The sequence below is a fragment of the Corynebacterium sp. LaCa78 genome, from assembly GCF_046717505.1.
Lineage (GTDB): Bacteria > Actinomycetota > Actinomycetes > Mycobacteriales > Mycobacteriaceae > Corynebacterium.
This window is the reverse complement of the sequence record NZ_CP177112.1, coordinates 2,116,712-2,173,313: the sequence shown is the minus strand read 5'-3', so window position 1 is coordinate 2,173,313 and position 56,602 is coordinate 2,116,712. Positions and strand designations below refer to the sequence as shown.

The following is a 56,602-nucleotide window of genomic DNA, read 5'->3' as shown; positions in this document are numbered from 1 at the left end:
AACCCTGCGTTAAACAATATCGCTCAAGACTGGGCCGACCATTTGGTGGGAACAGGGGATTTGCAGCATCGGCCAAATCACTGGGAAACCTATCCGGATAGTATTCCTGCCGGTGGCGAAAACGTCCTTCAAGCATGGGACGATTTCGCAGATGCGAAGCTGGTAAATATGTGGCTGAATTCACCCAGCCACAGGAAGATTTTGCTGGACCCAGAAGCGAAAACGGTTGGCACGGGCATTGCCGTTGGCGCGAACGGTGAGCTTTTTGCCGTACAGAATTTTGGGCGTTAAAGAAGCGCCTTTTAATAATCCTCTTCGGAATAGCCGCGATATGATCACTCTTGTATTCCCTAAGCTTTTGATACGCTCTCGCGCATAAGCAATATCAAAGTCAGAATCAGGGTTTATAGTAAAAGCAATAGACAAGAGAGAAATCTGCGGAGGATTCGGCGTATCTTTCGCAATTAGTTCCAATAATTAACGCCGATCCGGAGTCAATTAAGTGGACTACACACTCATCTCTGCGGTGATACCGTGCGCGGTTCAACGCGGGAAGTTCTACTCTGGTTCTGCAAAAGAAAGCTTGTGTTTAGGTAGCCTATGAGCGGGCTATTGGGGCATCGGCAAGCAATGCTTATTGTAGGGCCGAAGTTAGCCGCATGACGTTATCGACGTAGCGGCGGACAAAACCGCGCTGGTTCCACTCCTCGAGGGTGAGCTCGTGGCACACCGCGCGGTAATTGGCGGCGAGCTGGTTGAACTGGGCGAGGAGATCGCCTTTGGCCACGAGCATGGTGGTCTCATAGTTGAGGCCGAAGGAGCGCGGATCCATATTGGACGAGCCGAACATGCACAGCGGATTGAACTCCTGGTCATCTGGATCCGTGATGATGAACTTGGAGTGCAAAACGTAGGGGTAGGGGAATTGGTAGATATGCACCCCGGCCTCAAGCAGCGCCTGGTAATACGAGGACTGGGCATGGTTGACCATGAATTGGTCTGCGGTATCGGAGACATAAAGCTCCACATCCACCCCGCGGTAGCAGGCGGTGGTCACGGCCTCTAAGAGGGATTCATCCGGCACGAAATACGGCGAGCACAGCACGAGGCGCTGCTTGGCGTGGTGCACCAGGGAGTTAAACATGCGCAGGTTCGGCTCGGTGGTATAGCCGGGGCCGGAGGGAATCATCTGCAGGTAGTTGGCATCGACGGTTTGGGCATCGTCATAGGGTAGCTCATCTAGCGGGAGATTCTCGCCGGATTCGGTGTACCAATCCACCGCGAAGACCGCGTTCATGGCGGTGACAATGGGGCCGGATAACTCCACCATGTAATCGATCCAAAAGCGGTCAGTGGTTTTATATTGGCGCTTGATCAAGTTGATGGAACCGATAAAACCTACCTCGCCATCGATAATGACGAGCTTTCGGTGGTTGCGCAGATCCGGGCGGCGGAAGCGGCCCTTGTGCAGCTGGATGGGCAGCATGAGGCGCCAATCCACGCCGATTTCTGTGAGCCTATTTCCCAGCGAGGAATAGCCCTTGTACTTAAAACTGCCGATCTGATCCAACAAAAGGCGGACCTTGACGCCGCGGGCGGTGGCGCGGGCAAGGGCCTGGAAAAATACATCCGTGGTCTCGTCCCAGGATTGGATATAGACCTCGATGGAGACGTACTTTTCGGCGCGGTCCACGGCGGCGGCGATGGCGCGAATGCATTCATCGTAATCCGCATGCAGGCCCAGGTTGTGGCCAATGAGCGCCGGAAAACCGGTCAGCTCGCGGTTGAGCTTGATGACGGATTCCACCTCCGCCGACAGGATGCCCTTCGGGTGATCCGGGGTGCGGGCGGAAATATCCTCGAGGCGCTCATTAGCCTCTTGCTGGATGCGGTGGCGGCGCCGGTTGATATACGGCGAGCCCATGAGCAAAAACAGCGGCAGGCCGATGACAGGCAGCACCAGAATGGCCAGCAACCACGCGGTGGAATTGGAGGGCCGACGGCCTTCTGGCACGAAGCCGACGGCGATGATCTTGATGGAATAATCAATGATGAGGAAGAACAGCTGCCAGAAGCTGAGATCGAGCGACCAGGTCATTTAACGCACGGAATCGAAATCGGGCAGATCGAAATCTGCATGAAGCGGGCAGTGATCGGAGGTCTTTTCGCCAGCGCGTTCTTCCATGTCTACGCGCGCGCCGGTGACGTGCTTGGCCAGCGGCGCCGAGGTGAGCTGGAAATCGATGCGCATGCCCTCGTTCTTGTGAAAGCGCATCCCCTTGTAATCAAAGTAGGTATAGCGCTGATCCTCGGTAAAACGGCGCGTGACCTCTTCGAGGCCGACCTCCTCGAGCATCTGGAAGGCGGCGCGCTCGGGCTCGGTGACATGCGTTTTGCCGCGGAAGGCCTCGATATCCCAGACGTCTTCATCGCGCGGGGCGATATTGAAATCGCCGGTTAATAGCAGCTTGGATTGGGCGCGGCCGGCGGCGTGGCGGGCGAGCTGGTAGAGAAAATCCAGCTTGTAGTCATAGTGACGGTCCGTGATCTCGCGGCCGTTGGGGATATACAGCGACCAGATTTCTACCCCGCGGATGCGCGCACCAAGCGCCCGGGCCTCGCGGTCCTGGGGCTTTTCTGGGTCCTTGGCAAAGCCGGGCTGGTGGGGGAATCCGGTAAAGACTTCTTCCGGTTCCTCCTTGGAAATGATGGCCACGCCATTCCACTGGTTCAGGCCATGGCAGGTGACGTGGTAGCCGGCGTCCTCGAAGGCCTCGCGGGGGAATTTATCGTCCTTGACCTTCGTCTCTTGTAAGCACAGCACGTCGATGTCGTGCGTGTGGAGAAGGTCCAGCGCCCGCTGGGCGCGGGTGCGAACGGAGTTGATATTCCACGTGGTGATGCGCATGGATAATACAGTACCGCGCGGGTATTGGCGCGGACTAGTCCAGGCAGTGGCCGGCGGGCTAGCTTAGCGGGGGCTAGTCGCGCAGCCGGGCGTAGATTTGGCGGTGCTGCTCGATGAACCCCAGCTTTTCGTACAGGCGAATGCCGGCGGTATTAGAAGCCAGGACATCGAGGTAGGCGTGCTTCGCGCCCTGCTCGCGCCCCCAGCGCAGCATGTGCTGGCCCAAAAGCGCTCCTAAGCCCTGGCGGCGGTGCGCGGGCGCTACCTCCACGGCGGAGTATCCCAGCCAGGCGGTGCCGTCGCCGGATTCGGTGATGGTGCCGCGGGTGATGGCGACGGTCTCGCCGTCAATAACGAGCCGCCCAAAGCCCATCGTGCCCTCGATGCGGGCGCGCAGGTACTCCAGGGCCTCGGCGGGCAGCGCCTGGCCGCGGAAGTGGTACATCTGCAGCCATGCGTCATCGGGCTGGGCATCGATGCGAAACTCCGCGCCGCTGGGGTGGGACCCCGGGGCCTCGGCGGAAAGGTCTGCGAGATCGCGCAGGACCATGACGAGGATTTCGGGTTCGGTGTGCCAGGTGGCATCGGCAAGCAGGCGCTCTGCAGGCTTGCCAATGCGCTCCGGGATAAGCAGGCGCACCGGGAGATCGTGGCGGCGGTAGAACTCCGTGATTTCCTCGACGGGCACCGGATTGAAGCCCGCGGAAGGCCCGAGCGGGACGGCGGAATTGGACCGGCCCGTCACACCATCGCCGGCGCGCATGAGCCAGGAACCGTCCGCGGTCCACGTGTGCTCCTTGCCGGGAAAGGCCTGGGCGGTGGCGTATTCGACGGCGCGAATATCGGAATTGCGCACCATGCGCGGCGAAAGGCGCTTGATGATCTTCAGCTGCTCGGGCGCGATCTCCACTGCCTCGAGGTCAGAGGGATAGCCGCCGACCTGCTGTGGGCGGATGACCAGCGGCTTAAGGCTGAGGACGTGGCCAATGACATCGCTGTGCACATCGCCAAAATCGCGCCGGGCCACGACGCGATCGCCTACCTGCACGTCATCGGAACGAAAGATGCGGGACATGATTAATCGTCGTGCCCGAAGGGATCTTCGTCTTCACCCGGCATCCAGGTGTAGCCCGGCTCGGTCCAGCCATTGCGCTTAATGGCCTTCTTGGCCTGGCGCTTGTAGCGGCCGATGAGGGTATCGGTATAGACGTAGCCATCGAGGTGGCCAGTTTCGTGCTGCAGGCAGCGGGCAAAAAAGCCGTAGCCCTCTACAGTGATGTCGTTGCCGTGCTCGTCCTTGCCGGTTACGCGCGCCCAATCGGCGCGGCCGGTGGGAAAGCCCTCGCCCGGCACGGACAGGCAGCCTTCGTCGTCGGAGCCGTCATCGGCAGGCATGGTTTCTGGAATCTCGGAGGTCTCCAGCACCGGGTTGATAACACAGCCCTTGCGCATGCCGGCCTTATCGGCGGGCAGCTCGGTGCCGTCTGGGCCTTCGGTATCGGGGCAGTGGTACACGAAGAGCCGCTTGCCGATGCCCACCTGGTTCGCAGCCAGGCCCACGCCGTGGGCGACCTCCATGGTCTCGTACATGTCCGCGATGAGCTGTTGCATCTCAGGGCTGGAAATCTCGGATTCTTCCACCGGCGTGGTGGGCTGATGAAGCACGGGGTCGCCGTGGATAACGATGGGGCGAATAGTCATGCTTTACAGTTTAGGCATGAACCCCTTGTCTGACCTAGACGCCGCCATCTTAGATTTTGAGGAAACCGCTCCGCGCAGCATTGGCCGCAAGGAAGAGGCCATTCGTGCGCAGCTGGATATCTCGCCGGTGCGCTATCACCAACGCCTCAACCTGCTTCTTGATGTCCCCGCTGCCGCCGAATCCCATCCCCTCTTGGTGGCCCGGCTAAAACGCCTGCGGGAGGAGCGCGAAAACACGCGGCGCGCCGCGCGGGGAAATACCCCACCGCGTTAGAACTAGCTACTAATGTTACTGAAGTGACTAAAGGGAATCCGGATAATCTATACGACCAGCAATTCGACGACGCCGCAGACGGTGCCGCCGCGGAGGATGCCGCCGCGACCGATTATGGCGATGCTTATTATGACGACGCCTACGAGGGCGCTTATGACGATGAGATAGGCGGCGAAAATGCTGCTGCCGCTGGCGCTGCAGGTGCCGGAGCGGGAGCCGCTGCGGCTGGAACTGGCGGTGGGGGAGGCGCCCACGCCAAGAAGGGCGGTTTACCGCTGCGCGGGCTCGCCATGGTGCTTATCGCCGTGGCCGTGATGCTCGGCCTGTGGGGCCTTTATGCCATGACTTCGGAGGATGATGACTCGACCGTCGCTTCCGATTCCGAGCAGTCGAAGTCAGACGGCTCCGCAAATGGCGGCCAAGAGGGCAATGGCGCGGGCGGTCCTGCCGCGGATGGCGCGCGCGGCGATGGCTCCCGCGACGGGGCTAATAACCAGCCGCCTCGCGAAGGCGAGGGCGATAACGCGCACCCGAACGGCGGTGCCGAGGGCGAGGCTAACCGCGATGCCGACGCGCGCGATCCGCACGAGGAAGGCCGCGCCGGGGATGAAGCCCGTGCCGGTGGCAACGATGCGCCGTCCGCTGCGCGCGACCGCAATGACATTAAGGTCAGCGTGCTCAATAACTCCGGTGAATCCGATAAGGCCAAGAACGAAGCCGATGTGTTGAAGGACGGCGGCTTCAAGGTGGGCTATGTGGGCAACCTGCCAGGCGACGTCCTGACCGTGCCCAAGACCACCGTCTTCTACCCAGAAGGCGATACCTCCGCGGAGTCCTTGGCTAAGGAAGTTGCCGCGCGCTACCAGGCGGAAATCAAGCCCATGAATAAGGACCTGCCCAAGGAAGCTACCGATGACGGCGCCGTTGTGGTCGCCCTCGCCGTCCCCCAGGCCTAAATAAAATTCATGGAATATTACCTGCCACCCGTTAAGCTGGACCAGTGAAGATTCCGGCAGAAGTATTCGCCCGTTCCCCCGAGCCCACGCTCGGGGTGGAATGGGAAGTCGCGCTCGTGGACCGCGACTCGCGCGATCTTGTCCCGCGCGGGGCTGAGCTTATTGATCTCGCCGCTGCCGCCCACCCAGATATTCACGTGGAAAAGGAATTCCTCCAGAATACGGTGGAACTAGTCACGGGCATTTGCACCACGGTGCCAGAAGCCATCGCGGAGCTAGAAACCTCGTTGGCTGCCGTGGAAGAAGCAGCTGCCAAGCTCGGCATCGATGTGTGGGCCTCTGGCGGGCACCCGTTTACGGATTTCCGGGAAAACCCGCTGTCAGATAAACCCAGCTATCAAGAGATCATCGCCCGCACCCAGTATTGGGGAAAGCAGATGCTGCTGTGGGGCACCCACGTCCATGTTGGCATCAGTCACGAGGATCGCGTCTGGCCCATCATCAATGCGCTGATGACGAAGTACCCCCACCTTTTGGCTATCTCTGCGTGCTCGCCCGGGTGGGAAGGCCTCGATACGGGCTACGCCTCCAACCGCACGATGCTCTATCAACAGCTGCCTACCGCTGGCATGCCGTATCAATTCTTCACGTGGGACGAGTGGCAGTCCTATATGCGGGATCAGGCCATCTCCGGGGTTATCAATCACACCGGCTCGATGCACTTTGATATCCGCCCAGCCTCGAAGTGGGGCACCGTGGAGGTCCGCGTATCCGACGCCACCTCGAACCTGCGGGAGCTATCCGCCGTCGTCGCTCTCACGCACTGCTTGGTCGTGTACTATGACCGCATGATTGATGCGGGCGAGGAACTACCCGTCTTGCAGCCGTGGCACGTGGCGGAAAATAAGTGGCGCGGTGCGCGCTACGGCATGGATGCCCTCGTTATTACCTCGCGCGATACGGACGAGGCTTGGGTCAAAGATGAATTGGCCCAGATGATAGAAGAACTCACGCCCTTAGCCCGCGAGTTGGGCTGCGCGGAAGAGCTGGCCTTGGTGCACGAAATCATCGATGGCGGCGCCGGATACGAACGCCAACGCCGCCTTTTTCAAGAAACCGGCAGCTGGCGCGATGTCGTCGAAGAAACCTGCCGCGAGCTCCACACCTTCCGGCCGGTGCGCTAATTAGCTAACCGATCACCGACTAGGCGTGTGCTCAGTGATCGCACGCCTAGAGCCACACCGGAAGTAGCTGGGCGCGGCCGGCGCAGGGTGCGCAGATTGCTGCCGCGCCCCGCTGCTGCGTACCGCTTAGTCGTTATCTAGGGCGTGGCGGCCGCCGGGGGACGGGGGAACCGGAATATCGGTATAGCCCTCGGTGGAGGGAAACTCGCGGGTCTCAGGGTTAAATACTGGGAACTCTGCGGTTTCGTCGGTAGTGGCAGAACCCCGTGCGGTAGCGCCAGACGCGTGAGCTCCGGCTGTCTGAGTGCGTTGCGGCTGGGCGTGCTGGGGCTGCTGGGCGCGGTGCTGTTGGGCGTGCTGCGGCTGAGCAGCACGCTGTGCCGCGTGCCGGCCGCCGCGGGCGTCTTCCTCGCTGGGCTGGGTGCCGGGGATAAATCCCCAGAGGGCATAAAAGGCGATGTAGAGGATGCCGGAGGCGGTGAAAAGGAGCATGGCCCAGGGCTGGAAGTCCAACTGGTTCAAAGAGCGGTTGGAGCCTTCGAGCCAGAAGGCTGCGGAGACAAAGGGCAGCAGTACGACGCACATGGCCGCGAAGGAAATGAGTGCTGCTACTTGCGCACCGATGACGCCGTGCAGGCGCTTGCCCAGTGCCTGGTTGACGGAGATGAGGACAACGATGGCCAGCGGGAAGACCCAGACCCAGTGGTGGTACCAGGAAAAGGGAGAGACCAAGCACGCGCAAATGCCGGCAAGGGACATGGCGGCGGAGTTATTCTTGTGCTTCATCGCGGTGCGCAGGGCCAGGCAGGTCAGGACGAAGACCACCGCGACGGCGGCAAGCCACATCCAGCCGCCGTCGATGCCCCACGCGCGGACCATGAGCGAGCGGATTGACTGCGCGCCCGGGTTGGTGTGTTCACCCACGCGGGAGGAATTGAAGATGGCATCGGTCCAGAACACCCCGGCATCCGGAATGGTGACGAAACCAATCGCAACGGTCACCGCGAAGGTAAGGACGGAGATGACCGCCTGCCACCAGCGCTTCTGGAATAGGAGTACCAAGCCCATAAAGGCCGGGGTGAGCTTCAAGCCTGCGGCGAGGCCGATGCCAATTCCGGGCAGGGCCCTCTTTTTTGGAATGACGTCGAGGGCGACCAAGAACATCAAAAAGACGTTGATCTGGCCGTAGAACAAGGTGCCGTACATCGGCTCTACAGCCGGGGCGCACAGCACCAGTAGGATGGCAACAACCCAGGTCAAGGGCGAAAGTTTAAGGCCGCGCTCGTGGAAGACCATGAGGATGACGGCCAATAACGCAAGGATGGTGCCGCCTTGCCAGAGGATGATAAGGGGGTCATCGGCAAGCGAGGAAATCCACTTGAATAGCGTGCCGGCAAAGGGAGGGTAGGTAAAAGGCAGGTTGCCAATGTAGGCGTTGTCGTAGAGGTTGGCGCCATCGGCAACCTCGCCGCCGGCGAGCCAGTAAATCTTCAGATCCAACGGCACGCGCCAGATGAAGGCATTGGGGCCGTCGTATTGGCTATAGCGGGAGATGCTGAAAATAAAGAAGGCAACCAATAGAGCGGCCAGAGTAGGCAGTCCGTAGAGCTTTTTCACGGTTAAAGGTGCCTCCTATTTGCGGCGCAGCGAACGGCCGGCGGGGCGGTCATTGCGCGACATCGATTCCTCGGAACCATACAGGCCTTCACGGCGTGCAATGCGTGAGGTGCGCTGCGCGGTTACAGGGCTGGTAAACATCGCAAACAGTACCAGCAAAATAAGCATACCCAAATCACCACGCTCGGCCATGCTGAAAGATTCCGCGCCAGTAATGCGGATGAACGCACCCATGATGGTGAGGATGAGCCCGGTGGTCTGCGGCTTGCTCACGGCATGCACGCGGGACATCGTGTCCTTAAAGCGGGCTAGGCCAATGGCGGCGGCGAGGATGAGCAGGCTGCCGCTGATGACGAGGATGAGCGAGAGGATATCGGCGATTAGAGACCAACTCATTGGTTATCCCTCTTCCTAAACCTGGTAACAGACACGGTGGAGATGAAACCGAGCAGCGCGATGACCAGCATGGCCGAGACCACGGAGGTATCAAGTGACCAGCACATGTAGGTCGCCAGCGCGCATTGGAACATGGCGGTAAAACCGTCCATGCCCACCAGCCGGTCGAGGGAGTTGGGCCCGGTGATAATGCGCCAGACGGTGATTAATACGGAGATCCACAGCAGGAATGCGGGAACCAGCAGGATGGCGTGATAGATCTGCGGATCCATTATGGGTGGCTCCTTTCAAAGATCTCGATCATGGAAGATTCTAGGCGGGATACGGCATCGATTTCGCGCTGGATCTGCGCCTCATCCCGGGCATCCAGGATGTGGATGGTGATCATGCGATTGGCGATGTCAATGTCTGTCACCGTTCCTCCCGGCTGCAGGTTGTACAGTGTCACCGCGAGGGAGAGGATGAACTCATTTTCCAGGCGCATCGGCAATTCCAGGATGGCGGTTTTAGGCAGCGGCTGCGGCCGGGAGGCCAGCCAGCCCACCTTGAGGGAGGCATAAAACAGCTCCCAGAACCAGCGCAGCATGTAGCGGAAGAATTTGCCCCACGCGACCTCGACGCCGGCAATGGGCATCGCCGGCAGTGGCAGGGCAAAGACGATGACCAGGGCGACGAGGAGGCCGCCGACGACATTGCCCACCGTGATTTCGCCCATGAGCATGCACCACATGACCGTGATCCAGACGGTAAACCACGGCCGGAAGCGGTAGCGCAGACCGGCAAAGCGGCTCTTAGTCATCGCGGGCCTCCTTCTTTAGTGGGGTAGGGCTTTCTGATGCCCCCGTCTTCGCCGGTGCCTTCGAGCTTGGCGTCTCCGAGCTCGCAGTCTCCTTGGCGGCGGATTCCGGATCGTGGGCCGGGCCGGGGTCCGGCAGCAGGTGGCTGCGCTCCTTGTAGGAGTCCGCGCCGCCTTCGTAGCGCTCCTTTTGGTCAAGGTGCCGGGTGGGGTTATCGGCGTTTTCGCCCAATACGGCGTATTGATAAATGGAGGTATCCTGCGCGGATTCGGCCGCGCGGGAGGTGACACCGGAAATCGGGCCGGCCAGGAAGGTGATCGAGGTCGAGGCAATGACCAGCAGTGCGGTGGCACCCACCATGCCGAACGGCACGCGGCCGACATCCTGGCGGGAGGAGAACTCGACCTCATCGGTGATATCGGAAAGCGGGGCGGGGCGGGCCAGGGCGACGTTGCCTTCGGGGGCATCGGCGCGATCGCGTTGGAAGCCCTTGGCCCACACCAGCATCATGACGTACAGGGTCAGCAGCGAGGTCACTAGCGCGCCGCCGATAAGCACCCACGCCAGCCAGGAGCCTTCGTTGGCGCCCGCCTGAATGAGGATGATCTTGCCCAGGAAGCCAGAGAATGGCGGCACGCCGCCCAGGTTGATGGCCGGGATGAAATACAGCACGGCGATAAGCGGGGCGGAATACATCAGCGAACCCAGGCGCCGCAGCGAGGAGGTACCGGCCTGGCGCTCGATGAGGCCGACGACCAAGAAGAGCGCGGTCTGCACCAAAATGTGGTGGATGGCGTAGAAAATGGCGCCGGATAGCCCCTGGGCGGTACCCAAGGAGACGCCGAAGATCATATAGCCGATGTGGCTGACCAGGGTAAAGGACAGTAGACGCTTAATATCGGTCTGCGCGATGGCGCCCAAGATGCCCACCAGCATGGTGGCCAGCGCCACCCACATCAGCACGGTATCGAGCCCACCATTGGTAAAAATGGACGTGCGCGCGCGGATGATCGCATATACACCGACCTTGGTGAGCAGACCGGCGAATACGGCCGTGACCAGCGAAGGCGCGGTGGGGTAGGAGTCCGGCAGCCAGGCGGCCAGCGGCACCACCGCGGCCTTGATGCCAAAGGCCACGAGCAAGGTGGCGAAGATGGCGGTGCGGGTGCCCTCCGGGATGTCCTGCATGCGCTGGCCAATCTGCGCCATGTTCATGGTGCCGACGGAGGCATAGACATACGCTAGCGCCAGCAAGAAGATCATGGATGAGGCCATCGAGACCATCACATAACCCACGCCGGCGCGCACGCGGCCTGCCGATGCCCCCAAGGTCAACAGCACGTACGAGGCGACGAGGAAGACCTCGAAGCCGACGTAGAGGTTAAAGAGGTCGCCGGCCAAGAACGAGATATTCACGCCCATGGTCAGCAACATGTAGGTGGGCAAAAAGACCGCGACCGGTTCGTCCTTGGTGCCATCGCGCACACCCTGGGAAATGGCGTACCAGATGACGGAGAACAGCACCACAGACGAGGTAAAGAGGATCATCGTGGAGAGTCGATCCGCCACCAAGGTAATGCCCACCGGCGCATCCCAGCCGCCTATTTGCAGGGTCTGTATGCCATGGAAATCCACTATTATGATCAGGCTCGCGTTCACCGCAGCCGTAATCAGCAGGGAGAAAAAGGCGATCTGGCGCTGCACATTAGGCATGCGGGCAAACAGCAGCGAGAGAGCCGCGGCCACGGCCGGGATGATGACGGGCAGCGGAATGAGGGCACCGACGTACGGGTACATCGCCTCGGCCGCCTGGTGGAATGGCTCAGTCATCTTCGGCTCCCTTCACCGGCTCCTCGAAGGATTCGGGGCCGAAATTATCGCCTTCCTTAGTAGCGCGCCCGGTGGCGGGGTCATTGGAGGCATCATGATCCGCGCTCGCTGCGGCGTTGCCAGGCTTGGAGGCCTTGGCGGCAATCGCGGTATCTTCGGCGTCATCTTCAATGACGTCGGCGGTGCGGTAGCGGTACTGGCGGTAGGCCAAGGTGAGAATAAAGGCCGTCAGCGCCATGGAAATGACGATGGCGGTAAGGATCATCGCTTGGGTAAGAGGATCCGCAATATCGCTGCCATAAGGCTGGGCCTCGCGGCCATCGATGGGCGGCGAGCCCGCCGGGCCACCGGCCTGCAGCATAAAGAGGTTGGCGCCATTGCCCAGCAAAAGCAGCCCGAGCATCATCTTGGTCATGGCGCGGTCGAGCAAGAGGTAGATGCCCGCAGAAACCATTACTCCGGCGGCGAGCAGGAGGAAGAGGTTGGCTTGCATTTATTTCTCCTTTCCTGCGTTGTCCTCGGAACCTGTGCCGGAGGAGCTCGTTGCGGCTGGTATCTTTTCTTTTTTCTTCTCTTGTTTTTGCGCCCGTTGGGCCTTTTGCTTGGTGCTGCGCTCCCGGTTCTTCCGCGCCAGCGAGCGGGCGCGGTCGCGGGCGCGTTGCTTACGCATCTCTTCTTCCTCATCCAGCTTGGCGCCGAGCGAGCTGAGCACGTAGAGCGTGAGCCCCACGACGATGAGGTAGACGCCCAAGTCAAAGACCAGCGCCGAAGGCAGCGAGACCGCGCCGATAAGAGGGATCTCGGGCGAGGTATATCCGCTGGTAAGCGGTGGGTGGCCAAAGAACATCGGCACCACCACCGCCAAGGCAGAGAGGGAGAGGCCAGCGCCCATGGTGCGCCCGGCATCGATGGGCAGGGCCTCATCGAGCTCCGCGCGGCCACCGGCCAGGTAGCGCAGGATGAGCGCGAGTGCGGCCACAAGGCCACCGGCGAAGCCGCCGCCTGGCGCGTTGTGCCCGGCAAAGAAGAAATAGAAGGACAGCGCCATCATGGAGGGGAAGAGCACGCGGGTGGAGACATCGATCATCAGCGAGCGGTTGAGCGCCTGCTCTGATTCCGAGCCCGCGGCCAGCCAGCGCCGGCCCGTGACCTGCAGGGTAGGCCGGCGGCTATCCCTAGAGAAGGATTGGGTGCGATAAATCAGGGAGGCCACGCCGAGCGCGGCGATGATAATCACCGTGATCTCGCCAAAGGTATCCCAGGCGCGCAGGTCCACCAGCAAGACGTTGACGGCATTGGCGCCGTGGCCAATCTCCTTGGCCAGCTCCGGCATGTACTGCGAGATGGGCTCGGCAGACCGCGCGTTGATGGCAAACATGGCCACAATGGTGACGGTCAGGCCGGTGCCAACGGAGAGCCAGGCGCGCAGGCGGCCCATCTTCGGGTCCTGCTTCCACTCGGTAGACGCCGGGATGCGCCGCAGCACCAGCATGAATAGAACCATGATGATGGTTTCTGTCAGCAGCTGGGTCAGCGCCAAGTCCGGGGCACCGTGGATGGCAAAGACGAAGGACAAGGAATAACCGGTAATGCCGACGATGATGACGGCAGACAAGCGGTTATCGGTCACCGTGGCCGCAATGGCGGCCACCATCATGATGATGGCGGCGACGACCTGCCAGGGGTTTTCTGCAACCACCATGCGGATATCCGTGAGATCACCGGTAATCAGCATGGTCAGCGGCAGCACCATCAGGGTGGCGAAGATGACAGTCAGGTTGAGCTGCAGCGAACCGCGCTGGGTCACGGCCGTGGTGCGCAGGGAGAGCTTGCGCAGGGTGGAGATGACCTTGTCGTAGACGGCGTCGGCATCGCCAAGCGCGGGGTACGCAAACTGCCATTGCTCCAGGACCTGGCGGCGCCAGTGCACGATGATTCCGGCCACGATGATGATGGCGGAGACGCCCAAGGTCACCGACCACCCGTGCCAGAGGGCCAGGCCGTGGTGCTCTCCTGCCCCAAAGGTGGAATCGAGGTGCTGATCGATGGCCGCCGAAAGCGCCTGCGGCGCGAGGCCAAGCGCGATGGTCAGCGCGGTGAGCACGGCCGGAGCAAGCCACAGGCCCACGTTGACCTTGTGCATCGTGGCCACGGCCGCAGAAACGCCGTCCTTATCGTCCGGGAGGTTCTTGGAGGCAAAGGCGCCCCACAAAAAGCGCAGGGCATAGGCCATGGTGAGGATGGAACCTGCCACATAGGCCACCAGGATCATATTGCGCGGCATGCCAATGAGCAGTCCTTCGTGCATGGTGGATTCCAGCACGGCCTCCTTGGACACAAAACCAAAGAGCGGGGGAACGCCTGCCATGGATAGGGCGGAGATTAGGGCGATGCCGTAGAGGAAGGGCTGCCTGCGGCCGAGGCCGGATAGCTTCGTAATATCGCGCGTGCCTGAGCAGTGATCGATGGCGCCGACCACCATGAACAGTGCGGCCTTAAAGAGCGAGTGGGCAAAGGTCAGCGCCAAGCCCGCCTGCATGGCCTCCCGGGAGCCAACCGCCACGATGGAGGTAATAAAGCCCAGCTGGGAGACCGTGCCATAGGCCAAAATCAGCTTGAGGTCCTTTTGTTTCAGCGCCATCCAGCCGCCGAGCAGCATGGTAAAGACGCCTAAGGAAATGACCACGAGGTGCCAGGTGGCAACCTCGTACATATCCGGTGCCAGGCGCGCGACCAGGTAGATTCCGGCCTTGACCATGGCCGCGGAGTGCAGATATGCCGAGACCGGCGTTGGCGCTGCCATCGCGCCCGGCAGCCAGAAGTGCGCCGGCACGATGGCGGACTTGGTCAGCGCGCCGACCAAGATGAGCACGATGGCGACGGTGACGTATGGGGTTTGGGGGAAGTGATCGTAGGCGTGGATTTCACTAAACGTCCACGCCCCGGTCTGTCGGCCGAGCAGGCAGATACCCATCAGCATGGACAGGCCACCCAAGACGGTGACCATCAGAGCCTGCTGCGCGGCGCGGCGCGAGGAGGCGCGCTCGGCATAGTAGCTGACCAACAGGTACGACAAGAGGGAGGTAATTTCCCAGAAGACGTACATAAGCAGCAGGCTATCGGAGGCCACCAGCCCAAACATGGCGGTGGCAAAGCCCACCATTTGGCCGGCGAACATGGCAAGGCGGCGGCGCGTGGAATCGAAATAACCCCAGCAGTACAGCAGGACCAACGCGCCCATGCCCAGGATAATGAGGCTAAACAGCCCGCCTAGGGCATCCATGCGCAGATCCACGGCGAGGTGCGCGGCCGGCATCCACTCGATGGTGTAATTCAGCGTGCCGCCGTCGCGGAAGGTACCCCGGGCAAAGTGCGCGAGGGTCCACACGAAACCGACACCGGGAACTATTGCCAATAAACCAAAGGCTGGGCGGCCCACATTCATAATGAGCAGCGGTGCAACCACGGTGGCAACGATGAGGGCACCCAGAAGTATTAGCACGTTGGAATCTGCGCTCCTTAGGTTGTGTCAAGTTCTCAGACCCTCGGTGCCGTGGGGCGTGGCGATATGCGCCGGGAGCATATACACACCAAAACAGTTCGCACTCGGCCGAGTACGAACTGTCCCACTTGTGCAAGTAGCGTGGCCGGAAACGGGGTCAACTCGTCAAAAGTTTACCGGTTTTTCCACAACTTCGAAAGATTACTTTTCGTGCACAGTATTATATGCCGCCGTTGCGCGCTTTTTAAGCGTAGCGCTGCAAGAAAAGAGCCTCCGCGGCGGCGACGTGCTCGATCTCGGTGGGATCGACGGACTCATTGGCGGAGTGGATGGTGCACTTGGGCTCCTCCACGCCGTAGAGGGCGATTTCCGCGTTGGGGTGTGCCTCCTGCAGCTCGGTGGTCAGCGGGATAGATCCGCCCATGCCTTGCGCTGCGGTGTCCTTGCCATAGGCCTCGGAGAGGCACTGGCCCAACAGTGCCACGGCGGGCTTTTCCGGGTCGGTGGAGAAACCGGCATTGGCCTCCACGACCTCAGCCTTGACGTGCGCGCCCCACGGGGCGTGGTTCTTCACGTGCTCGCAGACGGCCTCGCCAATGGCGCGGGCATCGGTGCCGGCCGGAACGCGCAGGTTCAGCTTGGCGGCCGCGGTAGCGGGCACGGCGTTGACGGCCTCAGCCACCGGGGTAGAGGTAAAGCCGGTCACGGAAATGGCCGGGCGGGACCACACCATGTCTGCCACTGGGGTAGCACCCTCTGGGTCCTTGGAGCCCATGATCTCGGTGCCCTCGAGCAGCTGCGCATCGCCACGGAAGGCCTCGGCCGGGTATTCCTGGCCCTGCCAGTGGGCGCTGGTATCCACGCCATCGATGGTGGTGCGGCCGTATTCATCCGTCAGCGAATCCAGCGTACGCATCAGCGCCTTCACCGCATCCGGGGCCGCGCCGCCGAATTGGCCGGAGTGCACCGGCGCGGCCAGGGTATTGACCTCGACCTCAATCTGCGCGCCGCCGCGCAGGGAGGTGGTCAAGGTGGGCTGGCCCACCGCGGCATTGCCGGCATCTGCAATCAGGATGGCATCGGCAGCGAAAAGTTCCGGGCGGTCCTTGATGAGCTGGGACAGGCCCTCGCCGCCGCGCTCCTCGGAGCCTTCGATGAGGTACTTCAGGTTCACCTTGGTGCCGCCATTGGCCTCCAGTGCGCGCAGGGCCGCCAGGTGCATGGCTACATTGCCCTTGCAGTCTGCCGCGCCGCGGCCGTACCAGCGGGTGGTGCCCTCGGCATCGGCGCGCTCGGTCAGGGTGAAGGGATCGGATTCCCAGGCTGCGCGGTCTCCTGCGGGCACGACATCGTAGTGCGAGTACAACAGGACGGTCTTGGCGCCTTCTTCACCCTTGCGCTCGCCCAGAATGGCGGTGGAACCATCCGCGGTGGTGATGGTTTCTACCGTTGCCCCGGCTTCTTCCAGCGCGGCCTTCACCCACTGGCTCGCGCCCTGGGCCTGGTCCTCCAAGCCTGACTCATTGTGCACGGAGTTGAATCCAACGAGCTCGCTGAGCTGGCGGAAGATGGTGCCACGGTCGCTGCGTATGCTGTCAATTATATCTGTCATGCAATCCACGGTACCTTGAGCGCTTACACCGCAAGACAGATCCGCACGACATTTCCTTTGCATTCCTGCCCCGCGCTTGCCGATGCCCCCACCTGCCCCACCGCGCCACCTTCTGCCTCAGCCGTCCTTCCGAGGGGGAAATGTCACAGCGCGGTGTGCGGCGGGCAAAAGATCGCTATAGGCAAGCGCGTTGTTTCTTGCAGTAGGGGTAGGAGAGTGCCAGAATGGGCGTTAGCACTCGGACAGGATGAGTGCTAGATAAATCTCCATCGTTGTGGTTGAGGTTGGTCCACACTCACCAGCCATGCCGTCGCGGGCGTCCGCAGCGAGAAAGACGTGAGTGTCGTCCTCAATAAATCCAAGGAGCACAAACACTATGGCAAAGATTATCGCTTTTGATGAAGAGGCCCGCCGCAGCCTTGAGCGCGGCCTGAATACTCTGGCTGACGCAGTCAAGGTCACCCTCGGACCCAAGGGCCGCAACGTCGTCCTAGAAAAGTCCTGGGGCGCACCGACCATTACTAATGACGGCGTTTCCATCGCTCGCGAAATCGAGCTCGAGGATGCTTACGAAAAGATCGGCGCCGAGCTGGTCAAGGAAGTTGCCAAGAAGACCGATGACGTCGCCGGCGACGGCACCACCACCGCAACCGTTCTGGCACAGGCACTCGTTCGCGAAGGCCTGCGCAACGTAGCCGCTGGTTCCAACCCAATGGGCATCAAGCGCGGCATCGAGACCGCAACCAAGAAGGTTGTGGACTCCCTGCTGTCTTCCGCCAAGGAAGTAGAAACCCAGGAGCAGATCGCTACCACCGCTGGCATTTCCGCCGCGGACCCGGCAATCGGTGAAAAGATTGCCGAGGCTATGTACACCGTGGGTAACGGTTCCGTAAATAAGGACTCCGTTATTACCGTGGAAGAGTCCAATACCTTTGGCGTGGACCTCGAGGTTACTGAGGGTATGCGCTTTGATAAGGGCTACATCTCCGGCTACTTCGCTACCGATATGGAGCGCCAGGAGGCGGTCCTGGAGGATCCGTACATCCTGCTGGTCTCCTCCAAGATCTCCAACATCAAGGACCTCGTTCCGCTGCTGGAAAAGGTCATGCAGTCCGGCAAGCCGCTGCTGATCATTGCTGAGGACGTTGAAGGCGAAGCCCTGTCCACCCTCGTGGTCAACAAGATCCGCGGCACCTTCAAGTCCGTTGCCGTGAAGGCCCCGGGCTTCGGTGACCGCCGCAAGGCCACCCTGCAGGACATGGCCATCCTGACCGGCGGCCAGGTCATCTCCGAAGAGGTTGGCCTTTCCCTAGAGACCGCCGAGCTGGAGTACTTGGGCCAGGCACGCAAGGTCGTTGTCACCAAGGATGAGACCACCATCGTCCAGGGTGCTGGCACCCAGGAGCAGATCGATGGCCGCATCAAGCAGATCCGCGCTGAGATCGAGAGCTCCGATTCCGATTATGACCGCGAGAAGCTGCAGGAGCGCCTGGCTAAGCTTTCCGGCGGCGTGGCCGTGCTCAAGGTCGGTGCCGCTACCGAGGTTGAGCTCAAGGAGCGCAAGCACCGCATCGAGGATGCCGTGCGCAACGCCAAGGCAGCCGTGGAAGAAGGCATCGTTGCCGGCGGTGGCGTTGCCCTGCTGCAGGCCGCTACCGTTCTTGACTCCATCGAGGCCGAAGGCGACGAGGCAACCGGTGTAAAGATCGTCCGCGAGGCACTGTCTGCACCGCTGAAGCAGATCGCTCACAACGCCGGCCTGGAGCCTGGCGTCGTCGCAGATAAGGTCTCCGGCCTGCCCGCCGGCGAGGGCCTCAACGCCGCTACCGGCGAGTACGTCAACCTCATGGAATCCGGCATCAACGACCCGGTTAAGGTCACCCGCTCTGCACTGCAGAACGCCGCCTCCATTGCGGCACTGTTCCTGACCACCGAGGCTGTTGTGGCTGATAAGCCAGAGCCTGCCGACTCCAACAACGCTATGCCTGACGCTGACGCTATGGGTGGCATGGGCTTCTAAGCGCCCTCCACCACGCCTGGCGCATACTGAGCTCCCGCTCTTATATGCGCTTGAGTCTGGCGAAAGCTGCGCCCCTCACTGTGTGCTGAACGCACGCGGCGAGGGGCGCAGCGGTGTTTTATGCCCCTTCCGTGAGGCGGTGAGGCGGGGGTCCCTTTGAGGGGACAGGGGATACGAACGGATCCGTTTGTATAGCTTGGGATCTACTTTTCGTTACATCGGCAGCCTTCTCACTCGCCTTTAGTTACCGGAACTAACCCCGTATTAGGGTAAAAAGTGGGCAAAAACCGCGGTAATGAAAACTACTTCCATATAAATCTCCGGTACTGCATTGATAGGAAAATTCATCACCAATCTTTACGGTGTTAATTTTTTCTTAACCTTGCGGCGAGGCGGCGGCGCGGTAGTCCCAGTTCAGCGGCATACAGTTGTAATTACGGTAAACGATTGAAGTAAAAATCCAGTGTAAAATTTTTATGAAAACTTAAGGCGCTGAGAAGGTTTCTAGAAATCTGGGGTTGCTTCGCTGAAGCCCTATGGCAAAATACTCCTCGTAGCGCCCACCGAGGGTGCCTGCACATTGCACAGCCCTTTCGGGGTACAAGCTTCGGACCTATTCGAGGAGAAAAACATGAACGTGGATCTCGCCACCATCCAGATGCACCTAGACAACTTCGTAAACACCCAGGAAGGCTGGTACAAGGTACTGTCCGGCGTTACCGAGATTCTTTCCTTTGGTAACTTGAAGAACGCAGCTGAGACTGCTACTGAGGCAGCTTTGCCGGACGCAATCACCGAACTTTCTTCCTAGTAATCTAAACCGGATTACTTTCCATCCCATTTTAAGGAGACCATAATGGAAATCATCACTTTTTCCTCCAAGGCAAACGGCGTAGCTAACACCATCGTAGAAGCTGGCCACGACATTGTTAGCCCGTTCATCGACATTGCTAACGGTGCATCCCAGCTGATCGGCATGTTCGTCTAAGAGCATCCTCGGGTGAGCCTTAAGGCTTACTAAACAAGGAAGACCTACCGGTTTCGGTAGGTCTTTTTTCGTTTTTCTTTCCTTTATTTTTGGGGTGCACCTGCGAAAAGTTAGCGCGCTAGATGTCTACATTCGGGTTACACTTGGTGCATGGCTGATATTAAAGACGACGACCTTCCTGAGATTGACCTTGCAAAAACCGACGGCTTCGTCGTTGACGGAACGGATGAGGATGATCCGTCGCTGATCATGCCGGATGGCTCTCCGGTGCAGACGTGGCGCGAGAATTACCCTTATGAAGAGCGTATGACTCGCAATGAATACGAGTCCATTAAGCGCGCACTTCAAATTGAGCTATTGAAGTGGCAGAACTGGACCAAGGAAACTGGCCAGCGCCACATCATTTTATTTGAGGGTCGCGATGCTGCCGGTAAGGGCGGAACCATCAAGCGTTTCAACGAGCACTTGAACCCGCGTGGTGCGCGCACCGTCGCGTTGGAAAAGCCATCCCCACGTGAGTCTACCTCTTGGTATTTCCAGCGCTATATCGAGCACTTCCCGGCTGCCGGCGAAATCGTCTTCTTTGACCGCTCGTGGTACAACCGCTCCGGCGTTGAGCGGGTGATGGGCTTTTGTACCGAGTCGCAGCACGCGGAGTTCCTGCGCGAGGTGCCCATGCTAGAAAACATGATCCTGGGATCGGGCATTTCGCTGACCAAGCTGTGGTTCTCTGTTACCCGGAAGGAACAGCGCACGCGCTTTGCTATCCGCCAGATTGATCCGGTGCGCCAGTGGAAGCTTTCGCCGATGGACCTGGCTTCTCTGGATAAGTGGGACGACTACACGCGTGCGAAGGAAGAGCAGTTCCGTTATACGGATACTGAGGAATCGCCGTGGATTACCATCAAGTCCAATGACAAGAAGCGCGCCCGCGTCAACGCGATGCGGTATGTCTTGTCCAAGTTTGAATACACCAATAAAGATTACGACGTGGTGGGTGAGCCGGACGGGAACATCGTCAAGCGCGGCCGCGACCAGATTGGTGATTAGTAGCGTTAATCCCTAGCGCCGTTGAGCGGGAAGATCGAGAGATCGGTCTTCCCGCTTTGCTATGTCTAAGGCCTCTGAGGTGGCTCAACCGCCTTTATAGCGGCAGCCTGAGGGCGCCTGATTATTCTCACAGCTATTTCTTAAAAAGTTGGCAGCCATAAATAAAAAATACTTGAATTACGTTCCCGGGGAAACTACTATCAAGGTGACCTAAAAGTCATCCTATCAATATGCGTGACACAAACCACTAAAAGGAGTACGTACATGATGAGGAAGAAACTGTGCGTTCTGGCTACCGCAACCGCTGTATCCATGGCGCCCATCGCAGTATCGGGGACGCTCACCGCTACCGCCTTTGCGGAAGGCGGCCAGCCAGTAGCAGAAGCAACGGCAGATAAGACCGACGTTCTCGGTCGCTCCACCGTTTCTGATAAGCAGATCGCCGATGAAGACGGCTACTTCGATAGCCACGACGGCGAGGGCGTGAAGATTTACTACCGCAAGCAGCTGGTAGAAAACCCACGCGGCAACGTCGTGTTGGCACATGGTGTTTCTGAGCACTCTGGCCGCTATGACTACGTGGCCAAGCGTCTGCTGGACGCTGGCTACAACGTCTACCGCCTGGACCACCGTGGACACGGTAAGTCTGCCTCCGGCAGCACGCCACTGGGGCACATCGATAACTTCCAGTACATCCTCAATGACTTCGACCGCGTCGTCGACATGGCTAAGGGTGAGCACCCCGATGTAAAGACCTTCCTTCTGGGCCACTCCATGGGCTCGTTGACCGTCCAGGCATACGGCATTCGTGAGCCTGGCAAGGTCGATGGCATCATCACCAATGGCGGTGGTGCACCGTTGAACCTGTCCGGTAAGAAGGCAACGGGCGAGACCATCACGCCGGACGAGATCTCTGAGGTGCAAAAGCAGCTCGACCCCACCCTGTTCGAGCGCCTGCCGTTGGCGGATATCACCAGCTTCAACGCCAACTACGCGCAGAACCTGATCCCGCACCGCACCTACATTGGTGCGCAGTCGCCGGAGTTCACGAAGAAGATCATGCTGTCCAACCCCTTCACGGAAGGCATTTCCACCAGCCAGGCCGTGAAGGACGAGTACGCGTCTAGCCCGCTCATCGCGCAAAAGACCAGCGCCGGTACCGCGCTGCAGCTGGGTGCTATCGCTACCTACGATGCTGTGAACGCGGACCTGTTTACCGCGCCGACGCTTATCATGCACGGCACCAAGGACGGCATCGTTCCGCCGTACTTCTCCCAGGACTGGTACAACTCCATTTCCTCTGATGACGTGGAATACATCAACTGGGAGGGCCAGAAGCACGAGGTCTTCAACGAGCCAGCCGCTGACCAGGCCCTCGACACCGTGGTGGACTGGCTGGACCGCCACGTGTAGCACAGTTCTTGTGACGCGTTTCTAGCTGAAACTCTTGGCATATCCACAGTGATTGCCAAGAGTTTACGCATATGTAACCCCTTCGTTGCCCGGGTTGGATACAAAAATAGTTATGAAACGTCAATTCTGTGCTTTCTCGTCTATCCTGGCCCTTTCTACAATTGCATGCGCACCGTATGCGGTGGCGCAGTCGCCGCTGAACGCGCTGTCCTCTGGCTCTTCACTCTCCTCACAAGGCCCCTTAGGCATGTCTTCGCGGTCACCTCATATGAAGGATGAGGCCGCAGAAGATGACAGTGGCGAGGAAGGGGAACACCTAGCATCGCCATCGCGAGTGTTATGGCAGGAAAGTTTTGACGAGATTGACACCCCAGCGTGGTTTACACACCGCGCACCGGATGGATGGAAGACGAATGTCGCGGGCGTTGATTCGGGCGAGGCTCGGTGGAAGGGCTGGACTTTTGGGGATATGCGCCACTGGACTTGGGCCTCAGGAACCGATATGCGCCACTATTTCACCCAAGCGCACGATAAGTTTGCCATTATCGATAATAAACAGCAGCGCTTGGCAGAGGGCGATTCGATGAATGCGGAGTTGACCAGCCCGGAGATTGCAGTTGCTGGTCAAGACCGCGTAAATGTGGAATTTGATCACCACTACCGCCAAGGCAAGGACACGCAAAACGCCACGGTGCAGGTCTCCTTCGATGGCGGAAAGCCGCAGGAGATAGCGCTATTTGATAAGGATGTCTTTTCCAAGCACGAATCCATCGGGGTAGACGTACCTGCAGGAACCAAGAAGATGCAGGTGAGCTTTAAGTACAACCACGGCAACGATGATTGGTGGTGGGCGGTAGATAACGTAGGAGTTGTTAAACCGCTAGGCCAGGAGATCGGATCACCGCAAGCTGTTGTGGACGTACTCAGCGATATTCAGGGTGACCCGGAGGATTATAAAGATGCGGTGCGCCAACTCGACGGCATGGAGGATAAGGCTGGGGCGCTGGTCCTTAATGGCGATCTAGTAGACGATGGCTCGCAGGAACAGTGGGATACCTTCCTAGCCGCTCATGAGGAAGAACCTCATGATTCTGGGAAGGAATTGTGGACCATCGGTAATCATGAAATGTATGGCAAGGAAGGCTCCAAGGCATACATGGACCGCTTCCTTAAACACTCCGGGCAGGACAAGCCGTGGAAAGAAGAAATTGTTGATGGGGTACCGATGATTTCCATCAATACTGAGTTCTACTCCGATCTCCTGCGCCACGGCAAGGAGCCGTTCCAGCGTATTAGCAATGAACAGCTCAACTGGTTAGATGAGCGCCTAGCCTACTGGGACGCCAAAGGGATACCGGCACTGGTCTTTAGCCACCCGCTGCTTCCGCAAACGGTGTCCATGTCTCACTCGGCGTGGTACCAGAATGACTTTGAAGATCTTGAGGCGTTGTCCAATGTGGTCAATAAGTACAACAACATCGTCTGGTTTAGCAGCCATAGCCACTCTTCGCTGCGCCAGAATAACTGGTGGGGTACCCGCCGCTACGATGGTACCGGTGAGCCCGGCCGCACTGGTTTCCCAGTAGTTAATACCGGCGCCATCCTCAACGAGTACATGCCGGATGGCGATAATGACGAAAAAATCGTTAAAGAAAAGGAAGAAGCCTCTACCGGACTTCGGGTCAAGGTTTTTGCTGACCGCGTCCGAGTAGAGGCTTGGGATTTTAAGGCTGGCGAATTGATTAAGTATCAGGATTTCGCGCGGTAGCCTAACCCCACGGCTCAATGGGGTTACCCTGCCAGGTGGCGTTGGCGGGGACGCGGTCACCGCGCATGACCAGCGAACCGGGGCCGACGGTGCTGGATTCACCAATGAGCGAGGCGGGCAGCGCCACCGAATGAGAGGCGAGCGTGGAGCCGGCCTCGATGGTGACGGTATCCAGGCTCATCACGCGGTCCTGGAATAGGTGGGTCTGCACCACGGTACCGGGCCCCACGGAGGCGCCAGCGCCGACGTGGCACAGATCGGTTTCGGGGAACCAGTAGGAATCGATCCAGGAGCCCTTGCCGATGTCCACTCCCAGCCCCCGCAGGCCCAAGTTGATCTCTCCTGTGCCGTAGGTGTGCTGGAAGAACCACGGGGCGGCGACGACCTCCACGAAGGTGTCCTGTAGCTCGTTGAGCCAGACGAACACGCTCCACAACGGGTGATCGGCTGCGCTGTGCGTGCCCACGCAGATCCACTTCACGGCGATGGTCACCGCCATAGCGATAGCGCCCATCGCCATGAGCACGAGGCCGGAAAGGGCCCAGGTGGTGAGGAAGCCGACATCGGCAAGCAGGTAATACAGCGTCCCCAGGGTCGCGGCGAGCAGCATGGCCGAGAACATCGGCGCGAGCAGGCGCATGGTTTCCACGACGCCGCGGGCGGCCTTGAGTTTGAAGCCCGGGTTATAGGTCAGGGCCTCGGCAGACTCGGCGGGGGCATCGATCTGCGCGGTAACGCGGCGCATGCGCTCTGGCGGGGAACCCCACCAGTTGGCGCCGGACTTCGTCTTCTTCGGCGTGGAGGACAGCACCGCGACCAGGGAGTTCTTGGAAAGTTTGCGCCCGGGTGCCGTAATACCGGAGTTACCCACGAAGGAGCGCTTGCCCACCTTGGCCTCCCCGGAGTGAATCCAGCCGCCGCCGAGCTCGTAGCCACCGATCATGGTGTCATCGGCAAGGAAGGCGCCGTCTTTGACGTCCGTGAGCGCGGGGATCATCACGGCGGTGGAAATCTCCACGTCCTTGCCAATGCGCGCGCCCAAAGCGCGCAGCCACCGCGGGGTCAGCTGCGAGGCATAGAGCGGGAAGAGCTGCGTGCGGGCCTCATCCATGAGGCGCTCGATGGCCCACAGGCGCCAGCCGGCGGCAGAGCGCACCGGGTTCACGCCGGGCGAGATGCCGATGGACAATATGCGCACGCCCAGCCAGGTCTGCAGCATGTAGGTGGCAAAGGCCGCAAGCGCCGCGAGGGGAGCGAAGAGCACCGCGCCGACGAAGCGGTTCCCGTCCGTGGAATGCACCAGCGCCAAATCCACGATGGCGCCGATAAGCACCGCGATGAGCGGCTGCGCGGCCAGGAACAGCGAGGTCGCACCGTAAATGGCCACCCACCAGGGGCGGCGCTTCGGCGGCTTGGAGGGGAAGCGGTGCTTGGAGCGGCCCACCTTCTTCGCAGGAGAGCCGGACCAACGCTGGCCGTCCTTGATCTTCTTGCGGCCGGTGACGGTGGAACCCGCCTCCACGTGGGCGTACTTGCCCACCACGGTGCCGGGCAGCAGGGTGGAGCGCGCGCCCACGCGGGCGCCCTCCTTGATGTCGATGGCGCCGACGTGGAGTACGTCGCCGTCGAGCCAGTAGCCGGTGAGATCGACCTCCGGTTCCACCGCGGCGTGCTTGCCCAGGGTAAGCAGGCCCGTTACCGGTGGCAGCGAGTGCAGATCCACGCCGCGCTTCATCTTCACGCCCAAGGCGCGGGCGTAGTTATTGACCCAGGTGGCGCCCGCAATGGAGCGCGAGCCAGAGGCATCGGCCCACCGTTCCGCGGCCCAGATGCGCAGGTGGGTCGAACCACCGCGCGGGTAATCGCCGGGCTTAATCCCGGCGGTAATGAGGCGCGCGCCAAAGCCACCGATGGGTATGCGGCCCAGCGGCGTGGCAAAGATGAGCACCAGGGCGATAACAAGCCACCAGGGGAAAGACTGCGCCCAGTCCACGCCCAGAGCGGAGGCCACCGTTGAGCCCAGCATGAGCCAGGCCAGCCAGGTGGTCGCCGCCAGCGTCATGGCGGGGATCTGCAGCAGCGTTTGCGCCACGCGGGTCTTCGCGCCGACCGGGGTGACCTCGCGCAGCGGTTTCTGTTGCTCCGCCTTAGGGCGCGGTTCGGCGCCGGCGATGAGCTCCGCCAGCGAACCTAGTCGCGGGTGGTCATAGAGATCGCGCACGGCCACGGTGGGGTAGCGATCGCGGATGTGTCCCACCAGCGTCGCCGCGGCCAGGGAGGTACCGCCGAGGTCGAAGAAATCGGCGTTCTCATCCTCCACGGATACGCCGAGGGTCTCGACCCAGAGCTCGGCTAGCCACTTCTCGGTCTCCGTCAGCGTGGTCGATTCCACGCCGACGCCGGGCAGCGGCCACGGCAGCGCCTTCTTATCCACCTTGCCGGAGGTGCGCACCGGCAACTCATCCATCACGCAGATGCGCGGGACCAGGGCCGCGGGCATGGTCTCCGCCAGCCGTTCGTGGGCCACGCCGTGGTTAAAACCGCGCGCCTCATCTTCCAGCGAGACGTATCCCACCAGCACGGATTCACCGCCCGGGGTCTTTTGCACGGCCACGGCGGAGTTATAGACGTTATCCAGCGCGGCGACGTTCGCATCGACCTCACCCAGCTCGATGCGGCGCCCGCCAATCTTTACCTGGTCATCCACGCGGCCCACAAAGTACAGGCCGTCTTCTTCCAGGCGCACGTGGTCGCCGGTGCGGTAGGCGCGCTGCCAGCCCATGGATTCCAGCGGCGCGTACTTCTCCGCATCCTTCTGCGGATCCAGGTAGCTGGCCAGGCCCACGCCGCCGATGACCAATTCGCCGGTTTCGCCCAGGCCAACGGGTTGCCCCTGCTTATCGATGACCACCAGGTCCCACCCATTCAGCGGCAAACCGATCGAAACCGCGCGCCCTGGAATCATCCTTTGCGCGCAGGCGACGACGGTGGCCTCCGTGGGGCCGTAGGTATTCCACATCTCGCGGTCCTCGGTGGCCAGGCGGTCCACCAATTCCTGGGAGCAGGCCTCGCCGCCGACGATGAGCAGGCGGATATTATCCAGTGCTTCCGCCGGCCACAGGCCCGCCAGGGTGGGAACCGTGGAGACGACGGTGATATCGCGGCGAATCAGCCACGGTCCGAGGTCCATGCCGGACCGCACCAAGGAACGCGGTGCCGGAACCAGACAGCCGCCGTGGCCCCAGGCCAGCCACATCTCCTCACAGGATGCGTCGAAGGCAACCGAAAGCCCGGCTAGCACGCGGTCTTCCGGGCCGAGCGGGCCATGGGGGTGATCGACGAGGAAGAGGCTGGCCTCCGCGTCCACAAAGGCGGCCGCCGAGCGGTGGCTTACGGCCACGCCCTTCGGCTTGCCCGTGGAACCGGAGGTAAAGATGATCCACGCGGTGTCTTCGGGCCGCGGGGCTTCGACGCCTTCGGCAGCGTGGCGCGGTTTTTCGCGCAGGAAGCGGAAGCCGTCATCGCTGAACATGCCATCGATATCGGCCTCGCCAAAGACCATCTCCGCGCGCTCATCCGGATCGTCCGCGTCCACCGGCACGTAGGCCGCGCCGGCGGCCAGAGTGGACAGGATAGCGAGGTAGAGATCCCGCTTGCCAGACGTCATCCGGATGCCGATGCGATCGCCGCGGCGCACGCCATTGACGTGCAGCTCTGTGGCCCACAGCTGGACCTCGTGGACGAGTTCGGCGTAGGTGATGATCTCGCCATCGTCAAGCGCGGCGGCTTCTGGATGAATCTCAGCGGTGGTCGTGATGATGTCCCACAGCGTGCGCGGGCGTGGGGCCAGATCGCGCAGGAGGTACTGCTGCGGGACGCTGGGAAGTTCTGTATTAGACCTACTACATTCTTCGGGTTCGTCCATGCTTATGCCTCGTCCTCGTCCGCAGCGATGATGGCCTTGGCCAGCTTGCGCAGGTGCTTGAGCTGCTTATTGGTGGATACGTCGAGCGCGTCATCCTCGGCGTTAGCGACGAGCTCCGCCAAGTCCTTGTGGGTCTTGGTGCCCTTCTTGGTGCACGCCACGATTTGGCGGCGGCGATCTTTGGGATCGCGCTCGCGCTTGGCCCAGCCGCGCTCCTCGAGGGCATCAATAAGCCGCACCATATCGGAGGCATCGATGGCCAAGGTGTCAGACAGGTAGGACTGGGAGGCGGCATCCGCCTCGACGAGGCAGGTAAGCACCCAGAACTCGCGGATGGTCGTCTGCTTGGTCTGCAGAGCCACCTCGACGCCATCGCGGGTGCGACGGCGCAGGCGCTCTAGCTGAAAGGACGGGGATTCGAGCAGGGAGGTTGGTATGCCAGAATTATTAGTGGAAGCCATACCATCATTATAATCTCAAAAGATGGGTAAAGGCCAATTAATCGCGAACGACGGGTAGGTCATCCGCCTCCCACTTATCGGTGCCGCCCTCGACATTAATAACGTCCCAGCCCAAGGAGTTCTCCAAATACTGGCAGACCTGCGCGCTGCGCCCGCCTAGGTGGCAAATCACATAAATATCGCGGTCCGGATCGATTTCCTGGATGCGACCCGTTATCTCGCTCATGGGAATATGGGTGGCGCCCTCCGCATGCACGGTGGCCCATTCGTCGTTTTCGCGCACATCGATAAGCTGCGCGCCTGCTGGAACTTCGGTTGGCTGTACGTTTTGCATACCCCGCAGTCTACGTGCCGCGCGCTAGCCGCCGTAGGTGGCCGCGGAGAGATACTGCAAGATCGCCTTCACGCGGCGGTTATCCTCGCTGGGATCCAGGCGCAGCTTGGTAAAGATATTGGAGACGTGCTTGGCCACGGCAGCATTGGAAAGCACCAGCTCGGCGGCCATGTCTTTATTGGACTTCCCGCGCGACATCAGCTCTAGGACCTCGCGCTCGCGGGGGCTGAGCTCACCCAACCCGCTGCGCCCAGAGCGCATGAGTGCCTGCGCCACCGTCGGATCGATGACCGTGCCGCCCTGGGCCACCACCTCCAGGCTGGCCAGGAAATCGCGCACCTCAGAGACGCGATCCTTAAGCAGGTACCCGGTGCCCGCATCCGGGGAATCAAAGAGTGCCACCGCATACGCCGGCGCCACGTACTGCGATAGCACCATCACCGGCAGGCCCGGATAGGCGCGGCGCAGTGCCACCGCCGCCTTCAGCCCATCATCGCCCATCTCCGGCGGCATGCGCACATCCGTTATCACCACATCCGGCAACTGGGCACTCAGCTTGCCGATGACCCCCTCCAGCTCCACCGCCGTTCCCGCCCTGCCCACGACCTCGTGGCCGCGGCGCTCCAACAGCCCGGCAAGGCCCTCGCGTAGGATCGCGGAGTCATCCGCAATCACAATCCTCAATCCACTCATGCTGATACTCCCGTCTGCCCGCGCTCCAAAAGGAGCGGAATCGTGCACTTTACCCGCGTCGGGCCTCCCTCCGGCGAGGACAGCGACAGCTCCCCGCCAAAGGCCGCCAGCCGCTCGGCCATGCCGGCCAGCCCGCGCCCGGGAACCATGCGCGCCCCGCCCGGGCCCTCATCCATGACCGAGATATGCAGGGCGGCATCCGAGGTGATGAGCACCGAGACCGGCGCGCCCGGCGCGTGCTTCGCGGCATTGGTCAGCGCCTCGGTACCGAAGAAATAAGCGCAGGCCAGCACGCTGGCGGAAAGCCTCGGCAACGGGTGTGGGGCGTAGACGCTGACGTGGGGGCCGTGGGCGGAGGCGGCATCGGCAAGCGCGGCCACCAAACCGTGATCCTGGAGGACCTGCGGGTGAATGCCGTGCACCGTCGCGTGCAGCGAACGCAGGCCGCGATCCACGTCCCGCTTCGCGGCGGTGAGCAATTCGGCCTCGGAGCCGGTCGCATCCAGCAGGGCCTCACCGAGCTTCATGCTTGCCGCCACCAAATATTGCTGCGCGCCATCGTGCAGATCCCGCTCGATGCGGGCGCGCTCCACCTCGTAGGCATCCGCAATCGCGCGGCGCGAGGCCGTCAGCTCCGCGATGACCCGCGCCTGCCGCTCCTCATTGCTGGTGGCCTGCTTCTTGCTGAAAAACACGCCCCCAAGCCTAATCGCGCGCGCCCCAGGCAGGGGTAAAGCTAGCACTACCCGGAAAGTATCCTTAGCGCTGTAGGAATAGCGCGCCCGGCACGGTGAAATGAACAGCATGACACAAACACTTTCCCTCCACGACATCACGAAGGACTTCGGCGGCGGCCCCGTGCTGGCCGGCATCACCCTGGACATCACCCCAGGCGAGCTCGTCGCCATCATGGGGCCCTCCGGCTCCGGCAAATCCACCCTGCTGCACTGCATGTCCGGCGTACTCACGCCCACCGACGGCAGCGTCCGCTTCGGCGACGAAGTCATCTCCACGCTTTCCGATGCCGCCCGCTCCCGCACCCGCCTCCGCCACTCCGGCTTCGTCTTCCAAGACGGCCAGCTTTTGCCGGAGCTGACCAACCTGGACAATGTGGCACTGCCCGCGATGCTCAACGGTCTAGGCCGACGTGCGGCCCGCGCAAAGGCGCTGTCGCTGCTCGACCAACTGGGGCTCGGCGATCTCGCGGACCGCCGGCCCGCCCAAGTCTCCGGCGGCCAGGCCCAGCGCGTGACCATCGCCCGCGCCCTCGTGGCCAACCCCGGCGTCATCTTTGCCGATGAACCCACCGGCGCCCTCGACCAAGCCACCGGCCACGAGGTCATGCAGATGCTGACCACCACCGTGCGCCAATCCGGCGCCAGCCTCGTCATGGTCACCCACGACCCCAAGGTGGCGGACTGGATGCAGCGCCGCGTGGAAATCCGCGACGGCATCATTCACGATGACCGCCGCCTGGGGGTGCAGCCATGAATACCGCGACCCTAGTCCTTGGCCTCCAGCGCGAATCCGTCCGCGCCCGCTCCGGTGCGGGCATTGTCAGCGTGCTGGCCATCGTGAGCCTGACGCTGGGTTCTGCCATCGCCTTTCTCGTCGCCGGCGGCACCTGGATGTTCTGGCAGCGCGCCCACCACCCAGAATCCGCCGTGCCCGCCCTGCGCGCCGCTGCCGGAGACACCCCGGAAGATTACTTCCTGCCCTGGTTCGTCCTCGCGCTCATGGCTTGCGCTTTCATCGTTCCCGCCCTGTTTAACCTGACCGCGCAGGCCGCCGTCCTCGGCGCCTCCGGCAGGGAACAGCGCCTGTCCACCCTCCGCCTTCTGGGCCTAAGCTCCCACCAAGTTGAGCGCATGGCCGCCGTCGAGACCGGCATCCAAGCCCTCATCGGCATTGTGCTCGGCTGGCTCGTCAGCGTGCTCATCGCCCCGGTCTTCACGCACGTGAAATTCCAGGACCGCCCCGTCGCCTTTGAGGAAATCATCCTGCCCTGGTGGGGATACCTCGCGGTGGCCGCAGTCCTCTTCCTCCTCGCCCTCGCCGCGGCCCTTGCCGGCATGCGGCGCGTGCGCGTCAGCCCCCTCGGCGTGGCCAAGCGCCAGATGCCCGCCGCTTTCAGATGGTGGCGCCTCATCGCCTTCCTCCTCATCGTCACCGTCGGCGGTGCCCTGCTCAAAGGCAAATCCGACGCACCCGAAATCTCCGTGGCCGTCGTGCTCTTCGCGGTGGTCATGAGCATCAACCTGGTCGCGCCCTACCTCCTGCAAATCGGCGCCCGCCTTTTGGCTTTGCTCCCCGGCACCGCACACCTCGTGGCCTGCCAGCGCGTCAACGCCAACGCCCGCCGCGCCTGGCGACAAAGCGCGGCCATCGGCTTCTTCGGCTTCCTCGCCGGCTTCCTCTTGGGCGCGCCCATGGGCACCGACGCCCTGACTACCGCTCTGAAGGAAGAACAAGAAACGGGCATCATGTTCCGGGACGTGTCCACCGGCGTCATCCTGACCTTGCTCTTCGGCTTCGCTTTGACCAGCATGTCCATTTTCTTGGGCCAAGTATCGTCCGCCTTCGAGGACAAGGAACTCATCCGCTCCCTCGACCTGATGGGCGTGCCGCGCCGCTTCCAATTCAGCACGAACGCCCGTGCTGTGATGGGCCCCATAGTTGCGCTCAGTCTCTTTGGCTTCCTCTTCGGCGGCAGCATCGCGGCGCTGATGTTCTTTAGCGCTCTCGAGGGCGAAGATATTGACCTCGCCGGGCGGTTCCTTATGTCCTTCGGTTTCCTCGCCCTGGGTTGGGCGGTAACCTTCCTCGCCATCGCGCTCGTCGAGCCCCTGCGCAGCCAGGTTCTCCGCAGCGGCCGCCGCAGGGAGTAGCCGGTTACCGGCGGCTGCGGTGAACCCTAGCCCAGACTCTGGCTCGGCTGGGCCTGGGCCCGGCCTTGGCCCTAGCCCCGCACGCCTTCATGCCGCCACAAGCGGTGCCATTGCCACGGCGGCCGCGCAAAGGGCCGCTTATTCTTGGCCGTAGCCATTACCTGCTGCACCACGAAATCCGGGTAGTGGTCAATCGTCGTCGCGGTGAAGTGGAGGGGCTTCCAGCCGCGATGGACGGCATCGTTAAGCTTGTGCCGGTCCAACTCAAACTGGCGGCGATTTTCTCCCCGGTGGTAGGCGTAGCCATCGACCTCGATGGCGATCTTATACTCCCTAATCACCAGATCCCAGTGGTAGGCGCCTATTTTTATATTGTTCTGGACCGCGAAATGCGGCGCGAGGGCGCGGGTTAACTGGCGCTCCGGCACGCTATCCGTGCCGATGATCGCCCTGTCCAAGGCGCGCTTTACCGGCCTCGGAAACCGCTGGTAGTCCAGCTTATTCAGCTCCAGCCGGCTAACCCCGTCCTTGCCGGAGTAGAAGTCCTCGAGGAAGGCGACCGCATCATCCTCCGGCATCGCCTCGACCGCCTGCAGTGGATTGCACACGGTGACGCCGTCCCAGGTCAACGCGCCCTTCGGCCGGGCGCGGCGGGAGGTGAAATACTTACTCGACGGCAGCGATGAGCTGCGCAGGAACTCCAGCGGAAAGCGCAGCGGCTTCTCGACGTGCTTGAGCGCGGCCGAGTAGCCGTCCAGCGCGCAATTCGGCCACTCCTTGCTCATGATGCGCGCGAGTTGGTTCGGCGTAGGCTCCTCTGACAGGCAGAAGCCGTTAGCGATCCGGACGGCGCCGTGGCGTACCGCTTGCTGAGCGGCACTTTTCCCCCGAAAAATTTCCATTCGTATCCCTCGATCCCCCGAAGCGAAGGTTGTGTGGCGCGTGTGGGCGCTTATTCAGCACGGTTGGGTGCTTGGTTGGAGCCTGGTTGGTGGGTTTTGGTGCCTGGTTGGTGCTCGTTTGATGCGTTTTAACAAATAGTGGCCCCAAACCTCACGGTTTCCATGGCCTATTTGCAAAAACGCATCAGGTGGCCGCCAAAAACGCATCAGCTGGGCCCCAAAACAGGCTTCATGGCCCTAAAACGCCAAGCTCGGCCCCGCAAACGCGCGGGCCGAGCCCTAAGAGCCCCCGCAGCCTACTTCAGGCGAGCCTTGGCCTCTTCCAGAATCTTCTCGGCCTCGGCCTTGTCTCCCCAGCCGGAGCCGGAAACTTCCTTGTTGGGCTCGAGGTCCTTGTAGTGGACGAAGAAGTGCTCGATTTCGTCCTTGATGTGCTGTTCCACATCATCGATGTCCTGGTAGCGCTCCCAGCGTGGGTCATCGATGACGGCAAGCAGCTTGTCGTCGCCGCCGGCCTCATCGGTCATCTTGAACACGCCGACGATGCGGGCTTCAACGATGACACCGGGGAAAACGGGCTCGGGGAGGATGACGAGGGCGTCGAGGGGGTCGCCGTCTTCGCCAAGCGTGTGGTCGATGAAGCCGTAGTCGGCGGGGTAGGCCATTGGGGTGAACAGGTAGCGGTCCAGGTAGACCTTGCCGGACTCGTGGTCCACCTCGTACTTATTGCGGGAGCCCTTTGGGATTTCAATGGTTACTTCAACGCTCACAGCGATGTCCTCCATGTGGGATTGGGTGTTAATTACCGTCAATAGTCTAGCGCGTCGCCCATCCGCGCTAGGGTTGGTGGCGATGAAAGCTAAGAAGGTTTGGTGGTCAGTAACCGCGCTGGTGGTCACGGCGGCGGTCGGGGGCACGGCTGCGCTGGGGGTTACCATCCAGCGCGAGTACGGCGATCTTTCGCATGGCGAGGCCGAAACGGTCCAGGCCCCGGAGAATCCCCTGCAGCCGGCTAAGGCGCAGGACGTGGATTTTGCGGCGCTCAGCGCGAAGCTCGATGAGCTGGGCAAGAACGAGGATTTGGCCACCTTTGGCGGGCAGGTCATCGATAGTGAGACCGGCTCGGTGGTCTGGGAGCGCGATGCGGATAAGGCGCTGACCCCGGCTTCCTCGACGAAGGTGTTGACCACCGCCGCGGCAACGCTGGCACTGGATGAGTCCAAGCGGATTACTACCAAGGTCTACCGCGGCAAGGATCCGAACAACGTGGTTATCAAGGCAGCTGGCGATGTCTGGATGACCAACGAGCAGCTCGATGACCTCGCGGACCAGATTGAAAAGACCGGCACCCAGGTGGCGGGCGTGTACATCGATACCTCCGCGTGGGCGGGCGAGCCGCAGGCGCCGGGCTGGGATCCGGAGAACGTGGATGAGGGCTTCGTCGCGCCCATGGAGCCGGCCATGCTGTACGGTGGTCGCATCGGCGCTACGGAGGGCGATGTCCCGCGCAGCCACACCCCGGCCCTCGACGTCGCGGGAGAGCTGGCCAAGCGCTTGGGCACGGATAAATTCGCCGCGGGCACGATGGCTGACGGTGCGGAGGAGCTGGCCAGCGTCGAGTCGGCGCCCCTGAGCGAGCGCGCGCTGGAGATGGTGCGGCATTCCGATAACGTCATGGCGGAGGCCATTGCCCGCGAGCTTGCCGATGCCCGCGGCAAACAGCCCAGCTTCCAGGTCGACACCCAAGCCACGCTGGATGTGCTGCGCGAGCACGGGTTCGACGTCAGCGGCGTGGATATCAAGGACAACTCGGGCCTTTCGGTAGATAACCGGTTGAGAGCGAGGGTGTTGGCGGAGATTGTCAACGGCGCGGTCGAGGAACCGCAGTTGCGCCCCTTGGCGGCGTATTTGCCGGTCGCAGGTGGCGACGGCACGCTGCACGAGCGCTACGGGGAGTCTGCGGCGCGGGGGTTTGTCCGCGCGAAGACCGGCACCTTGACGGGTGTTTCCGCGCTGGCGGGCACCGCGCAAGGCCAATCCGGGCGCGTATATTCCTTTGCCTTCTTGGTCAATGATGGTGAGATTATGGCGGCGCGCGCTGCCCAAGATGACCTCGCCGCGGCGCTGCACGAGTTTTAAATGAGCCCACAGCCTGGAGTAACGCTATTTTGGCCGCGGGTCTCGCCGCATTTTTTGGCCTGCCGGCGCGCGGTCCGCGCGGCGAAGATGGATCACACCGTGGCGGTAGGGCTATCCGGCGGCGCCGATTCTCTGGCGCTGTGCGCGGCGATGATAGCTGAGGGTCATGACGTGATCGCGCTGTGCGTCGACCACGGCTTACAAGACGGTTCGCGTGAGCAGACCGAAAGGGCCGCTCGGCAAGCAGAAAGCTTGGGTGCGCGGGCGCGGGTGCTCGCAGTTCGGGTATCGGAGGAAGCGGGGAATTCGCTGGAAGCGGCGGCTCGGCAAGCGCGCTACCAAGCGATGTCCGCGGCCGTGTGCGAGGGGTGCGAGAGCCGCGAGAACGCAGCCTCGCGCCGGGCTGAGCCGCGCGAACGAGACGCGGGGCCTGGGGAGGAAGCTGCGCGCGGGAAAGCCCCGCGCGAAGACGGAGCTTCGCGCAGAGGAGAAAGGGCGCTGGAGATTGCCGTGGCGCATACGGCCGATGACCAGGCGGAAACGCTCCTCCTTGGTGCCCTGCGCGGCCGCGTGGCCGGCATGCCGGAGCGAGCAGTGGTGGAAGGCGCGCGGGTGGTGCGGCCTTTCCTGCAGGTGCGCCGTGCCGATACGGAGGGCGCGTGTGCGGAGCTGGGGCTTGAGGTGTGGCAGGACCCGCAGAACGCGGATACGGATTTTCGGCGGGTAGCGCTGCGCCGCGAAATCATCCCGGAGCTATCGCGGGTCATCGGCGGTGATGCGGTACCGGCGCTGGCGCAGGCGGCGATGGATACCGCGCGCGATGAAGAATACCTCGCCACGGCGGCCACCGCGGACTGTGCGGATTTGGCCGCGCTGCCGGAGCCGCGACGCCGGCGCGCTATTGCGGCCTGGCTCATCGAGCGGGGAGTGAAGGTGACGAGGGAGGGGATTGGGGGCATCGGCAAGCTGTGTACCAACTGGCACGGACAAGGGCCGGTGGCTGTGAGTTCGGTGCGGCAGGCGGGGCAGAGGTTGGAAGTAGCACGTATAGGTGGCAAACTGGCACTATTGTCTGGTCATTAAAGGAGCGCACACGTGCACGACAAGAAAGACTTCGCCGTCCCCGCAAACCGCTACGGAGACGATGTAGAAGCAATCCTCATCACGGAAGAGGAAATTAAAGACCGCGTCCAGCAGCTGGCGGATGCGGTATCTGAGAAATATGCCGACGCCGAGCAGGACCTGCTTTTGGTCTGCGTATTAAAGGGTGCGGCCTTTTTCCTGACGGACTTCGCGCGCAAGCTATCCATCCCCTCGGAGCTGGAGTTTATGGCCGTCTCCTCGTACGGCGCCTCCACGTCTTCTTCTGGGGTGGTGCGCATCTTGAAGGACTTGGACCGTGATATCGCCGGGCGCGATGTGGTCATCGTGGAAGACATCATCGACTCGGGCCTGACGCTATCCTGGCTCATTCGCAACCTGCGGGGGCGCAACCCGAAGTCGCTCAACGTGGTGACCTTGTTGCGCAAGCCGGAAGTGGTAAAAGCGCAGATCGATCTGCTCGATGTCGGCTTTGATATCCCCAATGAATTCGTCATTGGCTATGGCCTTGACTACGCGGAACGCTACCGCGACCTGCCCTTTGTGGGCACCCTTCACCCTGATGTCTATACCACCAACTAAAATCGCGCAGTAATGAAAAACAATAAACTCCTTCGCTACGGCGGCATTGCGGCACTGATCCTCGTAGCGCTGTACGCCTTTACGTTTTTTAGCAACGAGACCCGCGGATATGTGGACACGGATACCTCCGTGGCCCTGAAACAGCTGCAGGATAAAAACGTTGACGAGGTAGAAATTGATGACCGCGAGCAGCGCCTGCGCATCAAGCTCAAGGACGAAATCACGGTAGAAGAGCGCGAGGGCGTACAAGAGATCGTGTCTCAGTACCCCGCGCGCGCCTCCGAGCAGGTCTTTGATGCGGTCAAGGATTCGGGTGCGGAGAAGTATCAGACCAACGTCACCCAGGATTCGTTCTTGGGCTCCATGCTCAGCTTCCTGCTGCCGATGGTCATCCTCTTCGCCCTGCTGTTCTGGCTCATGTCCCGCATGCAGCAGGGTGCAGGCGGCATGTTCGGCATCGGCAGCTCCAAGGCCAAGGAGCTGACCAAGGATATGCCGACCAATACCTTCGAGGATGTTGCCGGCGCCGATGAGGCCGTGGATGAGCTGCAGGAAATCAAGGACTTCCTTGATGATCCTTCCCGTTATTACGAGCTCGGCGCGAAGATTCCGCGTGGCGTGCTGCTTTATGGCCCTCCGGGTACCGGTAAGACCCTGTTGGCCCGCGCCGTTGCGGGCGAGGCCGGCGTGCCTTTTTATTCCATCTCCGGTTCGGACTTCGTGGAGATGTTCGTCGGTGTGGGTGCCTCCCGCGTGCGTGACCTGTTCAAACAGGCCAAAGAGCACAGCCCGTGCATCATCTTCGTGGACGAGATCGACGCCGTGGGGCGCCAGCGCGGATCCGGAACCGGCGGCGGGCACGATGAGCGCGAGCAGACCCTGAACCAGCTGCTGGTGGAGATGGACGGCTTTGGCGATCGCGAGGGCGTTATCCTCATCGCGGCCACCAACCGCCCAGATATTTTGGACCCCGCATTGCTGCGCCCGGGCCGTTTCGACCGCCAGATTCCGGTCACCAACCCGGATCTGGCCGGCCGTGAGCAGATCCTGCGCGTCCACGCCAAGGACAAGCCTTTGGCGGAAGAGGTCGATGTGGCGCAGCTGGCCAAGCGCACCGCCGGCATGTCCGGTGCGGACCTTGCCAATGTGCTTAACGAGGCCGCGCTTCTCACCGCCCGCATCGGCGGCAACGTCATTACCTATGACGCGTTGGAAGAAGCCACCGACCGCGTGGTGGGCGGTCCACGGCGCCAAGGCAAGATCATCTCCGAGCACGAGAAGAAGGTCACCGCCTACCACGAGGGTGGCCACACCCTGTCCGCGTGGGCGCTCAAGGATATCGAGCGCGTGTACAAGGTCACCATCCTGGCCCGCGGCCGCACTGGTGGCCACGCCATGACCTCGCAGGAAGACGACAAGGGCATGTACACCCGCGACGAGCTGTTTTCCCGCTTGGTCTTTGCCATGGGTGGCCGCGCCGCCGAGGAATTGGTCTTCGGCGCTCCCACCACGGGTGCGTCCTCCGATATCGAGAACGCCACCAAGATCGCCCGCGCGATGCTGACGGAATACGGCTTTTCTCCTGACCTGGGCACCGTCAAGTACGGCCAGGAGCAGGGCGATCCGTTCAGCCAGATGGGCGGGGGTGGCGGCTCCATCGATTACTCGGATGACCTTGCCTCCAAGATCGATGAGCAGATGCGCTACCTCCTCGAGCGCGCGCACGAGCAGGCCTACGACATCCTGCGCACCAACCGCGAGTTCCTGGACAAGCTGGCCGAGGCCCTCCTGGAGAAGGAGACCCTGCGCCGACCGGACCTGGAGAGCATCTTCGACGGCATTGAGCCGCGCGATGCCTATGATGTCTTCCCCGGCGAAGACGATCGCTTCCCGCGCCAGATTGGTTACGCGCCGGTCAAGACCCCGGTTGAGCTGGCCAAGGAGCGCGGCGAGGAACTTCCTAAACGCATGACGCTTCTCGATGCCTCCCGGGCAGCCCGCGAGCGCCGCCTCGCCGGCGAAGAGATCAAGGGCGAGGTTGGCTTTAACTTCGGCCAGCACGCCGGCGACTACGTGAACCCCGAAACGGTGCGCGAGCTGCACGGCGGTGGCAGCAGCCACCGCGAAGACCGAACTGACCAGAGCGGCCGCAGCGATGGACGCAGCGGCCGAAACGACCAGAACGACCGCGCGGACCAGAGCGACCGCGGCGACCGCGCCGACCAGAGCGACCACGGCAGCAGCGACGGTGGGGAAGGTCGAACGGATTCGGCATCGGAAAGCAGGGGAAAGCACCACAAGCCAGAGGGAGAAACCAGCCAATGGTTTACCCCAGGGTGGAATGAGTCTTCCCGCCGCGATAATCCCTACGCGCGCGATGCGGAAAAGCCGCGCGATGACGAAGAGTAAGAAGTACGTGCATGTCTGAAAATCACACTGATCCCCAGCAGGTGCCCGCCCGCGCGCCGTATGACCACGAGCGGGCGGAGGCGGCCGTCCGCGAGCTGCTCCTTGCCGTTGGTGAGGATCCTGACCGCGAAGGCCTGCGCGAAACCCCGGCACGTGTGGCTCGCGCCTACCGTGAGGTCTTCGCCGGCCTGCACGAGGATCCGACGGAGGTGCTGCATAAGACCTTTGCTGAGGATCACCAGGAACTGGTCTTGGTGCGCGATATTCCCATCTACTCCACCTGCGAGCACCACCTCGTGCCGTTTTATGGCGTGGCGCATATTGGCTATATTCCCGGCAAGGACGGGCACGTCACCGGGCTGAGCAAGCTGGCCCGCCTGGCGGATTTGTATGCCAAGCGCCCGCAGGTCCAAGAGCGCCTGACCCAGCAGATTGCCGATGCGCTCGTTAATGTCCTCGAAGCCCAATCCGTCATCGTGGTCATCGAGTGCGAGCACTTGTGCATGGCCATGCGCGGTATCCGTAAGCCGGGCGCAACCACAACGACTTCCGCGGTACGCGGCGGGTTTAAAAATAACGCCGCCTCGCGCGCAGAAGTGCTCAGTTTTATTCGTACGTAGCGCGTACGCAGTCGAGTTTGTCGAGCGAAAAGGAGAACGCAGTGCACCCGGCTTCCTCAGTTGCAGAGTTGACCATCGCGAAGCGCACGCTCGTCATGGGCATCGTGAATGTTACAAAGGATTCCTTTTCCGATGGCGGGCGGTGGCTCGACTTTGACGCCGCCACCAATCATGCCCGCGAGCTGGTGGAACAGGGTGCGGACATGATCGATGTGGGCGGCGAATCCACCCGCCCGGGCGCGGTGCGCGTGGAAGCACAAGAAGAAGCCGACCGCGTGGTCCCGGTCATCCAAGCACTGCACGAGCAGGGCATTCGCACCTCGGTGGACACGATGCGCGCCTCGGTTGCCGCCGCGGCGGCCGCGGCCGGGGTGGACATGATTAACGATGTCTCCGGCGGCCTCGCAGACCCCGAAATGTATGCCGCCATGGCCGATGCCGGCGTGCCCGTCTGCCTCATGCACTGGCGGACGCTGCAGGAAGGCGCGTTCGGATCCGCGGCGGGCACGGCGGATCACGGCGGCGATGTAGTGCGCGACGTGCACGAGACCCTCGAGCGCCTGAGCAATAACGCCCTGGATGCGGGCGTGAAAAGGGAGAATATAGTGCTGGATCCGGGCCTCGGCTTTGCCAAGAGCCCGCAGGATAACTGGGCGCTGCTGCAGGCCCTGCCCGAGTTTCTGGACGGGGAATTTCCCATCTTGGTGGGTGCCTCGCGCAAGCGCTTCCTCGCCGCCATTCGGGCGGACCGCGGGGTAGAGGCCAGCCCGCTGCTTGCCGATCCCGCCACCGCCGCCGTGACCGCCATTTCCGCCCAGATGGGCGCGTGGGGCGTGCGCGTGCACGAGGTGGGCGTATCCCGCGATGCCGTCGACGTGGCCGCCGCGTGGAACGCCGGCGAGTCCTATGTAGGCGGCGCCAATGCCACCGGCAGCTACCGCAATGCCGCCACCGGCACGGGCACAGTGACCTCTACCGCGATGGGTACGGAAAGGAATTAACCATGGCAGATCGCATCGAATTAACCGGCCTAGAGTGCTTTGGCTACCACGGCGTCTTTGATGAGGAAAAGCGCACCGGCCAGCCCTTCATCGTCGATATCACCTGCTGGTCCGAGTTTGCCGAGGCCGCAGCTCACGATGATCTGACCAAGACCATCAATTACGCAGAGCTTGCCGATGTCACCGCCAGCATCGTCGAAGGCCCCTCCCGCGACCTCATTGAGACCGTCGCCAGCGAGGTGGCCGATACCATCATGGAATCCTTCGCCGACCTGCACGCGGTGGAAGTGACCGTGCACAAGCCCAAGGCGCCGATCCCGCGCACTTTTGCCGATGTCGCCGTCGTCGCCCGCCGCTCCCGCAAGCACGCGCGCACCGGAGCCCCACGGCCCGCTCCGCAGGTGGGAACTCCGCAGGGAGCCGACGCGCAGCGCCCCGGCACGAACCCCGGGAGTCAGTAATGCGCGCGGTACTATCCATCGGCTCCAATATGGATGACCGCGTGGAGCTTTTGCGCACGGTATTTACCGAGTTCCGCGAGGACATCGTGGCGGCCTCGCCCGTCTATGCCACCCCGCCGTGGGGAGTAACGGACCAGGATGAATTCTTGAATGCGGTGCTCATCGTGGACGTCGAGGAGAGCCCGCTGGAGCTCTTACGGCGCGGCCAGAAGCTGGAAGAGGCGGCTGAGCGCGTGCGCGTGCGCCACTGGGGCCCGCGCACCCTGGACGTGGACATCGTCGATATCGAGGGCTATAGCTCCTCCGATGCGGAACTTATCGTCCCGCATCCCTATGCCCACGAGCGCGCATTCGTGCTTATACCCTGGTTGGCCGCCGAGCCGGCTGCTAAGTTGAAGGGACAGGATGTCTCCGCGCTGGTTGCCGCGTTGGACCCGCAGGAAACCGTCAATATCCACCGCTTGGGCCTGATGGAGGAGTTATGAAACGAACCTCGCTCGGTGCGCTTATCGGTGTTGGGATATTCATGGCAGCCGCGGCGGCCATCCTCACCACGCGCTTTTATGGCTCCATGATGTCCATCCCGGTCACGGTATCTGCCACGCTATGGCTCATGGTGGTGGTGTGCTTGGGGCTTACCTGGAAAGTGGATAAGGCCACCGATGAGGATCACGGCATCGGGCTAGATAATTCGCAGCTTAATCCGATGACCATCGCGCAGTTCATGCTGGTGGGCAAGGCTTCGGCGTGGACGGGTGCGATCGTCGGCGGGCTCTATGCAGGGGTGGCGGTGTATGTCATCCCGAATGCGGGCACCCTTGTCGCGGCTTCCGATGATCTGGTGGGAGTGCTCGCATCCGCGATTGGCGGCATCGCCATGTCTGCGGCTGGCCTGCGATTGGAGCGACACTGTGAGACCCCGCCGCCACCGGACGGGCTTCAAGCGGTACATTAGGGAGCATGACTCAGCCGCGCTCTTCTTCCAAAAACTCGTCGTCCTCGCCGGATTTGGGACAAATTGGGATTATCGCCCTTGTCATCTTGGCCGTCATCGCCAGCATCGTCATGCTCATTTCCGGCTCGGCAGCGGCGCTCAAGATTGCGCTGATTGCCGCCCTGTGGGCCGCGGTGGTGGGCTTTTTCTTGGTAATGCGCTACCGCCGCCAGGCCGAGGAATCCGTGACCAAGCTGGAGCTACAGGAGCGCGCCCACCGCGCGGAGCTCAAGCAGGCCCGCGCAGCCGAAGGCAAGGAGCTGCCGGATCAGCAGATCCTCGATGAGATCCGCACCGAGCTGGCCTCTATCCGGAAGCAGATCGAGGATTTGTCCGGCCACGAGTTCACCTACGAGCCCGCCGCCCTGCACGCTGAGGCGCGCCGCATCATGGAGCTGGAGGCCCAGACCGCCGCGGCGTCCCACCGCCGGGAGGAAGACATCGACTTTGAGCAGGCCTCTTCCGGCGCGCCGTCGGCCGATGCCATCGCCGGCCGCCTGGGCAATCAGCCCTCCGGTGCGCACGCGGACTCTAACCCGCTCAATGAGATCATCAGTGAAAACACCCGCGCGCAGCGCAGCACCGGCCGGACCGCCGAGCCGCTTGCCGATGCCCCCAAGCCCGCCACGTCCAGCGAGGCCGCGGGGGCGAAGGAGCCGAAGGACGTTTCCTTCGATACCGGCAGCTTCCAGGCCGTGCGCTGGGATTCGGGTGGGGACTCCAATATCAAGCGCCAAGGCTCTCGGCAGTCGGGCTCTGGCAACGCAGCTCACTCTGGCGCACGAGGTAGCCACCGCAAGCCAGAGGCTGATACCGCATCCGAGCCGGCTTCCGATGCGGTGACCCAGAACATCCCGCAGCAGACCACCGGCAAGGATGCGCGCGAGGAGTACAAGGGTTCGGGCCACCACGTGGCCGCCGAGCAGAAGCAATCGGCCTCGCGCCGCCAGCAGCAGACCCGCGGTCGCCGCCGCAGCGATGAACAGCGCGATGGTTCCGTGTCCGTCTCGGAGCTGTTGGCACAGATGAAGAAGGATAAATAAATGCGTCCACCGCGCATGCGCGTTGCCCTTTTCGGGCGCAGCCTCGCCGGGATTTCCCTGGCCACTGCCATGGAGCGCGCCGGCCACACCGTGGAGATGCTCAATGATCCGGCCGAACTTGGCTCCTTCCAGGCGCTGATTCTGGCAGTGGGTGAGGCACGGCTGGACGCTGCCGTCGAGCTGGTCCAGGACCACGTGCACAAGGGGCTCATCGCTTTCCACACGTGCCTGTCCCGAGGCGTGCAAGGCCTTGACCCGCTGGAGACCCACGGTTGTATCGTGGCGGCCGTCGCCCCCATGGCGGGCGGGCGCTGGGCAGTATCCACGCTGGATGAGTTGGGCGAAAATATCGCTGACTTCGTAGTGAGCGAATTCCGGGGGCAGGCAGTGCCGCTTTCCGATGCTGAGCGTCCCGCCTTCGCCGCCCGCTCCTACTACATAGAAATGCTCAGCCGCTTGCACCTAGCAGCGGCCGTAGAAGCCAATTTCTTTGCCGAGTTCGATGAGATCCCACCGTCTGAATTCGACATCGATACAGAGGACATCATTGCGGCCTACCGCGGCGCCACGGATCCCGGAATGCGCCGCCACTACTTAGAAACCGCTCGGCGCTTGGGTGAAGTAGAAGATCGCACCGAATTGGAAATGTGGGCCTTGCAGGAGGAATCCCGATGAGCTTGAAGATGGGACAAGCCACCGTCATCAGCGAGGTCGACCGCATCCGCATGGTGGGAAGCGCGCTGCGCAAGACCGGTCGCCCCGTGGCCTTCGTGCCGCTGACCATCGGCGTGCATGCCGGGCATATCGCGCTGGTGCGTGCGGCCCGTCGTATCCGCGGCGCGGTGACCGTCGTGGCCCTCCAGGAACCTCGTGCCGAGGATGTAGATCTCCTGCGCGCCGAGGGCGTGGACGTCATCTGGGATTACACGCCCGACAAACTCTGGCCCAATGGTCGCCGGATTACTATCTCGGCTCGCGGCGTCGCCGTCGAACGCGACGCCGCGAACTCCGCCGCTGCCGAGCAGACGCCTGATGCTGAATCTGCACCTGAAGGCTTAGAGCCCGATCTATCAGGCGAGCTCACCCTCTACCTCACGCTGATGATGGCACTGTCGCCCACCGATGTCCTCATCGGGGAAAAAGACTACGAGCTCCTCTTGGCCATTCACCATGCGGTGCAGGACCTGCACCTCGGGGTTCGCGTGCAGGGCGTACCCGCCGTGCGCATGCCCGATGGCGTGGTGATGAGCCTGCGCAATACCCGCGTGCCCGAAGATAAGAGGGAGGACGTAGCCGCCCTGTCCGCCGCGCTTACCGCCGGGGCACATGCCGCAGAGGCGGGGGCAGACAAGGTTCGCGAGGTTGCCGCAGGTGTCCTAGAAGCCGCCGGCGTTGAACCGGAATACTTAGAGGTGCGCGGCCGCGATCTGGGCGAGCCACCCGCCGAGGGCGATGCCCGCCTGCTCGTTGCGGCCACCATTGGCGGAGTTAGATTAATTGACAACGTTGGCCTGCCGTTGGGGATTGGGTTCACTAATATTGAAGAGCACGAGGCTAAGGCCGAGCTCGAGCGCGAAAAGCAGCGCGAACAAGACCAATCCCCGGAGGACTAATGACCGAAATCCACATCCGCGACCTCGACCCGCGCGATGAGCCCAAGGCGATTGAGTTTGCCATCGAAGGCATGCACCTGCACTGGTTTGTGAAGAACCCGCGCTTCGAGCGCGCCTACGGCCGTTACTTTTGGGATTTAGAGCGGGCCCAGGCCACCGATATTTTGGCCGCCTATGCCGATGATGGGCGTTTCCTCGGCGTGATTCTGGCATCGATTAAAGGCGAACCAGCGCTGCCGTATCCGTGGTGGCGCAAGGCTTATGTCAAGGCCGTGGATCTCTTCAATAGCCTGCGCCCTGGCGGGCACCGCGGTGACTATGATGCCGCGAACGAGGACATGTTGGTCAGCTACCTAGCCGAAAATACCGTGGACGGTGAAATCGGCTTTCTCGTCGCTGACCCGAACTCGGGTGTGAAGGGTGTGGGCACCGCGCTCATTGAGGCCTTTGAGGAGCGCCACCCCGGCAAGGATATTTACCTCTACACCGACGATGGCTGCACCTATCAGTTCTACGATTCCCGCGGTTTTGAGCGGGTGGGGGAGAAGCAAATCTCCATCGATAAGGACCGCGACCTTACCTGCATGCTGTACGTGCGCCACGTGGCGTGAGGCTACCGCGTCACGCCACGCAAACGAGCGCAGCTTCACGCTACGCAAACGAACGGAGCGTCACGCCACGCAACGCAGCCACATCGGCGAACGCTACAGACTTCGCGGCACGAACTCTCGCGGCGCGGGTCCTCCCCGCGCCGCCCGCGCCACCCGCGCCGCGTTAGTTCGCCAGCGCGCCCATCGGATCCCACGCTGGCAGGGTGGTGATATCGGAGGATTTGAGCGCCTCCTGGTACTGCTCAGGCAGGCGGGACGGGTGGACGGCGATTTCGAAGACGTACTCGTCAAACCAGTCATCGGCCATGGTCCAAAAGCCCTTGTCGCCCTTCTCGGTGCCCCAGGAATTCTCCACGCGCCAGCGGGTGACGTCGCCGCCCTCGGCGATATCCGCGCCGGTAAAGACCATCGCGTGCGTCATCAGGGACTCGTGGAGGCGGAGGCGGTCCGGCTTCTCGATGCCCATTTCCACCCCATACAGCCCCTCATAATCGTGCAGGCGCTTGGCCCAGACGCCGCTATCGGCATCGGATTGCTGGCCGGTATCGCAGCCGAACCAGACGGGCTGGCCATCCTCGATGGCAGAGCGGGTGGCATCGCGCAATACCTCGACTGGGGCGTTGAGGTAGGTGACCTTTTCACCGACGACGTTGCCCAAGTAGTCCACGGTGTAGAGCTCGCCGTAGTTATTGCGCGGGTCATTGACCACGCAGACGTACTCGCCCAGATCCTTCGGGAGGTACTCGCGGGCGAAGTCCTGCGGGGTAAAAGTGCCCTCGCGGTGGAAGTTATCGTCCTTATCGCGGTACTGCCACTGGAAATCTGTGGGCGGGAGGCCGAGGTTGGCGGTGAGGATGCGGTAGACATCGGCAAGCGCCTGCTCCTGCGCCCCAGACTTGCCCACGCGGATCTGGTGGGCGGCGCGGCGCAGGACGGTCTGCAGGTTGCGGTTGAGCATGGCGCTGGCCTCGGAGGACGCGGTCTCCGGCATGGCGTACTTGGGCACCACGCCGTACTTTTCCACCAGCGAGACGAACATGGACCACTGGCCGCCATCGCCAATGGGGTCATCCATGAGCTTGGTCAAGGTGCGGTCCGTAATTTCGCGGTCCTTGAGCTCGTCTACCGCAGTGAGGAACCAATTGGCTTTTTCCAGCTTGTCGTAGAAGTACAGGTAGGTCTGCGAAAGCTCGAAATCCTTGGTATTGGTGCGGTCCATGATGCCACCGCGCAGGGAATTCAGGCCCGCAAAAATCCAGCAGCGGCCAGAAGCCTTCTGGTTGGCCGCGCCCCACTTATCGAGCTTGTGGCTGGTCGCCGTGGTGAGCTCGCGCACGAGATCGCGGTCGACGCTCAGCTTATCGATACCCTCCTGCGCCACCGCATTCCGCGCCGCCTTGATGGCCGGCTCGCTGCTAAGCGTGGCGTTGGTGGTGTGAACTTCCTGTGGATTGATCTCATTCATTTCTCGATGCTCCTTAGTTCATCCGGTCCCAGAAGGGAAGCTCGATGGGCTCGGTCTCTAGCGCTTGTTGCTGCGCGGAAGTGAGGAATTCCTTGCGCACGACGATGTGGAAGACGTTTTCGCCGAACCATTCATCCGACATCGTGGCAAAGCCCTTGCCGGGTACCTCATCGGCGTCGTCCTTGCGCGGCGCCTTGGTGCCCCAGGAATTCTCCACGCGCCATGCACGGGGTGCACCATCGATGCCGGTCAGCGCCATCGCGTGGGTGGGTGCAGATTCGCCGGAGGTAAAGCGCTCCTCCTTGCTCATGGTGGAGTCGATGCCGTAGAGGCCATCGGTATCGACGAGGCCTTCGTCCCACACGGCGTTCTGGAAGGAGAACTGGCGGTCGACATCGCAGCTAAACCACACAGGCTCGCCGGCCTCGATGCTGGCGCGCGCGGCGGAGCGCAGTTCGTCCACATCGACGTTGAGGTAACCGGCGGGCGCGCCGCCAGCGACGTTGTTTACGGCGGCGCTGGTGTAGAGGCGGTGCTTATCGTTGGTGGTACGGGGATCATCGGCAAGCACGACGTACTCGTCCAACTTTGGCAGGTACTTATCCGCAAACTCGCGCGGGGTGGAGTGCACGCGGAAGAATTGATCGTCCTTGGTGCGGTAGCTCCACGTGAATTCCTCGGGCGGGGTGCCCAGGTGAATGGCGAGCACGCGTTGGATATCGGTGCGGGCTTGCTTGATAATGCCCCCGCGATCCCCCTCGCCTTCCACCGCACGGTGCGCGGCGCGGCGGATGATGGTGGCGATATCGCGGTTCATCTGGTCGGTGTGGCCGGACGAGTGCACCTCAGGCATGACCTCGGCCGGTACGGCACCGTACTTGTCCACGAGGTTGGTGAAAAATGACCACCAGCCGCCGTCGTCGCCTGTGAGCTCGAGGGAAGTAGCCACGTCGCGGTCATCCCAGTCGGTGCCGTCTTCGGTGAGATCCAGCAGTTGGTTGAGCACGAAGTTGGCGCGCTCTAGTTTGTCGAAGTACTGCAGGTAGGTAAAGGAAAACTCAAAGTCATCGATATTGAGCTCCTTGGCCGCGCGGTGGCGGAATACGTTGAGCGCGGCAAACATCCAGCAGCGCCCGGAGCGCATCTGGTCGGTAACCCCGAGGCTGTCGAGCTTTACTTCGGTGGTGGGGTAGAGGGCGGTAATGCGGTCACGGTCGAGGGCCGCCTTGGCCACCCCTACGCTGGTAATGGCATTGCGCGCGACGCGCAGCTGGGAGTCCGCTGCGGCCTCCTCGCGCAATTGGGACAGGAAGTCATTGGTGAGCAAAGTCATATTCTCTGTTTTAGCAGACTGCGATCTCACCCCAGGCCGTTGGGGCCGAATGGGCCATTATAAGTGCTCGGCTAGTCGCGCCACGGCCGCGGGGTTTCCCACCTCTTCTGGGAGCCAGGGGATCTCGTGGACCGGGGTACCTGGAAGCTTGTCGTGCAAGAGCGCTAAGGCTTCATCCTCTGCGGCGCGCCGGGCGGCTAGGAACTCGCCTTGGTCCGCGGGCGTGCGGCGGTTGACCAGCATGGATCCCACCCGCACTCCATTGCCTGTGAGATCCGCGTGGAACTCGGAGGATTCTAAGACGGGCAGGCGCTCGGCGGTGAGAACGATATGGAACACGGTGCGCTGAGAGGTCAGCGCAGCGCGCAGGTGCTCGAAGCGCTCGCGGCGCTGGAAGAGCGTGGCTCGGATTTCCTGATTGCGCCGGTCCACCGGATCGTTATCGGCACCGGACTCCGCGGACATCCCGCGCACCAGCGAGCCGAATTTATCGGACTTCTCGCGCCGGGCAAGCAGCCCATCGGTATAGGCCGCCATGATTTCCGGCAGGGCCATCAGCCGGGAGGTGTGACCGGACGGGGCGGTATCGAAGATGAGGTAGTCATACTCGTCCGCGTTAGCGACCAAGGTGGCCATGCGCTCCAAGAGCGCCGCCTCCTGCGTGCCGGGGGATTGCCGGGCCAAATCTAGGTGCTTTGTTACCTCGCCGTGCAAGTGCTCCGGCATGAACCGGCGCATCGAGGCGCCCACGGTCGTGAGGTGTTCCTCGGTGGCCCGGGCAGGATCGAGCTCGATGGCGGAGAGGGATGGGGTGAGGTGAGAGGAGGCATCGGAAAGCGTGGAATCAAAGATATGCCCCAGGTTGTGTGCCGGATCCGTGGAGACCAAGAGCACGTTGTGGTCCTGGGAAAGGGACAGGGCCGTGGCGGTGGCGAGGGTGGTCTTGCCCACGCCGCCCTTGCCGCCAAAGAACATGATGGGCGCGGTTTCTAGCAGCATTGAATATTCTCCAGGGGTGATTTATCCATGCCCATGCGTGTGTGCCAGGCATGGAAATCTTCGTAGACCAGCGGCAATAGCTCCAGCGTGTAGTAGCTGGCGGGGTTGGGGATGCCGAGCGCCTCCGAGGCCACCAGCATCATAAATAGGTCATCTTCTTGCTGCTGGGCCTTGGCAAAGACGGCGCGGTACGGGGCCTGGTAGTACTCATTGAGTCCCGCGCCGAAGGCCTTAAGCTTGTCGAGCATGCTGGGGAAGGGGAGCGTCGGTATCGTCATCGGTCCACTCCAGCGGTGGTTCCTTGCGCGCGTTGGAGATGGCGCCGATCGACTCCACGATGACCCAGATGGAGGCGATGACGATGACGACGTCCATGCCGAAGAGCAGCCAGTTCTGATCCGCAAACAGGGATTTCAGCTGTAGCAGCGCTGCCCACAGCGACATGATGGTGACGAAGATGAGCGGGATGATAACCGGCAGGGTAGGCCGGCGCAGGTGGGTGAGGATAACCACGACGATGGCCAAGGACAGGCTGGCCATGAGCTGGTTGGTGGTACCAAATAGTGGCCAGATGGTCATGCCACCGGAGCCATCCGCACCGGCGGAGAAGGTCAGGCCGAAGGCCAGGCCCACCGCGATGATGGTAGAGACCAGCGCCGTAATGCGGATGCCCATGATTTCGCCGATTTCCTGGACCACGATGCGCTGCAGGCGCACGCCGGAGTCCATGGTGGTGGCGGCGAAGAGTACGGCCATGGTCGCCAGGATGGTGGCAGACAATGAGGTGGGAATGCCCAAGCCCTCATTCATCAGCGCGCCGCCTCCCTGCACGAAGGCGTTGACGCCGCCGGCGTTCCACTCGGCGTAGATTTCCTCCCAATTCGCCAGGGTCTTAAAGCCGGCGGTGGTGGCGATGATGGTGCCGAGCGCCAGCAGACCCTCGCCCACCGCGCCGAAGTAACCCACGAAGCGAACGTCGGTTTCCTTATCAATCTGCTTCGACGAGGTACCCGAGGCCACGATGCCGTGGAAACCAGAGATGGCGCCGCAGGCGATGGTGACAAAGAGCAGCGGGAAAATGCCCGGGGTTCCGTCAGGAACGTTCTCGCGCACGGCAGGGGCGGCAAGCTCCGGACGGGTGATAAGGAAGGAGCCGTACAAGATGATAAGACCGACGAAAAGCTGCAGGCCATTGATGTAATCGCGCGGCTGGAGCAGTACCCACACCGGCAGCAGCGAAGCGATGAAGGCGTAGATAAATAGCAGGATGATCCACACGCCGTTGGCGGGAATACCCAGGACCGTCTCTGGCAGCACGACCGGGAAGCGGTCACCCAGGACCATCAGCGAGTACAGCGCCACCACGCCCACGAGGGAGACCAGCGGCAGGTTCCAGTTCAGGCGGTAGATGGCCTGCCCAATCAGCAGCGCGACGGCGATGGCGCCCCACGTGGGAATGACCGCCGAAGGCGTGGAGATAAGCAGGTTCGAAATCACCACGGCGAAGGCAGCATTGACCATGAGCAGCAGCAAGAAGATCACAATGAGGAAGAGGTTGCGCCCGCGCTTGCCGATGTAGCGCCCCGACAACGTACCAATCGACTGACCCTTGTGCCTTTGCGAGGCCCATAGCGCGCCCAGGTCGTGCATGCCGGCGATAAAGACGGTGCCGAACGTGACCCACAGGAATGCCGGGAGCCAACCCCAAATGACGGCCACTGCCGGGCCGATAATCGGTGCCGCACCCGCCACGGAGGTGAAGTGGTGGCCCCACAGCACGTATTTATTGGTGGGAACGTAATCCACGCCGTCTTTGAGGCGGTGCGCCGGGGTGGTGTAGTTCTCTGATAGCCGGAAGATGCTCTTGCCCAGGAATTTGGAATAGAGCAGGTAGCCGGCCAGCATCATCGCCACGCCGATGATGACAAGGATGAGAGAGTTCATGGCTGTGTCTCCTTGCGCGTCGAAGGTGGGGTGTTGTGTATCACAGGTCTGAACAGTATGTCACGGTTCACACAAATTCTTGCAGTGCGGGTGGATTAAGGGGGTGGTGTCCCACTATGTGGACGCGGTGGAGGGGCTTATGCGTTCCTTTGCGCGCTCGGCGTGGCTTGGCGGACATATCTGGGCCAAATCGCGGGTAGCGGGCGGGATTAAAGGACCCTGCTGGCGCGGCATGTAGCCAGTAGTGCCGAAGTACCGTGGTTAACGGCGAAGGCTCAATCGACTGGACTTATGGAGGAGTCGTTATCTCGCTTCCTGCAGTTGGGACCCCTTTGGTGGCGGCACTTGTAAATCTTGACGAAATATCTCAAAAATTTCCGAACAGCGGCTTTTTGGCGAGGTAGCGAATGATTCGATTTTCGGTCTGGCTAGTCTACTGGAGCTCGAATTCTACAACGTCAACTTCGTCTGTATCCGCTAATCCGGGGTAGTGAGTATCTAGAGCTTCGTGAAGCTCGGATAGAGAATTGAACCCGTCATTTTTAGCTTGCTTTTCCGACAGCAGCCCGCGCTGGGTAGATACAACGGCTGTGACCTGTGCGGGTAAGCTGACGACTTCCCCGGTTTCCTTCTCAAAGACTATTTGGGCTTTTCCTTCATTGAAGGGATCATCTACTCGGATTGTTTGACGCTTTTCTCCGCTCCGAATGGAATCCTCGTAGCCTTCCCACATGTAGATGCGCTGCTCTTTTTCCAAGTCTTGCAAGTTAAACGCGAATGGAAGAAGTTCTTCCACAGTGGGCGCAACGAGGCCGTTGCTTCCGCGCACAATACACTGGATAGATGGATCGACATCAAAAAGTACCTGGCGGCATTTACCACAGGGTGAAATTACTTGTCCGGTAGGTCCATATATGGCGACTACTGCTTGGATGGGATCCCCTGGATAACTAGCGGCATGGTTTGCTAAAGCAGAGACTTCGCCACAGGGGCCACCAAGGAAATGGTGTGCGTTTAAACCGAGAACGTGTTTTCCTGATTTGGTCAGGAGAGCTGCGGCTACGGTGTGGTCTCCTCCGTCTTGGAAGCGCTGCGCATGGGCGGCTGCTTTGGCTGTTAATTCCCGAAGTTCGTTAGTAATCACGCTCTAATGGTAGTAACTACTAGCAGCTTCGATCTGAAGTGTCCCAGATTTTCCCATCTACTCAAACGGAACAAAACCTGGGACACTTCAATGTCGGATATTACCTACCTGCGCACCGGTGAAGGATGGTTGTACTTGTGCGCGGTCCGCGACGGCCATTCCCGCAGGTTACTGGGCTGGGCTATGGATAGCGTGCAAGACACAAGTTTGGCCGAACGGGCCCTGCGGATGGCGTATACATTGCGCGGTGATGTTCCTGACGGGCTGGTGTTTCACGCCGACCGGGGAACACAATTTACCAGCGAACAACTCTGGGAGGCGTGCCGCAATCTGGGCGTTGCTCAATCCGTGGGGCGTACCGGGGTGTGTTTCGATAATGCGATGGCTGAGTCGTTCTGGTCGACGCTTAAGACCGAGTTCTACGACCGGAAGCGCTGGGCCACCCGCGATGCTGCGCGTCAGGCTGTGGCTTGCTGGATTGAAGTGGTCTACAACCGTCGACGTCGGCACTCCGCCCTCGGGATGGTCAGCCCTATCGATTTCGAGAACCATATCACCCAAACCAGAAACGAAGAAGAAATAGCTGCCTAACCACTAGGTAGCTTGACTACGTGCCCACGATTTGCGGGCAACCCCACTCGCATCTGACACTAGACAGTAAACTCTTATTAATATAAAGTAAGGCTATGCTAAAATCGTTTACAAAAGGGCGTGTAGTTCTCGCGCTCGTATTCGCCTTAGCTCTAGGGGTAGGCCTTGTGGCGTGTTCTTCTGATTCTTCTTCTACGGAAGAGAACGGAGATAAGAAGATCGAGCGAGTTGTGGCGCTCGATTGGCGCTACGAGGAAATCCTCAAGGCTCTCGATGTGGACCCAGTGGGAATCGTGGAAATCGGTAAATCGGAAGCGCCGACCACCTTAAAGGGCCAGCTGGAGCAGGCCACCTCAGTGGGTCAAGCCAAACAACCGAACCTAGAGGTTATCCAATCCTTGGAGCCAGATCTGATCCTGGCTAGCCCTACCCGCCAGGCCAATATCATGCCACAGCTAGAAGAGATTGCGGATACCGAATCCTACTCAGATGAGACTTACTCGGACGTGCTGGATTCGATGGATGAGATCGCGGCCAAGCTTGGCAAAGAGGAAAAGGCCAAAGAGGTCCGTCAGCGCATCGAGGACAAGATCGCTCAGACTAAGGACACGGTAAAGGCAGGCAGCCGTGCTGTTGTGGCCGGTTGGTCCAGCGAGCTGCTCTATACCTGGGTCGATCCTTCCTTCCCCCAGTCCCTGCTGAGTGAGGTGGGCTATGACTACGCCTTTGAAGGTGAGAAGTCATCCATCGAATCCAAGACCGATGTAGCGGAACTGACTGGCGATAAGCTCCCCGGTATGAAGGCTGACCGGGTCTTTATGTACAAGGACGTCGATGCGTTTAAGAAGACGCCCTATGCTAAAGGGAGCGGTGACATCGTAGAAGTAGACCAAGATATCTGGTCACGCGCCCGCGGGCCGCTTTCTGCTGAGCACATGCTCGATGACATTATTACAGCTGAAAAGTAGTGGCACTACGAACTAAAACCGGTTCCTGCTTGGTCCTTGCCACCGCTGCCGTCGTGTTCGTGTGGTGGTGGCAGCTTCGCCATGTTCAGGTGCCAGTTGATGCCCCGTGGCTGGAAGAAGAGCTACATAGCGTGGCTTTTGACCGCCTCCTTGCTACCACGGTGGTTGGTATCGCGTTAGGTGTGGGTGGGCTATTGCTGCGCACGGCCACCGCGAACCCGCTTGCCGATCCGTCCATTACTGGTGTGAACTCCGGTGCGGCACTCGGTGCAGTCGCAACCGCAATGTTTATAGGAAGCGAAACCTCGAGCGTCGATCAGCTGCCCGGCGCACTGTTGGGCGCAGGGATTGCTGTGGGGGTGACTGTGGGCGTCGGTAAGAGCGGTGAGATCCAGCGCATGGTGCTCGTTGGCGTTGCCGTTTCCACGCTGTGTAGCGCTTTGACCTCCATTTTCCTAGTGATCGATGAGGCTCAACTGGCTACGGTGATGTCATGGCTTTCTGGGCGGCTTGCCGGAGTGCGCCTGGTTGATATTACCCCCGCGCTGGTTTCCGTGCTGGTCGTGGTGCCCTTGACCTTAGTCAGCGCGAAAAGATTGGACTTACTCGTAGCTGGTGATGCCGTGGCCGGTGCTGTAGGCGCGAAGCCGGAGCGAATTCGGTTGGCTGCCATTGTGGCGGCGGTAGTGCTCATTGCTCCGGCGGTGGCCGCGACTGGGCCGATTGGGTTCTTGGGGTTAATGGCCGCAGCAGTTGCGTGGCGCGTATGTGGTCCGCATCACCGCACGGGGCTGTGCGTGGCTGGAATTGTTGGAGGGGCGGTGCTCCTAGTAGCTGATTTGATTGGCCAGGCAATCTGGGCGCCGGCCGAGACCCCAGTGGGCATCGTGACTTCTTTGGCTGGCATGCCATTAGTGTTGTGGTCCGTCCATGCGCTGGGGAGGAGGAAGCATGCGGCATAAGAGATTTGTTGGGGTGCTAGTAGTACTCATCCTGGCGTTGGCGTTGAGCGCAATCATCGGCATGGGCGTCGGTGCGGTGATGAAACCGCCGGGCGAGGTGATCACCGCCTTCGTTACCGGAGAGCCGCTCATCTGGAAGTACCGCGCCCCGCGGATCTTGGTGGGTATATGCGCAGGCGTTGCCATGGCCGTGTCCGGCTGCCTATTGCAATCTGCGCTGCGCAACCCCTTGGCTGCACCAGATACGGTGGGTATTACCTCCGGCGGTGGACTCGCGGCCGTTGCGGTACTCATGGGAGCAGGTGCCCTGCCGGCCCATCTGTTGACTTTTATTGTCTTTATCGGCGCGTTGGCGGGAACTGCGCTGGTTCTCCTCCTCGCTGGACGTGGGGCGAGTGATCCGGTACGCCTGCCGCTTACCGGGGTAGCGGTATCGTTTGGGCTGGGCGCAATCACCGAACTGTTGCTGGTGCGCGCCGCCCCAGAAGCGGGCGCGGCCATGACATGGCTGAAAGGTTCGCTTTACGCCCGCTCGCTTGGCGATGCCACTATTGTCGCCCCCTTTATCCTTTTCGCCCTAACCGTTGCGATGGTGGTGGCAAAACACCTGGATATGCTGGCGCTGGATGATTCCACCATGGCCGGTATCGGTGTTAGGACTAGGACGTGGCGCCTCGTAGCCATCGCCTTGGCCGTCATCCTCGGCGCCGCAGGGGTTGCTGCGGCTGGGGTCTTGGGGTTCGCCGGGCTTATCGTCCCACATGCTGCCCGTTTGGTGGTCGGTACGAATCTGCGCCGGCAAATACCCGTGGCGGCGCTCGGCGGCGCGGTCCTTGTCACCGCATGCGATTCGGTAGGCCGGTGGGCCTTTGCGCCCACGGAAATTCCCGTCGGTGCGCTCATCGCGTTGATTGGCGCACCTTACTTCATTTTCTTATTGACTCGGCTCACCCGAGTGCGAAACGGAGGCTAGACATGACACTGACGTGTAGCGCATTAACCGTGGGCTACGGTGGTCCAGATGTGGTTAAGAATGTAAATCTCCACTTAGCCAGCGGTCAAGTAACTGCCCTTATCGGGCCAAATGGCTGCGGTAAGTCGACGCTTCTCAAGACCTTGGGCCGCCAACTTACACCCAGCTCAGGTGCAGCCTACCTCTTAGGAAAAGATATCAGCGAGTATTCCTCGCGCGCTTTTGCCCGGGAAGTTTCTTTCCTGCCACAACACCCCGTGGCCCCGGAAGGTGTAGTAGTGCGCGATGTCATCGGCTACGGCCGCTATCCCTATACGGGGGCGCTAGCAACGATGCGGGCCGGAGATCATGAAGCGGTTGAGCGTGCAGCCAGACGTGCTGGGGTGAGCGAGCTGCTTGATACCCCCGCCGCAGACCTTTCGGGCGGCCA

General features: G+C 61.5%; 54 protein-coding genes and 2 pseudogenes (2 of these 56 cut by a window edge). 30 read left to right on the top strand and 26 right to left on the bottom strand.

The window, feature by feature from the left end; genetic code table 11:
• Positions 1-291, top strand: the 3' portion of a protein-coding gene (locus ACLI1O_RS10465) for a CAP domain-containing protein (RefSeq protein ID WP_239268516.1). It extends 237 nt beyond the left edge of the window; the window shows 291 of its 528 coding nt (coding positions 238-528); its start codon lies off the left edge, out of view; the stop codon is at positions 289-291.
• Between the two features lie 343 nt (positions 292-634).
• Here ACLI1O_RS10465 and ACLI1O_RS10460 read toward each other — a convergent pair whose 3' ends face one another.
• The 4 genes from ACLI1O_RS10460 to ACLI1O_RS10445 all read right to left on the bottom strand — a co-directional run bounded on the left by ACLI1O_RS10460 (position 635) and on the right by ACLI1O_RS10445 (position 4,609).
• Positions 635-2,098: a phospholipase D-like domain-containing protein gene (locus ACLI1O_RS10460; RefSeq protein ID WP_239268513.1), complete on the bottom strand. Its 1,464-nt coding sequence runs from the start codon at positions 2,096-2,098 to the stop codon at positions 635-637.
• Positions 2,099-2,908: an exodeoxyribonuclease III gene (locus ACLI1O_RS10455; protein WP_239268511.1), complete on the bottom strand. Its 810-nt coding sequence runs from the start codon at positions 2,906-2,908 to the stop codon at positions 2,099-2,101. It lies immediately after the preceding gene.
• A gap of 73 nt (positions 2,909-2,981) precedes the next feature.
• On the bottom strand, positions 2,982-3,983 hold the full coding sequence (locus tag ACLI1O_RS10450; protein WP_239268509.1) for a GNAT family N-acetyltransferase: 1,002 nt from the start codon (positions 3,981-3,983) through the stop codon (positions 2,982-2,984).
• 2 nt (positions 3,984-3,985) lie between these two features.
• Positions 3,986-4,609 carry a peptide deformylase gene (locus tag ACLI1O_RS10445; protein ID WP_239268507.1) on the bottom strand — a complete coding sequence of 208 codons (624 nt, stop codon included), beginning with the start codon at positions 4,607-4,609 and terminating at the stop codon, positions 3,986-3,988.
• Between ACLI1O_RS10445 and ACLI1O_RS10440 the strand changes: the two genes are divergently transcribed.
• From ACLI1O_RS10440 to ACLI1O_RS10430, 3 genes are read left to right on the top strand one after another with little or no spacing between them, the layout of a single operon-like run.
• Positions 4,608-4,883 (top strand): DUF3263 domain-containing protein, encoded by a 276-nt coding sequence (locus ACLI1O_RS10440; protein WP_239268504.1) that lies wholly within the window; start codon positions 4,608-4,610, stop codon positions 4,881-4,883. The two genes, ACLI1O_RS10445 and ACLI1O_RS10440, sit on opposite strands and share 2 nt — an antisense overlap.
• A gap of 23 nt (positions 4,884-4,906) precedes the next feature.
• Positions 4,907-5,839 carry a LytR C-terminal domain-containing protein gene (locus ACLI1O_RS10435; protein WP_239268502.1) on the top strand — a complete coding sequence of 311 codons (933 nt, stop codon included), beginning with the start codon at positions 4,907-4,909 and terminating at the stop codon, positions 5,837-5,839.
• A gap of 44 nt (positions 5,840-5,883) precedes the next feature.
• The gene (locus ACLI1O_RS10430) at positions 5,884-7,023 is read left to right on the top strand and encodes a glutamate--cysteine ligase (protein WP_239268499.1); all 1,140 of its coding nucleotides are present in this window, start codon (positions 5,884-5,886) and stop codon (positions 7,021-7,023) included.
• A 126-nt stretch (positions 7,024-7,149) separates the two neighbouring features.
• Here the strand turns inward: ACLI1O_RS10430 and ACLI1O_RS10425 are convergent, their stop codons facing one another.
• The 9 genes from ACLI1O_RS10425 to ACLI1O_RS10385 form a co-directional block, all read right to left on the bottom strand.
• Positions 7,150-8,640, bottom strand: a complete 1,491-nt coding sequence (locus ACLI1O_RS10425; RefSeq protein ID WP_239268496.1) for a glycosyltransferase 87 family protein — start codon at positions 8,638-8,640, stop codon at positions 7,150-7,152.
• A gap of 15 nt (positions 8,641-8,655) precedes the next feature.
• Positions 8,656-9,036, bottom strand: coding sequence for a monovalent cation/H(+) antiporter subunit G (locus ACLI1O_RS10420; RefSeq protein WP_005279458.1), 381 nt, complete (start codon positions 9,034-9,036; stop codon positions 8,656-8,658).
• Positions 9,033-9,308, bottom strand: a complete 276-nt coding sequence (locus ACLI1O_RS10415; protein ID WP_239268494.1) for a monovalent cation/H+ antiporter complex subunit F — start codon at positions 9,306-9,308, stop codon at positions 9,033-9,035. Before ACLI1O_RS10415 ends, ACLI1O_RS10420 begins: the two co-directional genes overlap by 4 nt.
• Positions 9,308-9,835 carry a Na+/H+ antiporter subunit E gene (locus ACLI1O_RS10410; protein ID WP_239268492.1) on the bottom strand — a complete coding sequence of 176 codons (528 nt, stop codon included), beginning with the start codon at positions 9,833-9,835 and terminating at the stop codon, positions 9,308-9,310. The genes ACLI1O_RS10415 and ACLI1O_RS10410 overlap by 1 nt, the downstream gene beginning before the upstream one ends.
• Complete coding sequence (locus ACLI1O_RS10405; protein ID WP_239268490.1) at positions 9,828-11,663, bottom strand: Na+/H+ antiporter subunit D; 1,836 nt, start codon at positions 11,661-11,663, stop codon at positions 9,828-9,830. The genes ACLI1O_RS10410 and ACLI1O_RS10405 overlap by 8 nt, the downstream gene beginning before the upstream one ends.
• On the bottom strand, positions 11,656-12,156 hold the full coding sequence (locus ACLI1O_RS10400; RefSeq protein ID WP_023024001.1) for a Na(+)/H(+) antiporter subunit C: 501 nt from the start codon (positions 12,154-12,156) through the stop codon (positions 11,656-11,658). The genes ACLI1O_RS10405 and ACLI1O_RS10400 overlap by 8 nt, the downstream gene beginning before the upstream one ends.
• Positions 12,157-15,165: a Na+/H+ antiporter subunit A gene (locus tag ACLI1O_RS10395; protein WP_239268487.1), complete on the bottom strand. Its 3,009-nt coding sequence runs from the start codon at positions 15,163-15,165 to the stop codon at positions 12,157-12,159.
• A 244-nt stretch (positions 15,166-15,409) separates the two neighbouring features.
• Entirely contained in the window at positions 15,410-16,777 is a 1,368-nt protein-coding gene (locus ACLI1O_RS10390; RefSeq protein ID WP_239268485.1) for a dipeptidase, read from the bottom strand.
• 231 nt (positions 16,778-17,008) lie between these two features.
• Complete coding sequence (locus ACLI1O_RS10385; protein WP_156904629.1) at positions 17,009-17,152, bottom strand: hypothetical protein; 144 nt, start codon at positions 17,150-17,152, stop codon at positions 17,009-17,011.
• 1 nt (position 17,153) lies between these two features.
• Here ACLI1O_RS10385 and groL point away from each other — a divergent pair, with 1 nt between their 5' ends.
• From groL to ACLI1O_RS10355, 6 genes are all read left to right on the top strand, one after another.
• Positions 17,154-18,797, top strand: coding sequence for a chaperonin GroEL (groL, locus tag ACLI1O_RS10380; protein WP_239275345.1), 1,644 nt, complete (start codon positions 17,154-17,156; stop codon positions 18,795-18,797).
• A 631-nt stretch (positions 18,798-19,428) separates the two neighbouring features.
• Positions 19,429-19,608, top strand: a complete 180-nt coding sequence (locus ACLI1O_RS10375) for a hypothetical protein (RefSeq protein ID WP_023023993.1) — start codon at positions 19,429-19,431, stop codon at positions 19,606-19,608.
• Positions 19,609-19,653: 45 nt separating this feature from the next.
• Complete coding sequence (locus tag ACLI1O_RS10370) at positions 19,654-19,785, top strand: hypothetical protein (protein WP_023023991.1); 132 nt, start codon at positions 19,654-19,656, stop codon at positions 19,783-19,785.
• Positions 19,786-19,935: 150 nt separating this feature from the next.
• The gene (ppk2, locus tag ACLI1O_RS10365) at positions 19,936-20,835 is read left to right on the top strand and encodes a polyphosphate kinase 2 (protein ID WP_023023989.1); all 900 of its coding nucleotides are present in this window, start codon (positions 19,936-19,938) and stop codon (positions 20,833-20,835) included.
• A gap of 264 nt (positions 20,836-21,099) precedes the next feature.
• The gene (locus ACLI1O_RS10360) at positions 21,100-22,248 is read left to right on the top strand and encodes an alpha/beta hydrolase (RefSeq protein WP_239268481.1); all 1,149 of its coding nucleotides are present in this window, start codon (positions 21,100-21,102) and stop codon (positions 22,246-22,248) included.
• Positions 22,249-22,495: 247 nt separating this feature from the next.
• Positions 22,496-24,016 (top strand): metallophosphoesterase family protein, encoded by a 1,521-nt coding sequence (locus tag ACLI1O_RS10355; protein ID WP_411706844.1) that lies wholly within the window; start codon positions 22,496-22,498, stop codon positions 24,014-24,016.
• Between the two features lies 1 nt (position 24,017).
• Here the strand turns inward: ACLI1O_RS10355 and ACLI1O_RS10350 are convergent, their stop codons facing one another.
• The 5 genes from ACLI1O_RS10350 to ACLI1O_RS10330 are packed head-to-tail and all read right to left on the bottom strand — an operon-like array spanning position 24,018 to position 30,235.
• A complete protein-coding gene (locus tag ACLI1O_RS10350; RefSeq protein ID WP_239268476.1) occupies positions 24,018-27,941 on the bottom strand; it encodes a Pls/PosA family non-ribosomal peptide synthetase in 3,924 nt (1,307 codons plus the stop codon).
• Positions 27,942-27,943: 2 nt separating this feature from the next.
• Positions 27,944-28,402 (bottom strand): MarR family winged helix-turn-helix transcriptional regulator, encoded by a 459-nt coding sequence (locus ACLI1O_RS10345; RefSeq protein WP_239268474.1) that lies wholly within the window; start codon positions 28,400-28,402, stop codon positions 27,944-27,946.
• Positions 28,403-28,439: 37 nt separating this feature from the next.
• Positions 28,440-28,736: a rhodanese-like domain-containing protein gene (locus ACLI1O_RS10340; protein WP_239268472.1), complete on the bottom strand. Its 297-nt coding sequence runs from the start codon at positions 28,734-28,736 to the stop codon at positions 28,440-28,442.
• Between the two features lie 24 nt (positions 28,737-28,760).
• Positions 28,761-29,429, bottom strand: a complete 669-nt coding sequence (locus tag ACLI1O_RS10335) for a response regulator transcription factor (RefSeq protein ID WP_239268469.1) — start codon at positions 29,427-29,429, stop codon at positions 28,761-28,763.
• A complete protein-coding gene (locus ACLI1O_RS10330) occupies positions 29,426-30,235 on the bottom strand; it encodes a sensor histidine kinase (protein WP_411706843.1) in 810 nt (269 codons plus the stop codon). The genes ACLI1O_RS10335 and ACLI1O_RS10330 overlap by 4 nt, the downstream gene beginning before the upstream one ends.
• Between ACLI1O_RS10330 and ACLI1O_RS10325 the strand changes: the two genes are divergently transcribed.
• Positions 30,234-30,920, top strand: coding sequence for an ABC transporter ATP-binding protein (locus ACLI1O_RS10325; RefSeq protein ID WP_411706842.1), 687 nt, complete (start codon positions 30,234-30,236; stop codon positions 30,918-30,920). The genes ACLI1O_RS10330 and ACLI1O_RS10325 overlap by 2 nt on opposite strands.
• On the top strand, positions 30,917-32,317 hold the full coding sequence (locus tag ACLI1O_RS10320; RefSeq protein ID WP_239268463.1) for an FtsX-like permease family protein: 1,401 nt from the start codon (positions 30,917-30,919) through the stop codon (positions 32,315-32,317). The genes ACLI1O_RS10325 and ACLI1O_RS10320 overlap by 4 nt, the downstream gene beginning before the upstream one ends.
• Before the next feature lie 71 nt (positions 32,318-32,388).
• Here the strand turns inward: ACLI1O_RS10320 and ACLI1O_RS10315 are convergent, their stop codons facing one another.
• Positions 32,389-33,219, bottom strand: a complete 831-nt coding sequence (locus ACLI1O_RS10315; RefSeq protein WP_411706841.1) for a hypothetical protein — start codon at positions 33,217-33,219, stop codon at positions 32,389-32,391.
• 296 nt (positions 33,220-33,515) lie between these two features.
• Positions 33,516-33,989 (bottom strand): inorganic diphosphatase, encoded by a 474-nt coding sequence (locus ACLI1O_RS10310; RefSeq protein ID WP_035108560.1) that lies wholly within the window; start codon positions 33,987-33,989, stop codon positions 33,516-33,518.
• Positions 33,990-34,071: 82 nt separating this feature from the next.
• Between ACLI1O_RS10310 and dacB the strand changes: the two genes are divergently transcribed.
• The 13 genes and pseudogenes from dacB to ACLI1O_RS10245 all read left to right on the top strand — a co-directional run bounded on the left by dacB (position 34,072) and on the right by ACLI1O_RS10245 (position 45,793).
• Positions 34,072-35,358 (top strand): D-alanyl-D-alanine carboxypeptidase/D-alanyl-D-alanine-endopeptidase, encoded by a 1,287-nt coding sequence (gene dacB / locus ACLI1O_RS10305; RefSeq protein ID WP_239268456.1) that lies wholly within the window; start codon positions 34,072-34,074, stop codon positions 35,356-35,358.
• Positions 35,359-36,441, top strand: coding sequence for an ATP-binding protein (locus ACLI1O_RS10300; RefSeq protein WP_411706840.1), 1,083 nt, complete (start codon positions 35,359-35,361; stop codon positions 36,439-36,441).
• A gap of 12 nt (positions 36,442-36,453) precedes the next feature.
• Complete coding sequence (hpt, locus tag ACLI1O_RS10295) at positions 36,454-37,041, top strand: hypoxanthine phosphoribosyltransferase (RefSeq protein WP_005279498.1); 588 nt, start codon at positions 36,454-36,456, stop codon at positions 37,039-37,041.
• 12 nt (positions 37,042-37,053) lie between these two features.
• On the top strand, positions 37,054-39,450 hold the full coding sequence (gene ftsH, locus ACLI1O_RS10290; protein WP_239275353.1) for an ATP-dependent zinc metalloprotease FtsH: 2,397 nt from the start codon (positions 37,054-37,056) through the stop codon (positions 39,448-39,450).
• 11 nt (positions 39,451-39,461) lie between these two features.
• Positions 39,462-40,070 (top strand): GTP cyclohydrolase I FolE, encoded by a 609-nt coding sequence (gene folE / locus ACLI1O_RS10285; protein ID WP_237801155.1) that lies wholly within the window; start codon positions 39,462-39,464, stop codon positions 40,068-40,070.
• Positions 40,071-40,111: 41 nt separating this feature from the next.
• Positions 40,112-41,071 carry a dihydropteroate synthase gene (gene folP / locus ACLI1O_RS10280; protein ID WP_370657780.1) on the top strand — a complete coding sequence of 320 codons (960 nt, stop codon included), beginning with the start codon at positions 40,112-40,114 and terminating at the stop codon, positions 41,069-41,071.
• A 2-nt stretch (positions 41,072-41,073) separates the two neighbouring features.
• Positions 41,074-41,448, top strand: a pseudogene (gene folB, locus ACLI1O_RS10275) (dihydroneopterin aldolase); the annotation flags it as partial.
• 83 nt (positions 41,449-41,531) lie between these two features.
• Positions 41,532-42,017, top strand: coding sequence for a 2-amino-4-hydroxy-6-hydroxymethyldihydropteridine diphosphokinase (gene folK, locus ACLI1O_RS10270; RefSeq protein WP_023023952.1), 486 nt, complete (start codon positions 41,532-41,534; stop codon positions 42,015-42,017).
• The gene (locus tag ACLI1O_RS10265) at positions 42,014-42,487 is read left to right on the top strand and encodes a DUF3180 domain-containing protein (RefSeq protein ID WP_023023950.1); all 474 of its coding nucleotides are present in this window, start codon (positions 42,014-42,016) and stop codon (positions 42,485-42,487) included. Before folK ends, ACLI1O_RS10265 begins: the two co-directional genes overlap by 4 nt.
• Positions 42,488-42,492: 5 nt before the next feature.
• Positions 42,493-43,569, top strand: coding sequence for a DUF6779 domain-containing protein (locus ACLI1O_RS10260; protein ID WP_239268448.1), 1,077 nt, complete (start codon positions 42,493-42,495; stop codon positions 43,567-43,569).
• The gene (locus tag ACLI1O_RS10255; protein ID WP_239268446.1) at positions 43,570-44,244 is read left to right on the top strand and encodes a hypothetical protein; all 675 of its coding nucleotides are present in this window, start codon (positions 43,570-43,572) and stop codon (positions 44,242-44,244) included. It begins immediately after the preceding gene.
• Positions 44,241-45,182 carry a pantoate--beta-alanine ligase gene (locus ACLI1O_RS10250; RefSeq protein WP_239268443.1) on the top strand — a complete coding sequence of 314 codons (942 nt, stop codon included), beginning with the start codon at positions 44,241-44,243 and terminating at the stop codon, positions 45,180-45,182. Before ACLI1O_RS10255 ends, ACLI1O_RS10250 begins: the two co-directional genes overlap by 4 nt.
• Entirely contained in the window at positions 45,182-45,793 is a 612-nt protein-coding gene (locus tag ACLI1O_RS10245) for a GNAT family N-acetyltransferase (RefSeq protein WP_239268440.1), read from the top strand. Before ACLI1O_RS10250 ends, ACLI1O_RS10245 begins: the two co-directional genes overlap by 1 nt.
• Positions 45,794-45,956: 163 nt before the next feature.
• On the opposite strand, the gene ACLI1O_RS10240 is transcribed toward ACLI1O_RS10245, so the two are convergent.
• From ACLI1O_RS10240 to ACLI1O_RS10215, 6 genes are all read right to left on the bottom strand, one after another.
• Complete coding sequence (locus ACLI1O_RS10240; protein ID WP_239268438.1) at positions 45,957-47,258, bottom strand: aminopeptidase C; 1,302 nt, start codon at positions 47,256-47,258, stop codon at positions 45,957-45,959.
• A gap of 13 nt (positions 47,259-47,271) precedes the next feature.
• Complete coding sequence (locus ACLI1O_RS10235; protein WP_284849518.1) at positions 47,272-48,591, bottom strand: aminopeptidase C; 1,320 nt, start codon at positions 48,589-48,591, stop codon at positions 47,272-47,274.
• A gap of 57 nt (positions 48,592-48,648) precedes the next feature.
• A complete protein-coding gene (locus ACLI1O_RS10230) occupies positions 48,649-49,590 on the bottom strand; it encodes an ArsA family ATPase (RefSeq protein WP_411706839.1) in 942 nt (313 codons plus the stop codon).
• Complete coding sequence (locus ACLI1O_RS10225) at positions 49,581-49,838, bottom strand: cory-CC-star protein (protein WP_239268433.1); 258 nt, start codon at positions 49,836-49,838, stop codon at positions 49,581-49,583. The genes ACLI1O_RS10230 and ACLI1O_RS10225 overlap by 10 nt, the downstream gene beginning before the upstream one ends.
• Positions 49,822-51,534, bottom strand: coding sequence for a carbon starvation protein A (locus tag ACLI1O_RS10220; protein ID WP_005284818.1), 1,713 nt, complete (start codon positions 51,532-51,534; stop codon positions 49,822-49,824). Before ACLI1O_RS10220 ends, ACLI1O_RS10225 begins: the two co-directional genes overlap by 17 nt.
• 433 nt (positions 51,535-51,967) lie before the next feature.
• Positions 51,968-52,678 (bottom strand): ASCH domain-containing protein, encoded by a 711-nt coding sequence (locus ACLI1O_RS10215; protein ID WP_034657790.1) that lies wholly within the window; start codon positions 52,676-52,678, stop codon positions 51,968-51,970.
• Positions 52,679-52,768: 90 nt separating this feature from the next.
• Here ACLI1O_RS10215 and ACLI1O_RS10210 point away from each other — a divergent pair.
• The 5 genes and pseudogenes from ACLI1O_RS10210 to ACLI1O_RS10190 form a co-directional block, all read left to right on the top strand.
• A pseudogene (locus ACLI1O_RS10210) lies at positions 52,769-53,269 on the top strand (IS3 family transposase); the annotation flags it as partial.
• A 95-nt stretch (positions 53,270-53,364) separates the two neighbouring features.
• Positions 53,365-54,237: an ABC transporter substrate-binding protein gene (locus ACLI1O_RS10205; RefSeq protein WP_411706838.1), complete on the top strand. Its 873-nt coding sequence runs from the start codon at positions 53,365-53,367 to the stop codon at positions 54,235-54,237.
• Entirely contained in the window at positions 54,237-55,199 is a 963-nt protein-coding gene (locus ACLI1O_RS10200) for a FecCD family ABC transporter permease (protein WP_370658456.1), read from the top strand. Before ACLI1O_RS10205 ends, ACLI1O_RS10200 begins: the two co-directional genes overlap by 1 nt.
• Positions 55,189-56,172, top strand: coding sequence for a FecCD family ABC transporter permease (locus tag ACLI1O_RS10195; protein WP_239268430.1), 984 nt, complete (start codon positions 55,189-55,191; stop codon positions 56,170-56,172). Before ACLI1O_RS10200 ends, ACLI1O_RS10195 begins: the two co-directional genes overlap by 11 nt.
• 2 nt (positions 56,173-56,174) lie before the next feature.
• On the top strand, positions 56,175-56,602 hold the 5' portion of the coding sequence (locus ACLI1O_RS10190) for an ABC transporter ATP-binding protein (RefSeq protein WP_239268428.1). It continues 394 nt past the right edge of the window; 428 of the gene's 822 nt are visible here — the first part of the coding sequence; its start codon is at positions 56,175-56,177; the stop codon falls past the right edge of the window.

What these genes read in the sequence shown, in the direction of transcription:
- ACLI1O_RS10460 (WP_239268513.1), bottom strand. Translation starts at nt 2,098, where the DNA reads ATGACCTGGTCGCTCGATCTCAGCTTCTGGCAGCTGTTCTTCCTCATC.
- ACLI1O_RS10455 (WP_239268511.1), bottom strand. Translation starts at nt 2,908, where the DNA reads ATGCGCATCACCACGTGGAATATCAACTCCGTTCGCACCCGCGCCCAG.
- ACLI1O_RS10450 (WP_239268509.1), bottom strand. Translation starts at nt 3,983, where the DNA reads ATGTCCCGCATCTTTCGTTCCGATGACGTGCAGGTAGGCGATCGCGTC.
- ACLI1O_RS10440 (WP_239268504.1), top strand. Translation starts at nt 4,608, where the DNA reads ATGCTTTACAGTTTAGGCATGAACCCCTTGTCTGACCTAGACGCCGCC.
- ACLI1O_RS10445 (WP_239268507.1), bottom strand. Translation starts at nt 4,609, where the DNA reads ATGACTATTCGCCCCATCGTTATCCACGGCGACCCCGTGCTTCATCAG.
- ACLI1O_RS10420 (WP_005279458.1), bottom strand. Translation starts at nt 9,036, where the DNA reads ATGAGTTGGTCTCTAATCGCCGATATCCTCTCGCTCATCCTCGTCATC.
- ACLI1O_RS10415 (WP_239268494.1), bottom strand. Translation starts at nt 9,308, where the DNA reads ATGGATCCGCAGATCTATCACGCCATCCTGCTGGTTCCCGCATTCCTG.
- ACLI1O_RS10410 (WP_239268492.1), bottom strand. Translation starts at nt 9,835, where the DNA reads ATGACTAAGAGCCGCTTTGCCGGTCTGCGCTACCGCTTCCGGCCGTGG.
- ACLI1O_RS10405 (WP_239268490.1), bottom strand. Translation starts at nt 11,663, where the DNA reads ATGACTGAGCCATTCCACCAGGCGGCCGAGGCGATGTACCCGTACGTC.
- ACLI1O_RS10400 (WP_023024001.1), bottom strand. Translation starts at nt 12,156, where the DNA reads ATGCAAGCCAACCTCTTCCTCCTGCTCGCCGCCGGAGTAATGGTTTCT.
- ACLI1O_RS10390 (WP_239268485.1), bottom strand. Translation starts at nt 16,777, where the DNA reads ATGACAGATATAATTGACAGCATACGCAGCGACCGTGGCACCATCTTC.
- groL (WP_239275345.1), top strand. Translation starts at nt 17,154, where the DNA reads ATGGCAAAGATTATCGCTTTTGATGAAGAGGCCCGCCGCAGCCTTGAG.
- ACLI1O_RS10375 (WP_023023993.1), top strand. Translation starts at nt 19,429, where the DNA reads ATGAACGTGGATCTCGCCACCATCCAGATGCACCTAGACAACTTCGTA.
- ACLI1O_RS10370 (WP_023023991.1), top strand. Translation starts at nt 19,654, where the DNA reads ATGGAAATCATCACTTTTTCCTCCAAGGCAAACGGCGTAGCTAACACC.
- ppk2 (WP_023023989.1), top strand. Translation starts at nt 19,936, where the DNA reads ATGGCTGATATTAAAGACGACGACCTTCCTGAGATTGACCTTGCAAAA.
- ACLI1O_RS10360 (WP_239268481.1), top strand. Translation starts at nt 21,100, where the DNA reads ATGATGAGGAAGAAACTGTGCGTTCTGGCTACCGCAACCGCTGTATCC.
- ACLI1O_RS10355 (WP_411706844.1), top strand. Translation starts at nt 22,496, where the DNA reads ATGTCTTCGCGGTCACCTCATATGAAGGATGAGGCCGCAGAAGATGAC.
- ACLI1O_RS10350 (WP_239268476.1), bottom strand. Translation starts at nt 27,941, where the DNA reads ATGGACGAACCCGAAGAATGTAGTAGGTCTAATACAGAACTTCCCAGC.
- ACLI1O_RS10345 (WP_239268474.1), bottom strand. Translation starts at nt 28,402, where the DNA reads ATGGCTTCCACTAATAATTCTGGCATACCAACCTCCCTGCTCGAATCC.
- ACLI1O_RS10340 (WP_239268472.1), bottom strand. Translation starts at nt 28,736, where the DNA reads ATGCAAAACGTACAGCCAACCGAAGTTCCAGCAGGCGCGCAGCTTATC.
- ACLI1O_RS10335 (WP_239268469.1), bottom strand. Translation starts at nt 29,429, where the DNA reads ATGAGTGGATTGAGGATTGTGATTGCGGATGACTCCGCGATCCTACGC.
- ACLI1O_RS10325 (WP_411706842.1), top strand. Translation starts at nt 30,234, where the DNA reads ATGACACAAACACTTTCCCTCCACGACATCACGAAGGACTTCGGCGGC.
- ACLI1O_RS10330 (WP_411706843.1), bottom strand. Translation starts at nt 30,235, where the DNA reads ATGCTGTTCATTTCACCGTGCCGGGCGCGCTATTCCTACAGCGCTAAG.
- ACLI1O_RS10320 (WP_239268463.1), top strand. Translation starts at nt 30,917, where the DNA reads ATGAATACCGCGACCCTAGTCCTTGGCCTCCAGCGCGAATCCGTCCGC.
- ACLI1O_RS10315 (WP_411706841.1), bottom strand. Translation starts at nt 33,219, where the DNA reads ATGGAAATTTTTCGGGGGAAAAGTGCCGCTCAGCAAGCGGTACGCCAC.
- dacB (WP_239268456.1), top strand. Translation starts at nt 34,072, where the DNA reads ATGAAAGCTAAGAAGGTTTGGTGGTCAGTAACCGCGCTGGTGGTCACG.
- ACLI1O_RS10300 (WP_411706840.1), top strand. Translation starts at nt 35,359, where the DNA reads ATGAGCCCACAGCCTGGAGTAACGCTATTTTGGCCGCGGGTCTCGCCG.
- ftsH (WP_239275353.1), top strand. Translation starts at nt 37,054, where the DNA reads ATGAAAAACAATAAACTCCTTCGCTACGGCGGCATTGCGGCACTGATC.
- folE (WP_237801155.1), top strand. Translation starts at nt 39,462, where the DNA reads ATGTCTGAAAATCACACTGATCCCCAGCAGGTGCCCGCCCGCGCGCCG.
- folK (WP_023023952.1), top strand. Translation starts at nt 41,532, where the DNA reads ATGCGCGCGGTACTATCCATCGGCTCCAATATGGATGACCGCGTGGAG.
- ACLI1O_RS10265 (WP_023023950.1), top strand. Translation starts at nt 42,014, where the DNA reads ATGAAACGAACCTCGCTCGGTGCGCTTATCGGTGTTGGGATATTCATG.
- ACLI1O_RS10260 (WP_239268448.1), top strand. Translation starts at nt 42,493, where the DNA reads ATGACTCAGCCGCGCTCTTCTTCCAAAAACTCGTCGTCCTCGCCGGAT.
- ACLI1O_RS10255 (WP_239268446.1), top strand. Translation starts at nt 43,570, where the DNA reads ATGCGTCCACCGCGCATGCGCGTTGCCCTTTTCGGGCGCAGCCTCGCC.
- ACLI1O_RS10250 (WP_239268443.1), top strand. Translation starts at nt 44,241, where the DNA reads ATGAGCTTGAAGATGGGACAAGCCACCGTCATCAGCGAGGTCGACCGC.
- ACLI1O_RS10245 (WP_239268440.1), top strand. Translation starts at nt 45,182, where the DNA reads ATGACCGAAATCCACATCCGCGACCTCGACCCGCGCGATGAGCCCAAG.
- ACLI1O_RS10240 (WP_239268438.1), bottom strand. Translation starts at nt 47,258, where the DNA reads ATGAATGAGATCAATCCACAGGAAGTTCACACCACCAACGCCACGCTT.
- ACLI1O_RS10235 (WP_284849518.1), bottom strand. Translation starts at nt 48,591, where the DNA reads ATGACTTTGCTCACCAATGACTTCCTGTCCCAATTGCGCGAGGAGGCC.
- ACLI1O_RS10230 (WP_411706839.1), bottom strand. Translation starts at nt 49,590, where the DNA reads ATGCTGCTAGAAACCGCGCCCATCATGTTCTTTGGCGGCAAGGGCGGC.
- ACLI1O_RS10225 (WP_239268433.1), bottom strand. Translation starts at nt 49,838, where the DNA reads ATGCTCGACAAGCTTAAGGCCTTCGGCGCGGGACTCAATGAGTACTAC.
- ACLI1O_RS10220 (WP_005284818.1), bottom strand. Translation starts at nt 51,534, where the DNA reads ATGAACTCTCTCATCCTTGTCATCATCGGCGTGGCGATGATGCTGGCC.
- ACLI1O_RS10205 (WP_411706838.1), top strand. Translation starts at nt 53,365, where the DNA reads ATGCTAAAATCGTTTACAAAAGGGCGTGTAGTTCTCGCGCTCGTATTC.
- ACLI1O_RS10195 (WP_239268430.1), top strand. Translation starts at nt 55,189, where the DNA reads ATGCGGCATAAGAGATTTGTTGGGGTGCTAGTAGTACTCATCCTGGCG.